At 62.3% G+C, this 57671-nt stretch carries 52 protein-coding genes and 2 pseudogenes (2 of these 54 running past the window's edge); 18 read left to right on the top strand and 36 right to left on the bottom strand.

Annotated features, from left to right (window positions below; genetic code table 11):
- Both CWE01_RS15275 and CWE01_RS15270 read right to left on the bottom strand, forming a co-directional pair.
- Window positions 1-161, bottom strand: partial view of a HAMP domain-containing sensor histidine kinase gene (locus tag CWE01_RS15275; RefSeq protein ID WP_100941412.1) — the start only. It extends 1117 nt beyond the left edge of the window; the window shows 161 of its 1278 coding nt (coding positions 1-161); it begins with the start codon at window positions 159-161; its stop codon lies beyond the left edge, outside the window.
- A gap of 68 nt (window positions 162-229) precedes the next feature.
- Window positions 230-940 carry a response regulator gene (locus CWE01_RS15270; protein WP_100941368.1) on the bottom strand — a complete coding sequence of 237 codons (711 nt, stop codon included), beginning with the start codon at window positions 938-940 and terminating at the stop codon, window positions 230-232.
- A 170-nt stretch (window positions 941-1110) separates the two neighbouring features.
- On the opposite strand from CWE01_RS15270, the gene CWE01_RS15265 reads away from it, so the two are divergent.
- The 3 genes from CWE01_RS15265 (at window position 1111) to CWE01_RS15255 (ending at window position 3747) form a co-directional block, all read left to right on the top strand.
- Entirely contained in the window at window positions 1111-1899 is a 789-nt protein-coding gene (locus tag CWE01_RS15265; RefSeq protein WP_100941367.1) for a VacJ family lipoprotein, read from the top strand.
- Entirely contained in the window at window positions 1889-2125 is a 237-nt protein-coding gene (locus tag CWE01_RS15260) for a hypothetical protein (protein ID WP_100941366.1), read from the top strand. Before CWE01_RS15265 ends, CWE01_RS15260 begins: the two co-directional genes overlap by 11 nt.
- Before the next feature lie 221 nt (window positions 2126-2346).
- A complete protein-coding gene (locus CWE01_RS15255; RefSeq protein WP_100941365.1) occupies window positions 2347-3747 on the top strand; it encodes an amino acid permease in 1401 nt (466 codons plus the stop codon).
- 179 nt (window positions 3748-3926) lie between these two features.
- On the opposite strand, the gene CWE01_RS15250 is transcribed toward CWE01_RS15255, so the two are convergent.
- From CWE01_RS15250 to CWE01_RS15230, 5 genes are all read right to left on the bottom strand, one after another.
- Window positions 3927-5165, bottom strand: a complete 1239-nt coding sequence (locus CWE01_RS15250) for a phospholipase D-like domain-containing protein (protein WP_100941364.1) — start codon at window positions 5163-5165, stop codon at window positions 3927-3929.
- 166 nt (window positions 5166-5331) lie between these two features.
- On the bottom strand, window positions 5332-5979 hold the full coding sequence (locus CWE01_RS15245; RefSeq protein ID WP_100941363.1) for a MotA/TolQ/ExbB proton channel family protein: 648 nt from the start codon (window positions 5977-5979) through the stop codon (window positions 5332-5334).
- Window positions 5980-6019: 40 nt separating this feature from the next.
- On the bottom strand, window positions 6020-8299 hold the full coding sequence (locus tag CWE01_RS15240) for a TonB-dependent receptor (protein ID WP_100941362.1): 2280 nt from the start codon (window positions 8297-8299) through the stop codon (window positions 6020-6022).
- Between the two features lie 26 nt (window positions 8300-8325).
- Window positions 8326-9051: an energy transducer TonB gene (locus tag CWE01_RS15235; protein WP_100941361.1), complete on the bottom strand. Its 726-nt coding sequence runs from the start codon at window positions 9049-9051 to the stop codon at window positions 8326-8328.
- Window positions 9052-9053: 2 nt separating this feature from the next.
- Window positions 9054-9461 carry a biopolymer transporter ExbD gene (locus CWE01_RS15230; RefSeq protein ID WP_100941360.1) on the bottom strand — a complete coding sequence of 136 codons (408 nt, stop codon included), beginning with the start codon at window positions 9459-9461 and terminating at the stop codon, window positions 9054-9056.
- Window positions 9462-9650: 189 nt separating this feature from the next.
- On the opposite strand from CWE01_RS15230, the gene CWE01_RS15225 reads away from it, so the two are divergent.
- Entirely contained in the window at window positions 9651-10205 is a 555-nt protein-coding gene (locus CWE01_RS15225; RefSeq protein ID WP_100941359.1) for a GNAT family N-acetyltransferase, read from the top strand.
- A gap of 19 nt (window positions 10206-10224) precedes the next feature.
- Window positions 10225-11826: an alkaline phosphatase gene (locus CWE01_RS15220; RefSeq protein WP_100941358.1), complete on the top strand. Its 1602-nt coding sequence runs from the start codon at window positions 10225-10227 to the stop codon at window positions 11824-11826.
- A gap of 31 nt (window positions 11827-11857) precedes the next feature.
- Here CWE01_RS15220 and CWE01_RS15215 read toward each other — a convergent pair whose 3' ends face one another.
- The 9 genes from CWE01_RS15215 to bcsQ are packed head-to-tail and all read right to left on the bottom strand — an operon-like array spanning window position 11858 to window position 26520.
- Window positions 11858-13003 carry a cell division protein FtsQ gene (locus tag CWE01_RS15215; RefSeq protein ID WP_100941357.1) on the bottom strand — a complete coding sequence of 382 codons (1146 nt, stop codon included), beginning with the start codon at window positions 13001-13003 and terminating at the stop codon, window positions 11858-11860.
- Entirely contained in the window at window positions 13003-14418 is a 1416-nt protein-coding gene (locus CWE01_RS15210) for an MBOAT family protein (RefSeq protein ID WP_100941356.1), read from the bottom strand. The genes CWE01_RS15215 and CWE01_RS15210 overlap by 1 nt, the downstream gene beginning before the upstream one ends.
- A 19-nt stretch (window positions 14419-14437) precedes the next feature.
- Entirely contained in the window at window positions 14438-15115 is a 678-nt protein-coding gene (locus tag CWE01_RS15205) for a cell division protein FtsQ (RefSeq protein WP_100941355.1), read from the bottom strand.
- Window positions 15112-15798: an SGNH/GDSL hydrolase family protein gene (locus CWE01_RS15200; RefSeq protein ID WP_100941354.1), complete on the bottom strand. Its 687-nt coding sequence runs from the start codon at window positions 15796-15798 to the stop codon at window positions 15112-15114. The genes CWE01_RS15205 and CWE01_RS15200 overlap by 4 nt, the downstream gene beginning before the upstream one ends.
- A 19-nt stretch (window positions 15799-15817) precedes the next feature.
- Window positions 15818-19714 (bottom strand): cellulose synthase subunit BcsC-related outer membrane protein, encoded by a 3897-nt coding sequence (locus tag CWE01_RS15195; RefSeq protein ID WP_100941353.1) that lies wholly within the window; start codon window positions 19712-19714, stop codon window positions 15818-15820.
- Window positions 19696-20877, bottom strand: a complete 1182-nt coding sequence (bcsZ, locus tag CWE01_RS15190; protein ID WP_100941352.1) for a cellulose synthase complex periplasmic endoglucanase BcsZ — start codon at window positions 20875-20877, stop codon at window positions 19696-19698. The genes CWE01_RS15195 and bcsZ overlap by 19 nt, the downstream gene beginning before the upstream one ends.
- A complete protein-coding gene (bcsB, locus tag CWE01_RS15185) occupies window positions 20874-23180 on the bottom strand; it encodes a cellulose biosynthesis cyclic di-GMP-binding regulatory protein BcsB (protein ID WP_100941351.1) in 2307 nt (768 codons plus the stop codon). The genes bcsZ and bcsB overlap by 4 nt, the downstream gene beginning before the upstream one ends.
- Window positions 23177-25438 (bottom strand): UDP-forming cellulose synthase catalytic subunit, encoded by a 2262-nt coding sequence (gene bcsA / locus CWE01_RS15180; RefSeq protein WP_100941350.1) that lies wholly within the window; start codon window positions 25436-25438, stop codon window positions 23177-23179. Before bcsA ends, bcsB begins: the two co-directional genes overlap by 4 nt.
- A complete protein-coding gene (gene bcsQ, locus CWE01_RS15175; RefSeq protein WP_100941349.1) occupies window positions 25435-26520 on the bottom strand; it encodes a cellulose biosynthesis protein BcsQ in 1086 nt (361 codons plus the stop codon). Before bcsQ ends, bcsA begins: the two co-directional genes overlap by 4 nt.
- Before the next feature lie 355 nt (window positions 26521-26875).
- Here bcsQ and CWE01_RS15170 point away from each other — a divergent pair, with 355 nt between their 5' ends.
- On the top strand, window positions 26876-27580 hold the full coding sequence (locus tag CWE01_RS15170; RefSeq protein WP_100941348.1) for a hypothetical protein: 705 nt from the start codon (window positions 26876-26878) through the stop codon (window positions 27578-27580).
- A 104-nt stretch (window positions 27581-27684) separates the two neighbouring features.
- Here the strand turns inward: CWE01_RS15170 and CWE01_RS15165 are convergent.
- Window positions 27685-27837 (bottom strand): annotated as a pseudogene (locus tag CWE01_RS15165) (transcriptional regulator); the annotation flags it as partial.
- Window positions 27838-28045: 208 nt separating this feature from the next.
- On the opposite strand from CWE01_RS15165, the gene CWE01_RS15160 reads away from it, so the two are divergent.
- Both CWE01_RS15160 and CWE01_RS15155 read left to right on the top strand, forming a co-directional pair.
- Window positions 28046-28714 (top strand): EcsC family protein, encoded by a 669-nt coding sequence (locus CWE01_RS15160; RefSeq protein ID WP_100941347.1) that lies wholly within the window; start codon window positions 28046-28048, stop codon window positions 28712-28714.
- Between the two features lie 144 nt (window positions 28715-28858).
- Window positions 28859-29557 (top strand): membrane lipoprotein lipid attachment site-containing protein, encoded by a 699-nt coding sequence (locus CWE01_RS15155; RefSeq protein ID WP_100941346.1) that lies wholly within the window; start codon window positions 28859-28861, stop codon window positions 29555-29557.
- Between the two features lie 6 nt (window positions 29558-29563).
- Here CWE01_RS15155 and CWE01_RS15150 read toward each other — a convergent pair whose 3' ends face one another.
- Window positions 29564-30646 (bottom strand): hypothetical protein, encoded by a 1083-nt coding sequence (locus CWE01_RS15150; RefSeq protein WP_100941345.1) that lies wholly within the window; start codon window positions 30644-30646, stop codon window positions 29564-29566.
- 189 nt (window positions 30647-30835) lie between these two features.
- Between CWE01_RS15150 and CWE01_RS15145 the strand changes: the two genes are divergently transcribed.
- The gene (locus CWE01_RS15145) at window positions 30836-31849 is read left to right on the top strand and encodes a sensor domain-containing diguanylate cyclase (protein ID WP_100941344.1); all 1014 of its coding nucleotides are present in this window, start codon (window positions 30836-30838) and stop codon (window positions 31847-31849) included.
- A gap of 174 nt (window positions 31850-32023) precedes the next feature.
- On the opposite strand, the gene CWE01_RS15140 is transcribed toward CWE01_RS15145, so the two are convergent.
- Entirely contained in the window at window positions 32024-33259 is a 1236-nt protein-coding gene (locus CWE01_RS15140) for an acetylornithine transaminase (protein WP_100941343.1), read from the bottom strand.
- Between the two features lie 101 nt (window positions 33260-33360).
- Between CWE01_RS15140 and CWE01_RS15135 the strand changes: the two genes are divergently transcribed.
- A complete protein-coding gene (locus tag CWE01_RS15135) occupies window positions 33361-34266 on the top strand; it encodes a LysR family transcriptional regulator (protein ID WP_100941342.1) in 906 nt (301 codons plus the stop codon).
- A 24-nt stretch (window positions 34267-34290) separates the two neighbouring features.
- Here the strand turns inward: CWE01_RS15135 and CWE01_RS15130 are convergent, their stop codons facing one another.
- Window positions 34291-35115 (bottom strand): alpha/beta fold hydrolase, encoded by an 825-nt coding sequence (locus CWE01_RS15130; protein WP_100941341.1) that lies wholly within the window; start codon window positions 35113-35115, stop codon window positions 34291-34293.
- 160 nt (window positions 35116-35275) lie between these two features.
- Here CWE01_RS15130 and CWE01_RS15125 point away from each other — a divergent pair, with 160 nt between their 5' ends.
- Together CWE01_RS15125 and CWE01_RS15120 are read left to right on the top strand one after the other, a co-directional pair.
- The gene (locus CWE01_RS15125) at window positions 35276-36097 is read left to right on the top strand and encodes an AraC family transcriptional regulator (RefSeq protein ID WP_100941340.1); all 822 of its coding nucleotides are present in this window, start codon (window positions 35276-35278) and stop codon (window positions 36095-36097) included.
- Between the two features lie 155 nt (window positions 36098-36252).
- Window positions 36253-36837 carry a DedA family protein gene (locus tag CWE01_RS15120; RefSeq protein WP_100941339.1) on the top strand — a complete coding sequence of 195 codons (585 nt, stop codon included), beginning with the start codon at window positions 36253-36255 and terminating at the stop codon, window positions 36835-36837.
- 7 nt (window positions 36838-36844) lie between these two features.
- On the opposite strand, the gene CWE01_RS15115 is transcribed toward CWE01_RS15120, so the two are convergent.
- The 3 genes from CWE01_RS15115 to CWE01_RS15105 form a co-directional block, all read right to left on the bottom strand.
- Complete coding sequence (locus CWE01_RS15115) at window positions 36845-38470, bottom strand: methyl-accepting chemotaxis protein (RefSeq protein ID WP_100941338.1); 1626 nt, start codon at window positions 38468-38470, stop codon at window positions 36845-36847.
- Between the two features lie 133 nt (window positions 38471-38603).
- Window positions 38604-38909, bottom strand: a complete 306-nt coding sequence (locus CWE01_RS15110) for a DUF4124 domain-containing protein (protein WP_100941337.1) — start codon at window positions 38907-38909, stop codon at window positions 38604-38606.
- A gap of 262 nt (window positions 38910-39171) precedes the next feature.
- Window positions 39172-39837 carry a diiron oxygenase gene (locus CWE01_RS15105; protein ID WP_100941336.1) on the bottom strand — a complete coding sequence of 222 codons (666 nt, stop codon included), beginning with the start codon at window positions 39835-39837 and terminating at the stop codon, window positions 39172-39174.
- 201 nt (window positions 39838-40038) lie between these two features.
- On the opposite strand from CWE01_RS15105, the gene CWE01_RS15100 reads away from it, so the two are divergent.
- A complete protein-coding gene (locus CWE01_RS15100) occupies window positions 40039-41451 on the top strand; it encodes a PLP-dependent aminotransferase family protein (RefSeq protein WP_100941335.1) in 1413 nt (470 codons plus the stop codon).
- A 56-nt stretch (window positions 41452-41507) separates the two neighbouring features.
- Here CWE01_RS15100 and cyoE read toward each other — a convergent pair whose 3' ends face one another.
- The 7 genes from cyoE to hmpA form a co-directional block, all read right to left on the bottom strand.
- On the bottom strand, window positions 41508-42395 hold the full coding sequence (cyoE, locus tag CWE01_RS15095; RefSeq protein WP_100941334.1) for a heme o synthase: 888 nt from the start codon (window positions 42393-42395) through the stop codon (window positions 41508-41510).
- 10 nt (window positions 42396-42405) lie between these two features.
- Entirely contained in the window at window positions 42406-42735 is a 330-nt protein-coding gene (gene cyoD / locus CWE01_RS15090) for a cytochrome o ubiquinol oxidase subunit IV (protein ID WP_100941333.1), read from the bottom strand.
- Entirely contained in the window at window positions 42736-43362 is a 627-nt protein-coding gene (gene cyoC, locus CWE01_RS15085; RefSeq protein ID WP_100941332.1) for a cytochrome o ubiquinol oxidase subunit III, read from the bottom strand.
- Between the two features lie 3 nt (window positions 43363-43365).
- Complete coding sequence (gene cyoB / locus CWE01_RS15080) at window positions 43366-45384, bottom strand: cytochrome o ubiquinol oxidase subunit I (protein ID WP_100941331.1); 2019 nt, start codon at window positions 45382-45384, stop codon at window positions 43366-43368.
- Window positions 45385-45387: 3 nt separating this feature from the next.
- Window positions 45388-46326 carry a ubiquinol oxidase subunit II gene (gene cyoA / locus CWE01_RS15075; protein WP_100941330.1) on the bottom strand — a complete coding sequence of 313 codons (939 nt, stop codon included), beginning with the start codon at window positions 46324-46326 and terminating at the stop codon, window positions 45388-45390.
- An 826-nt stretch (window positions 46327-47152) separates the two neighbouring features.
- On the bottom strand, window positions 47153-47662 hold the full coding sequence (locus CWE01_RS15065) for a disulfide bond formation protein B (RefSeq protein WP_100941329.1): 510 nt from the start codon (window positions 47660-47662) through the stop codon (window positions 47153-47155).
- A gap of 352 nt (window positions 47663-48014) precedes the next feature.
- A complete protein-coding gene (hmpA, locus tag CWE01_RS15060; protein ID WP_100941328.1) occupies window positions 48015-49196 on the bottom strand; it encodes an NO-inducible flavohemoprotein in 1182 nt (393 codons plus the stop codon).
- 154 nt (window positions 49197-49350) lie between these two features.
- Here hmpA and norR point away from each other — a divergent pair, with 154 nt between their 5' ends.
- The 5 genes from norR (at window position 49351) to CWE01_RS15035 (ending at window position 53627) form a co-directional block, all read left to right on the top strand.
- Window positions 49351-50901, top strand: coding sequence for a nitric oxide reductase transcriptional regulator NorR (norR, locus tag CWE01_RS15055; protein WP_100941327.1), 1551 nt, complete (start codon window positions 49351-49353; stop codon window positions 50899-50901).
- Between the two features lie 120 nt (window positions 50902-51021).
- On the top strand, window positions 51022-51924 hold the full coding sequence (locus CWE01_RS15050) for a chemotaxis protein CheV (protein WP_100941326.1): 903 nt from the start codon (window positions 51022-51024) through the stop codon (window positions 51922-51924).
- Window position 51925: 1 nt separating this feature from the next.
- Window positions 51926-52417, top strand: a complete 492-nt coding sequence (locus CWE01_RS15045) for an N-acetyltransferase (protein ID WP_100941325.1) — start codon at window positions 51926-51928, stop codon at window positions 52415-52417.
- Window positions 52418-52453: 36 nt separating this feature from the next.
- A complete protein-coding gene (locus CWE01_RS15040) occupies window positions 52454-52777 on the top strand; it encodes a hypothetical protein (RefSeq protein ID WP_100941324.1) in 324 nt (107 codons plus the stop codon).
- Between the two features lie 97 nt (window positions 52778-52874).
- Window positions 52875-53627: a YkgJ family cysteine cluster protein gene (locus tag CWE01_RS15035; protein WP_100941323.1), complete on the top strand. Its 753-nt coding sequence runs from the start codon at window positions 52875-52877 to the stop codon at window positions 53625-53627.
- A gap of 86 nt (window positions 53628-53713) precedes the next feature.
- Here CWE01_RS15035 and CWE01_RS15030 read toward each other — a convergent pair whose 3' ends face one another.
- The 6 genes and pseudogenes from CWE01_RS15030 to CWE01_RS15010 all read right to left on the bottom strand — a co-directional run.
- On the bottom strand, window positions 53714-54745 hold the full coding sequence (locus tag CWE01_RS15030) for a methyl-accepting chemotaxis protein (RefSeq protein WP_371315575.1): 1032 nt from the start codon (window positions 54743-54745) through the stop codon (window positions 53714-53716).
- A 270-nt stretch (window positions 54746-55015) separates the two neighbouring features.
- Window positions 55016-55297, bottom strand: a pseudogene (locus CWE01_RS34295) (PAS domain-containing protein); the annotation flags it as partial.
- 182 nt (window positions 55298-55479) lie between these two features.
- Entirely contained in the window at window positions 55480-55722 is a 243-nt protein-coding gene (locus tag CWE01_RS15025; RefSeq protein ID WP_100941321.1) for a hypothetical protein, read from the bottom strand.
- Between the two features lie 85 nt (window positions 55723-55807).
- A complete protein-coding gene (locus tag CWE01_RS15020; RefSeq protein ID WP_100941320.1) occupies window positions 55808-56788 on the bottom strand; it encodes a fimbrial protein in 981 nt (326 codons plus the stop codon).
- Entirely contained in the window at window positions 56781-57563 is a 783-nt protein-coding gene (locus CWE01_RS15015; protein WP_100941319.1) for a molecular chaperone, read from the bottom strand. The genes CWE01_RS15020 and CWE01_RS15015 overlap by 8 nt, the downstream gene beginning before the upstream one ends.
- Window positions 57560-57671, bottom strand: partial view of a fimbria/pilus outer membrane usher protein gene (locus CWE01_RS15010; protein ID WP_100941318.1) — the final stretch only. It continues 2468 nt past the right edge of the window; only the last 112 of its 2580 coding nucleotides appear in the window; its start codon lies off the right edge, out of view; the stop codon is at window positions 57560-57562. The genes CWE01_RS15015 and CWE01_RS15010 overlap by 4 nt, the downstream gene beginning before the upstream one ends.

Here is a 57671-nt window from a genome sequence, read left to right as displayed (position 1 = left end):
GCCGCCAGACGGGCACGCTGCCCGGGGTCGGAGGCTTCGAGCACCCGACTGATGGAGGCGATCTTTTCCAGCAGGCCGGTCTCGATCAGGGAGGGATAGGCCCAGACACCGGCCAGTTTGACGAACAGCGCGTTGAACCCCAGCGCCGTGAGCATGGCCATCAGGATGGTCAGGGCGATCCAGCGCGCCACCGTGTCCCTGGGGCGATAACGCCCGGCTCCGAGGCGGCTCACTGGCGTGTCACTTCGGGGGTGAACAGATAGCCGCCATTGCGCACCGTGCGAATCATCGCCGGGCGCTTGGTGTCGAACTCCAGCTTGCGTCGCAGGCGGCTGACCTGGACGTCGATGCTGCGGTCGAACGCGTCATGGCTGTGCCCGCGCGCCAGGTCCAGCAGTTGTTCACGGGTGAGGATGCGCTGGGGATGCTCGACAAACACCAGCAGCAGATCGAACTCCCCGGCCGACAGCGGGATCATCACCTGGTCCGGCGAACGCAGTTCGCGTCGGGTCAGGTCCAGTTGCCAGTCGGCGAAGCGGATCAGCGGGCGCGGCACTTCACCGCTCAACGGCCGGCTTTCCCCGGCACGGCGCAATACCGCCCGAACCCGTGCCAGCAACTCGCGGGCATCGAAGGGTTTGCTCAGGTAATCATCGGCGCCCATTTCCAGGCCCACCACCCGGTCGCTCAACTCGCCCATGGCGGTCAGCATGATCACCGGGGTCGCGTACTGCCGACGCAGGCGCTGGCACAGCATCAAGCCGTTCTCTCCTGGCAGCATCAGGTCAAGGATGATCAGGTCCGGGGCCTGGCGCTCCACCGCGGCCCACAATGCGGCGCCATCGGCGGCGACCTCCACCGTGTAGCCATGCAACACAAAGAATTTCTTCAGCAGGGCAAGGACCTCGAGGTCGTCGTCCACGATCAACAGACTGCTCACCGGCGGCCATCACTCGAAATGGGAAAGAGCTCCATCTAAAACCATTCGCCGCGCTCCGTCATATATTTCAATGCGGTAACAAACCATCAGTCCAGCAATAAAGCAGACATCTTTGCGCAAGGCGCGGCTGCCAGCATCGGCCGCCCTTATTCCGCAGAGATTGTTTGCCCATGCCCCCGCTCAAGTGTTCGCCCGCCCTGCTCCGTCACGTCGCGCTGTTGCTGACCGTTTCGTACCTGGCCGGCTGCAGCAGCCAGGCCCCGGTGGCGAGCGCCAGTTGCGCGCAAGTCGACCACCCGGTGTTCGACCCGGCCCAGCGGGTCAACCGGGGGATTTTCGCCTTCAACAGGGTCGTCGATGACTATGCCCTGGCCCCCGTGGCCCGTGGATATCTCCACCTGCCGAATTTCTTCCAGCGCGGTGTGCATAACTTCACCACCAACTTTGGCGAGCCCAAGGTCTTCGTCAACGACTTGCTGCAAGGCAACCTGAAACGTTCGGCCACAACCCTGGGACGTTTCACAGTCAACACCACCCTCGGCGTCGCGGGCCTGATCGACGTTTCGGACCCGATGGGCATCCCCCGTCACACCGCCGACTTCGGCCAGACCTTTGGCGTCTGGGGCATCGGCAACGGGCCCATCATCGAACTGCCGCTGCTGGGCACCGGCAACGCCCGCGACGCCGCCGGACGCGTACTCGGCCTGGCCTTCAACCCCTTCGGCACCAACAGCGACACCGTCAAGACCCTGGAAACGGTCAACCTGGTCGGCGGCGTCATCGACCAGCGCGCCGAACTGCTGCCGCTTACCGACAGCCTGAAAAAACTGCCGGACTACTACAGTGCCATGCGTAATGTTGTCGCCGAACATCGCGCGGCTTTCGTGCAGGAAGGTAAACAGGGCAGCACCCAGCCGGAGAAAGACCGCTGCCAGGGAGCCGTCCAGGATGGTTTCTGAACAGCGGGCACTGATTCTGGAACAGCGGGTGAGTAAACCCGCCGGCAGCGACCTGTTCTGCCACGAGGTCAGCCTGCGACTATCGGACGACCAACGCCACCTGATCCTCAGCCGCTATACCGAGCACTACAGCCCCCAGGGGTCGCAATCGGTCGAACGGCATTACCAGGTGCCAATGGACGATGCCCTGCGCTGGCTGGTCCAACGGGCAGAGCACGGCGCCTGAGCGGGAGCCCTTCTCACCGGCCTCGAGTGTGCACCCTGCACCCTCGAGGCTTGCCCCACTCCTACAGTTTCTTCTCTATTTCCCCCTCGAAGCCGCGTAATACTTGAGCCCCGCACCTTCGGGATTTAATATCCACGCCGCTTATGTCGAGCATCAGTACCGGTTACACGCCTGGCCCGCTCAGGTCGACACCGAGAAGAAAAACTAGAGAAGGTGAAGCAATGACGGGTGAAAACCTGACACCGGGTTTGCTCAAGCGCGGCCTGAAAAACCGCCATATCCAGCTGATTTCCCTGGGTGGGGCCATCGGCACCGGGCTGTTCCTGGGTTCTGCCGGCGTGCTCAAGTCCGCGGGCCCGGCGATGATCCTCGGTTATGCGATCTGTGGGTTCGTCGCGTTCCTGATCATGCGCCAGCTCGGCGAGATGATCGTCGAGGAGCCGGTAGCCGGCTCGTTCAGCCACTTCGCCCATAAATACTGGGGCGGCTACGCGGGCTTTCTCTGCGGCTGGAACTACTGGGTGCTCTACGTGCTGGTGGGCATGGCCGAACTCACGGCCGTCGGCAAGTACGTGCAGTTCTGGTGGCCCGATGTGCCGTCCTGGGTCAGCGCGGCGGTGTTCTTCGTGCTGGTCAACCTGATCAACCTGACCAACGTCAAGGTATTCGGCGAAACCGAATTCTGGTTCGCGATCATCAAGGTGGTGGCGATCATTGGCATGATCGCCCTCGGTTGCTACCTGCTGATCAGCGGCACCGGCGGCCCACAAGCCTCGGTCAGCAACCTGTGGAGCCACGGCGGGTTCTTCCCCAACGGTTTCAGCGGCCTGCTGATGGCGCTGTGTTTCATCATGTTTTCCTTCGGCGGCCTGGAGCTGGTGGGCATCACCGCCGCCGAGGCCAGCGAACCGCGCAAGGTGATCCCCAAGGCGATCAACCAGGTGGTGTTGCGGATCCTGATCTTCTACGTCGGCGCCCTTACCGTGCTGTTGTCGCTGTATCCGTGGGACCAGTTGCTGACCACCCTCGGTGCTTCCGGCGACGCCTACAGCGGCAGCCCGTTCGTGCAGATTTTCGCCCTGATCGGCAGCGACACGGCGGCGCAGATCCTCAACGTGGTAGTGCTGACCGCCGCCCTGTCGGTCTATAACAGCGGCGTGTACTGCAACAGCCGCATGCTGTTCGGCCTGGCCGAGCAAGGCGATGCACCGAAATCCCTGATGAAACTGAACAAGCAAGGCGTGCCAGTACGGGCCATCGGGGTCTCGGCCCTCGTGACCCTGCTGTGCGTGGTGGTCAACTACGTGGCGCCCCATGAAGCGCTGGAACTGTTGATGGCGCTGGTGGTGGCCTCGTTGATCATCAACTGGATCGTGATCAGCCTGACCCACCTGAAATTCCGCAAGGCCATGGAACGGCAAGGCGTGGTCCCGGGCTTCAAGGCCTTCTGGACCCCGTTCAGCAACTACCTGTGCCTGGCCTTCGTCGCGCTGATCCTGGCGGTGATGCTGATGATTCCGGGGATCAGTGTCTCGGTGTATGTGATGCCGTTTTGGGTGTTGTTCATCTATGGCTTGTACCGGCTGCGGCTGGCCAAGGGCCGGATGCGTACCGTCAGCTGAAAAATAAAAAGCCGAGTGCACCGCAAACTGTAGGAGTCTGGCTTGCCAGCGAAGCCTTTGGCGCCTTCAGGTACGCCTTCGCGGGCAAGCCCTGCTCCTACAGTACGGTGTCGAACACACAGATTGCGTATGACACAAATTCCCTGGAGGTAGCTTCCGACAGCTACTGCGCGTAAGGATCAGGGTTTGCCCGGATGCGGCGCCGGATAATCCCGGGCGACATCCAGCGACCAGGCATACGGCCCGTCCCACAGTTGCTCATGCAAGGCCTCGATCCGCTCAGCCATGGCGCTGTTGTGCATCACCACTTCCAGGTTGCGCGAGTTGTCGAGGTAGCCGCCGAGCCAGTTGCTGGTCCCGACCCAGGCCACCTGCCCGTCGATCTCCATGGTCTTGCTGTGGATAACTCGCGCATAGGGGATAAAGCCCTGCGGGTCCTGCGGCAAGGTGACGATCTTGACCTGCACATTGGGCAGGACCGCCAGGCTCTTGAGGTAGGCGATTTCTGGTTTTCCGGTGTTCCAGTCGGAGACCATCAACTTGATCGACACCCCGCGCGCCGCCGCCGCACGTACCGCGTTATCAATCACGGCGTAGTACGGACGGGTTTTGTCAGGGCCGTAGGACAGCGGTGCATAGTCGAGCAATTGCACCCGCACTTCATGCTTGGCCTCGGCCAGCAAACGCGGTAATTCCAGCTGTGAATCGCCGACACCCGGCGGGTTGTAGCGTTGCGGGCTGGCCACCAGGTAGTTACCGGTGCGCGCCGGCTCTTTCCCGGCCTTGGGCAATGGCACCGGCTTGCTTGCCGCCAACGCGGCCTGGGCCTTCCAGTCCTGGTCGAAGATCGCCTGGACCTGGCCGACCATCGTTGCCTCGCTGACAAGCAAGCCGGTTTCATGGATGTGCTCAAGCGAGCGCCAGTCGAAGTTCTGGCTGCCGATAAACGCCTGCCGGCCATCCACCACCAGGTACTTGGCGTGGATGATGCCGCCACTCAGGCGTGCGTAGGGCAGGACGCGGAAGGTCAGGTTGGGGATCTTGCGCAGCCGTTCTAGGGTGGCTTCTTCGGAAAGCTTCACCCCCTTCTCTTCCAGCAGGAAACGAATCTTCACGCCACGCTTGCCGGCGGCTTCGAGGCTTTCAATGACCTTGTCCATCACCGAACCGGGATGGTCCGCGGCATAGAACTGGCCAATGTCGATGCGGCTTTTGGCGCCGTCGAAGAGTTCGATCCAGACCGGACCGGGTTGACGCAAATCGGGGGCGCCGAGATCGGTGGCGAGCGGGACGGTATGCACCAGCTCGAAACCGGGAATGGAAAAGTCCGCCTGGGCCAGCGGACTGAGCAGCAGGCCGACAAGGCTCGCCATGCCGACGCGCAACAGCGTCGGTTTAAACGTCAGGAAAGGGGACATAAGGGTCTCGTCCAGGAAAATAAAACGGCCTGTGCCTCTGCGAACGGGCTTACCCCAATCCCAATTTGTAGGAGCCGGCTTGCTGGCGATGAGGCCAGGCAGTCTTGCATCGCCTGATCGGCCGCTATCGCCAGCAAGCCGGCTCCTACAAGGGGACAGTGGTGGGTCAGGCCGTCTGCAACTGCACCGGACTCGCCGCCCGATGCGGCACTTCGCTCTGCACACGAGCACCGCTCGACGCACGGATCAGCAACATCTTGAGCTGGTCGTTGATGCGCTCCAGGCTGTCCTGGAAGAAGTTGTGGAACACCACGCAGAACAACGCGATGGCAATCCCCAGGCCGGTGGCGAACAAGGCCGTCCCGATACCACCGGAGATCTGCCCAGGGTCGGAAACACCGGCGCTGGCCAAGGCCTTGAAGGTATCGATGATGCCGAGGATGGTCCCCAGCAAACCGAGCAGCGGCGCGGCGGTGGTGATGGTCTCGATGATCCACAGGCTACGGGCCAACGGCGCGCGGCTGGCCAGGTACTGGGTGTCGATCACATCGTCCAGGTCCTTGCGCGGACCGTGGGTCGCCTTCTGCGCCAGTACTGCCGAGGCCATGTCCAACGGCAGGCTGTCACGCCGGGTCAACGCCTGCGGCAGGTCCTTCGCGCTGTGTACATGGGAGCCCAGGGCCTCCATCAGCGCCCGGGCCGAGCGCCGGACATAAGCGAAGTAGATGGCGCGCTCGATGGCGATGAAGATCGCAATCGCCAGGGCCGCATACATCACATAGAAGGTGATTTCGTGAAGCAGGTTCATGTCCATGATCGGGTGACCTCTGTCGGTAATACGCGTGGGACAAACATCAGAAATTCGCTTCCAGCGACATGGTCACCGTACGGTCCAGACCCACGATGTAGGCCGGGTCGCCATCGCGGAAACCGCTGTAGGTCGCCGAATTGGTCTTGGTGGTGTACACGCCGTCCAGGTACTTCTTGTCGAACAGGTTGTCGACGTTCAGGCGCAGGGTCGCGCTCTTGACCACCTTCTTGTCCACCGGCAGGTAGATACCGGCGCCGAGGTTGAACACGGTGCGTCCGGAGATGGCTTCGTCGTTGGTCAGGTCGCCATACAGCTTGCTGGTGTACTTGCCACCGAAGGTGCCGTAGAACAGGCCGTCGTCATAACCGATGTTGGCCGCCAGCATGTTCTTCGGCACGTTGGCGAACTGCTTGCCGGCGGTCGGCAGCAGGATCGCCTTGCCGGCGTTGTAGACGGTCAGGTTGTCCTTCTGCTCGGCGCGGGTGTAGGTGTAGGAGGTGTAGAAGTTGAAGTTGTGCGGCAGCAGCCCGCTCCACTCAAGCTCCAGGCCCTTGTTGTCGACACTGCCGGCGTTGATGTCGGCGAAGTCGCCGTTGATGTCCTTGGACGACACCTGGCGGTTCTCGAACTGCATGTAGAACAGGGTGGCCGCGACGGTCATGTCCTGTTGGGTGTAGCGCCAGCCCAACTCATGGTTCCAGCTGGTTTCCGGCTTGGAGTCGATGGAGCCCGCGCCCTGGTCATACAACACGTAGTTCTGCGGCACGCGCATGTTGCGCGACAGGCTGTAGAACAGCTGGTCATGCTCGTCGAGCTGGTACTTCAGGCCGGCGTTGGGCAGCAACTTGTTGTAGGTCTGGTGACGCTTTTCCGCCTTCTCGGTGATGCTGCCGTGGTTGGTGCCGTCACGCTCGACGTTCATGTAGGCCAGGCCCGCCACCAGGGTCCAGTCCGGGGCGAAGTACCAGGTATCCTGGGCCCAGACTTTCTGCGCCGGGGTCACGGTGAAGCGATCACGCCCCTGGACCTCGTTGCCATTGGCATCGACCACATAATCGGAATCCGGCCAGATGCTTTCCGGCTTGCCATTCTGCTTGAGGCGAATGAACGGCTGGGTCTGGCTCTGGCGCGCGCGCTCATACCAGTAGCCGAATTGCAGGCTGTGGCTGTCCAGGTCCCAGTTCAGTTTGGTGGTGATACCCGGACGCCAGGTCTGGGTCCGCGAAGGCCGGTAGTAGACGCCGGTGTTCGGCTGGCCGTCGGCGTTGTACTGGGCGGCGGTCGGCAGGTTGCTCAGGTCGAAGACCCCGCCGACGTTGGAACCGCTGTTCAGGGCATAGGCCGAGCTGCCCACACCACTGCCGTTACCCCAGTAGTAATACGGGATCACCGACAGCGACAGGTTGTCGGCCAGTTTGAACTGGGTGTTGAGCACGCCGGTAAAGGTCTGGAACGGGTTGAGCGCCAGGCCTTCGTAGCTGCTGATCTTGCCGTTGCTGCCCAGGGCCGGGGTCGAAGGGTACGGGTCGTAGGTGCGCCCGTATTTCTGGAACTGGGCCTTGGTCAGCTGGCTGTAGCTGGCGTTTTCCTGCTCGTGGTACTTGAGGATCAGGTTCGCGGTGTTGCCGCCGCCCATGTCGAAGAAACTGTTCCACTCGACCTTGTCAGCGCGCTCGGCACCGTTGCCGCGCCATTTCTGGCCTTCGGTGTGGGAGAACGACAGCCAGTTGCTCAGGCCGTTGACCTCACCGGTGTTGAGTCGGGCGAAGGTCTTGGTGGTGGCATGGCTGCCAACCACCTGCTTGACGAAGGCCCCGGTTTCCTTGGTCGGGCGAATGGTCACCACGCCGATGTTGCCGCCGCTGGAACCGATGTGCGGACCGTCGGCCTCGGACGAACCCTGGGTGACGAAGATCTGGTCGATGTTCTCCGGGTCGCCCAGCAGGTTGGCGTACAAGGCGTAGTTGCCGGAGTCGTTGATCGGCATGCCGTCGATGGACATGCCCACCTGGTCGGAGTTGAGCCCGCGCATGGTGAAGCGGAAGCTGCCCAGGCCGGTGGCGTCTTCACTGGAGATGTTCAGGCCCGGGGTGTACTTGAGCTTGTCGATGGCGTTGCCGGTCGCGGTCTGCTTGTCCAGCGCTTCCTTGGTCACCGTGGAGCGCCCCTTGATGCTCTCCTCCTGGACCATGTAACCGCCACCCACGGTCGCCTTTCCCTGGACACCGATGGTACCGACGTCACTGTCGTTACTGTCCGCCAACGCGACACCTTGGCTCATGCTCGCGGCAATCAATGCCAGGTGAATCTTTGAGAACCTCATCACTGTATTCCTGATCGTCGGTGCTTTTATTGCACGCTGTAGTTGAAGGTGGCGGTGAAGCGTTGCTCGTTACGTCCGCCAAAGGCTTGTTCAGGGAAAGGCTTGACCTGCTTGATGCGATGCAGGCTGTTGGTTGCCGCACGGTTGAGCAGCATGCTCGGCGCCGGGGTCTGGATTCCGGAGTCGAGGACACGGCCCTGCCGGTCCACCAGCAACCAGACCACCACCTCGCCGCTGGGGCGTTCGAGGGAGGCCTGACGTCCGGTGGGGTACTGCTTGTAGGTATCCAGCTCGTTGCGCAGGCCCTTGAGGTAGCCGCCCTCCAGCGCCTGGCCGTCGACTTTCGGTGGTGGCGGTGGCGCGGCCGGAGCCGGTGCCCGGGCGACCACGGGCTCGGTAGCGGGCTTGGCCTCGACCGGTTTCTCTGCCGGTTTGGCCGCCACCGGCTGTGGCTTGGGCACAGGTTTCGGCTTGGGCTCAGGTTTTGGTTCTGGCTTTGGCATCGGCTTGGGCGGTGGCGGCGGTGGCGCGGGCTCGGCCTCCTCGTCCTCGATCACCGGCGGTGGCGGCTCTTGCTCAACCACCGGCTCGGGTTCGGGCTCAGGCTCGACCAACGCCAACTCGACCGCCGACTCGTCGTACACCGGCTGGACCTTCAGCGGCTGGGACTGGATGCCCATGGCAATCAGCACCAGCGCCACGATGGCCGGGACGCTTCCCAGCCACTGACGGACTCGAAACAGGACGTACATGGTCAGGACTTACGCGTGGCAATGGAGACGGACGTGAAGCCACCCAGACGCAAGGTGTCCATGACTTCCACCAGGCGCGCGACTTCCACGCCCTTGTCGCTGTTGACGATGATCGTCGACTTGGTGTCCGGCTTCTGCGCCGCCTTGAGTGCCGACACCAGCGCGTCCACGGCAATGTCCTTGCCGTCGAGTTGCAACTGGCCGGCGAGCCCCAGGGTGAGGATGAATTTGTTCTGTGGTTTGAGCTGCTGCGAACTGCTCGCGCTCGGCAATTGCGTCTTCATGCCCAGTGCCGGAATCACGTTCAGGCTCACCAGTACGAAGAACACCAACAGGAACATCATCACGTCGATCATGGGGATCAATTCGATGTGTGCCTTGCGCTTTTTGGGTTCGTCCCAGGTTCTCATTCCGATGCCCTCATTCGATTAGGGGCGCCAAGCTAGCAACGGAAAATGACCGAACGGTTAACATTAATTTACGATTTGAAGGCTCTAAATCGGGCCTTACAAGCTGTTACACAGTAAATTTATCCATGTAATGAAGACGACACAATGTAGGTACAGTCTTGCAAAATTTGACTGGACGGACCTCCCATCATGAGTGTCGCCTTACCTCACCTGAACACCCGACGCCTGCTGTTGATGCCCTTGCAAGCGGAGCAGGCGCAAACGTTGGCGTGGCTGGCGGATGAGCCGGAAATCGCCAGCAACACGGGGGCGCTCCCCTCGCCTTACACCGTCGAACATGCACGGGAATTCATTGCCGACCAGGAGGAGCAATACCGCTCCGCTCGTCAGATGGGACTGGGTATTCATTTGAGTGAAAATCGTGAACTGATCGGCGTTATCAACCTGAGACTTTCACCGGCCCATCACAGCGCGCAGCTGGGATATTGGATCGGGGCACAGCATCGCAACCGTGGTTATGCCGGCGAAGCGGTCGGCGCGATGCTCGAGCACGGCTTTGTCGAACGCAAGCTGCAGCGCATTGCCGGTCATTGTTTCAGGCGCAACAAAGCCTCCGCACGGGTCCTGGACAAAGCCGGACTGCGCTACGAAGGCTGTCTGAAAGGCGCCTTTCTCAAGAATGGCGTCTACGAAGACATGCTGCTGTACGGGCTGTTGCGTGACCATTGGCAACCTCACACCTGATCATCCGCGAGCCGTGTCCATGAACAATAAGGTTGTACCAAGCGAAGGCGAACCGGGGGTCGACCAGGACCGCCGCCGAATCATCACCGGGCTGGCCGGGGCTGCGGTGCTGTCGATCCTCAGTCCCTTCGCCCGTAGCGCGGGGGTCGATTATCCCTTCACCCTCGGGGTCGCTTCGGGGGATCCGCTGCCGGATGGCTTTGTTATCTGGACCCGGCTGGCACCCCGGTTCAATGCCACCGATGGCAGCGGCGGCCTGAGCAAACCGGTGCCGGTGCGCTGGCGGGTGGCGAGCGACGCGGCAATGACCCGCATCGTGAAACAGGGCGAGGTGCTGGCGGATCGGCGCTTCGCCCATTCGGTGCACGTCGAGGTCGCCGGGCTGGAAGCCGGACGGCCCTACTGGTATCAGTTCGAAGGGCTCGGCGCACAAAGCCCGGTGGGACAGTCACGGACCACCCCGGCGCTGACGGCCATGACGCCGGCACGCCTGGGCTTCGTCTCCTGCTCGCATTGGGAACGTGGCTATTTCAGCGCCTACCGGCATCTGGCGGCGGAACAACCGGACCTGGTGTTTTTCCTCGGCGACTATATCTACGACAGTTCCTACGCCGCCGATTCGGGCAAGATCATCCGTCCTCACGGGGCCGGCAATGCCGTCGACCTGGCGGGCTATCGCAACCGCTACGCGCTCTACAAGACCGATCCCGATCTCCAGGCCCTGCATGCCTGCGCGCCCTGCGCCGCAACCTGGGACGATCACGAAGTGCAGAATGACTACGCCAACAAGTGGTCGCAGGATCCGGCCATTTCCACCCGTGACTTTCTCCTTCAGCGGGCGGCGGCCTACCAGGCCTTCTACGAACATATGCCGCTACGGGCCAGCAGCCTGCCGAGGGGACCGGACATGCGCGTCTATCGGCGACTCGACTACGGCCGGCTGGTGCAATTCCATATCCTCGACGGCCGTCAGTACCGCTCGGAACAGCCGTGCATTCCGCCCAATCGCAGCCACCAAGGGCATATCGCGCCAGCAGATTGCGCGGACCTTGGCGACCCGAAACGAACGATGCTCGGTTGGGAACAGGAAGCTTGGCTGGAACAGGGTTTTGCCCGTTCGAAAGCGCGCTGGAACGTGATTGCCCAGGACCTGCTGGTGGCGCCGCTGACACAACGCAATCCGGCCACCCAGGAATTGGGACACTGGACCGATGGCTGGGATGGTTATGGGGCGACGCGGGATAGGGTGTTGGCCTCCATCGAACGCACCCGGGTCAGCAACCCGGTGTTCTGGGGCGGGGATATTCATTCGTTCTGGACCACGGACCTGCATGCGCGCTCGGGTGATCCGGAGTCGAAGGTCGTGGCGACTGAGTTCGTCGGCACTTCGGTGACCTCCGATGGGCCGCCGTTCGAGTTGTTCAACGGCGTGTTGCCGCTCAATCCTCACGTGCGGTTTTTCGACAGTCGCCAGCGTGGCTATGTTTCGGTCGAGGTGCAGGAGCAAAAGATGCTGACGAACTTCCGGGTGATCTCCGATCCCCGGGATGTGAACGCCAGCGTCTCGACGCTCAAGCAATTCGTGGTGGAAAGCGGACGGGCCGGAGCGATTGCGGTTTAACCGGGGGACCGCGTTATCGTTCATCTCCAGCTCAAGGCAAACGCACATTCCCGTCATACGGCGTCTGCAGATCCCGCTCCGGAATCTCCCAGATCAGCAATTTCGGCGGAGTCTGCTTGAACGCAGGGCTGTCGAAGTAAGCTTTCGCCGCCCCGGAAAACTCGCCGCCATCCTTGGCGAAATTGCCCACCGGCGCGCCCACCGCCGCCTCCAGGAAACCGACAAAATTCGAGTTGCGCGAGAACGACGTGCCGATCAAGGCCGTGTTCGGCAGATTGTCATCACCAAACAGATCGTCAAGGTTGTCACCCGCCGCCGCGTCAGTCCGCTCCTTGACCTGCGTCGTCGCCACGCTCTCGGCCTTGGGCTGTAACGCCAACGGCAACCAGTCGATCCCCGCCAGGCGCACCAGATCACCCGGCCGCACAGCGGCGGGTTGCGTGCTCAGCTCATAGCTCTTGTGCGGCGTCACCGTGAACTTCAAGGCACTGACCGCCTCGGCAATCCGCCCCGCCGCCGCCTTGGCCCCGGCCTCGCTCCAGTGGGTATCGGTGCGCAGGAAGGCGCCCTCGCCCAACGGCTGAAAGCTCGACGTCAAATCCACCGCCATCACGCCCGCACCTTGCAGCCCGGTCAACCAGGCGGCAATCCGTGGCTGGAATGCAATCGGACGCCTGAGCGAACACAACTGAGCCGCCGCGATTCGGCTCTTGTCCGGCACCACCGCCACCAGCAACTCGATACCGCGCTTGCTCAGCGCCTGGCGCAAATCAAGCACCGCCTGTGCCTTGGCCTGGGCATTGGTCGCCGCGTTGCGGTTCACGCGCAACTCGTCACTCAGGAACAACCAACCCGGACAGCCCTCACGCACCCGTGGCCCGAGGTCGCCGTCGATCAACCAGCTGCCACCGCGCTCAAGGTCGGCGGCCTGCTTGGGCAGTGGCGCATCCGACAGCGTCTTGGCGAAACGGTGGGTGATCTCGCCATGCAGAAGCATGTCCGGCGTCACCACCTTGGGCACGAACTCGATCGTCCCCTTGAACATCAACCAGACACAGGACAAGGCCCCCAGCGCCAGGAACAGAGTGAAGACCACGCCCGCCAGGGGACTGGCGCGCATCGCCAGCGGGCTAGGCGGCGTGGGGGCAACGGACGGGGATTGCGTTGGCTGGTTCATCAGAATTGAAAGTACAGAAAGGGCACGGCTTCACGGCTGGCGATCAGAGCGAACGACAGGGTGAACCCGAGCACGGGCCAAAGGGCCGCAGCCAACACGAACAGCTCGTTGCCTGCGAAACGTCTTTCCACACGGGGCTGCAACAGTGGCGCGAGAATGCACGCCAACCCGAGCAACGCCGCCAAGCCATGCACCGGGCGCAAGGTCACGGCCAGGGCGTCGCCCAGGGCAAAACCGTGCAGGCCGAACTGGCCGCCATACATGCTCAGGGCCGTGGCGAAGTCCGGCGAACGGAACAGCGTCCAGGCCAGGCACACGAACAACAGCGTGGCCACATGACAAGCCCAGAGCGGCAGCCCCGGCAGACTCGAGCGCGACCAGGCGCGGTCGACGCACAAGGCCACGCCATGGGCCGAGCCCCAGAGCAGGTAGTTCCAGCTGTCGCCGCCATGCCAGAGCCCGGCGATGGCCATGGTCAGGAACAGGTTGCGATAGGTTTTCCACACGCCTTTGCGATTACCGCCCAGGGCGATGTAAAGGTAGTCCCGCAGCCAACTGGACAACGACAGATGCCAGCGCCGCCAGAAGTCCTGGATGCTGTAGGCCAGGTACGGGCGGTTGAAGTTTTCCGGGAAGTGAAAGCCCAGCATCAGTCCCAGGCCGATGGCCATGGCGCTGTAGCCGGCGAAGTCGAAAAACAGTTGCAGCGAGTACGCCAGGCAGCCGATCCAGGCATCGACAAAGGATGGGTTGTCCAGGTGAAAGGCCACGTCCACCAGCGGTGACAAGGTGTCGGCCACCAGCACTTTCATGCACATGCCGATCATGAACCGGCGTGCACCGAGGGAGAAATTGAACCAGTTGAAATAGCGCTGGTTCAGCTCCCGACGAACCCAGTCATAACGAATGATCGGCCCGGCAATCGAGTGGCCGAACATCGAGATGTAGGTGGCGTAGTTGATAAAACTGCGCTCCACCGGCACCACATGCCGGTGCACATCCACCAGGTAGGAAATCGCCTGGAGGACGATAAACGACAGCCCCGCCGGCAAGGCCACCCGCTGCCAGGCCATGGGCATGGCGCCATAATAGGTGATGAACTGGTTCCAGGTCGCGGCGAGGATATTCGCGTACTTGTACCAGCAGAGCACCGCGGTGTTGATCACGATCAGGGCGATCAACAGGCGTATCCGCCCCCGCGAATCCTCCCGCGAGCGGTCCACCCACAGGCCACCGACCCAGGCCAGCAGCGTCAGCACCATATGCAGGAACAGGAACAGCGGGCTCAGCCAGCCATAGAACAGCCAACTGCCGATCAGCAGAATGACGTTACGCCAGCCCGGGCGGGCCAGCGCATAGACCAGCAGAAAAGCCGGCAGGAACAGCGTCAGGAATTCAAGCGAGGCGAAAACCATGGCAACGGGCGCTTCCGATTCAGTTGGACAAGCTATCCGTGGCGGTAATCAGGCGCGGCCCCGACGACGATGGCAGTAATAACAAACTGTAGCGCTTGTTCGCCTCCAGTGCGCCGAGTTCGACCGCCGAACCCACCGGGCTGCCGGCACAGACCAACTGCACCGCCAGCGAGGCCCGCGGGTTCAGCTCCTGGCGCCGGGGGTTGCCGGCGGGCGCCTTCTGGAACAGGTCGACATCGCGTCCGGCCAGGTTGATCCGTGCGTCAGTGCAAGCAGGGTCGGCATCGAAGAATGCCAGCGAGGCCTTGAGCTGGTTGGGGATATCGAAGGCTTCGCTGACCACCACTTGACGGATGCCCTGTTGCTCATCCGCCAGGGCGAACACCGTGGCGAAATCGCCGGCATTGACCTTCACGTCCACCGGCACGCTTTTGCCATCGCGACTCAAGGTGCCCCTGATCGGCCGACCGCCGGACACCGGGATAAAGCCGCTGACCACCTGGCCCTTCTCCAGCTTCAAGCTGCTGCTCGCCCCTTCCGGGGTCAGTTCCAGGGGCGTGTCGAGCGCATTGACGAAACGCAGATAGGCCGAGTCCTGGGACGGACCGGTGGGATACAGGGCAATCGGCCCACTGAAGGCACTGGCACTCAAGGCCAGGCCGGCCAGGGCGCCAACGGCATTGAAAATCCGTTTCACTTTGCAGCTCCTTTCACTGCCGTGGCGGGCAGTTCGTTCAATGATTTGCCGATGGCCGCGGCCCATAACTTGTAGCCGGCGATGGTGAAGTGCTGGCCGTCGGAGGTGGTCCACTCACCGGGCTTGGAAAACTTCGTCGAGTCGATATAGGTGCACGGCGCGACCATATTGGCCAGGGTGCCCGCCACCAGTTGGGTACGGACCTGGTTCTTGCCGTACTGGTTTTCGTTGGTGTTGCTGCCGTTGGCCTTGCCCCATGCCGGGCCGACCCAAACACACTTGGCGCCGCTGTCGGCGATCTGCTTGGTCAGCGCGGTGACACTCTGGTAGGCCCAGACCTTGGGAAACGGCGTGGTCTTATAGGAGGCCATGGTGTCGCCCATGATCAGCACCACCAGGTCCGGTTTGTCCTTGGCGATCACGTCCTTGATCGGCTGCGTGTCCAACGTGCCGCGACTCATCACCTTGATCTTTTCACCCGGCTCGCGAATCGCCCCGCAGTCGAGTTTCAGCTTGGGCGTGACCCAGTCCGCCGGGTTGGCGCCACAGGCACCGATGGCGTGAACCTGGGCGCCTTGCTGGGTCAGGTTGTCGTAGAGCGGGTTCATCAGCGAGTCGGGAAAGCTCATATGGCTTTCGCCAATCACGAGTAGGGTCAAACCAGCCAGTACAGAAGAAGCCATCAATCATTTCCTCGTTGCATCAATTCGAATAGGGGGAGCCAAAAGGGCTGACCGGCAGGGCCATAGGCCCGGTCATGTTCTCGAAGGTGTAGCGCAGGTACACACCGCCGCTGAGCTGTCGGTAATCGCTGGCGTTGTCCACGCCCAGCGTGCCACCGAGGAAGAAGCGCGAACCGAACTTGTATTCGCCCGCCGCATTGAGGCTGTATCCGACGCCGGTCTTGCTCTCGCTGCCATAACCGGTCAGCCCGGCAGCGGTGGCCCGTGGTTGCAGATCGCTGTTGCCGGGGAAGACCTCGGCGCTGTCCTGGCCGATATGCTGGACGCCCACCGAACCCTTGACCCGGTAGGTGAAGTTCTCGGTGCGTTGCGACCAACTGATCGGTACGCCCAGGGCGAAGAAGGTCTGCGGGCTGAAGTAGCCGCCATGGCCCACGGTGAAGAAGTCCTGGTTGTTGGCATAGGTCAGCGCCGAACCACTCAGGCCCAGGGTGAGGATGCTGTCGGGGGCATTGCGCAGGTACCAGTAGATACCGCTGCCCAGTTCGAAGCGGTTGTTCGACTCGACGTTGTTACCCAGCAGTACATGTCCCGAACCATAGCCGTAGGCGCCGAATTTCTGGTCGTCGTAGCTCAGCTCGCCACGCACGCCGTTGGCCGTGACGCCGCCCCACTTGTCGCCCGTGCGCGGATCGCGAGAACCGGCAAAGGAGGTCACGCTGTCGGTGACCGCCCGCCGCGAGACACTGACGCCGTAGCGGTAGTCGGAGTTGCCGTCGAAGGGGCGATTGAGGCTGACGCCACCAATCGGCGTGCTGTAGAGGAAGCCCATGGGACTGACACCGAGATCCGCCTTGAGGCCTTGCTCCTTGTCCCGATAGGCCACGGCCACGCCGACACCGCTGGCGGTCTGCGAACCGACCGGGTCGAGGCCGCTGGCACCGAAGCGCGCCTGGGCGGAATTGCCCGGGCTGCCTGAAGACAGCGACACCGGAGTGATCTGCAACGCCATGCTGGCGCTGTTATCGCCCACCGGCACGCTGACTTCGAAGGGGGCCTCGACATCCGTCAGTTTGCTCAGGCCCTTTTCGCCGTTGTTGCTGCGCACGGTCAGGCCCTGGACGGCATAGCCGGTACGGTCTTCAACGATCTCGTTCAAGGCCTGTTGCGCCGGACTCAGCGTCGGGCGCGAAGTACTTTCGCGGGCGTAGGGATCACCCAACGGATTAACCGAATTTGCCGCGATACCGGTCCCGCGTCCGACCGCCGTCGGTACCGTGTCACCGTCGCGGGCGCCCAAACCTGAACCCAGGCCCACGACAGGGGCATTGATCGGCGGCGGAACCAGGTTCGACGAGGCCAGGGTCGTCGCCTCCCGACGTTGACCGGGTAAACCGACAAAGGGGTTGGCCGACTGCGTCGCGGCTTGCGGAGCCGCCGCCACATAGATCTCCTGGCGCTGGCTGTCTTCGATTTCGATGGCCTTGCGCAGCAGCTTGCCGGCCTCACCGGTCTTGCCCATGCCGCGATAGATTCGCGCCGACGCGGTCAGGGTCTGGGGTACCCCGGGCTCCAGTTCAAGGGCCTTTTTCACCGACTGTTCGGCCAGGTCGAAGTCGCGTCCTTGCAGGGCGACATCGGCCAGGCCCAGCTGCAATTTGGCATTGCCCGGGTCGGCCTTGATCAGCGGTTCATAGAGTTCCCGGGCCTTTTGCGTATTGCCGCTGGCTGCATACATCCGTGCCAGAGACGACACTGCCTGGCTGTCATTGGGCCGCTGCTTGAGGGCTGGCGAGAGCATGTCGAAAGCCGCCACCAGGTCGTTCTTTTCCCGCAACTCATCGGCCTGCTTGATCCGGTAGAGGAACAACAGGTCTTCATAACGCTTGCTGGCGGTCTCGCTCATCGGCTTGCCCTGCAAGTCCCGCAGGATCTCACTGGCCTGGGCGTCCTGATCGGCCTTGAGCAGCACCCCGGCATAGAGCAATTGCAGGTCGGGGGTCGACGGCGAGTGGTCGAGCACCTGGCGCATCAGGCTGACGGCCTGCTGCGGATTGCCGGCTTCGGCATAGGCGGAGGCCAGCACCGCGACACGCTCGGGCTTCTGCCCGGCCAGCGGTTCGCAGCGCGACAGCAGTGCCCAGGCTTCCTGGCGCTGACCACGGCGGGCCACATCGACCGCCAACTCGGTCTGGATATGCAGACGGATATCCAGCTCCATGTCGTTCATGTCGCTGCTGCGCTTGGCTGCGGGGATTCGCGACAAGGTGCGCTGGGCCTTGGTCCACTCACCCAGCTCGGCCGAGAGCAAGGTGCTGGTGTAGAGCGCGTCGGGCTGATCGGGTTGCTGCTTGAGCAGTTCGTCGATCAGGTCCCGGGCCACCTGGGTCTGGCCGTCGCGCAGGTACACGCGGGCCAGGGCGAAACGGGTCCAGGGATTTTTCGGGTCGTCGGCCAGGGCCTCCTTATAGGCCTTTTGCGCCGCCGCCAGATCGCCGCGACGTTCCGCCAGCTTGGCCACCTGGATGGCGCGCAGGGCACGAATTTTTACCGTGGGCGCCAGGCGCGCCTGGTCCGCCGCCGACAGCCCGTCGATCAGACGCAAGGCCTCATCGGACTTGCCCGCCCGCGACAGCACGTTGATCAATCCGGCGAGGGCCTCCGGATAATTCGCAGTCCGCGCCAGCACCTGACGGTAGCCCGCTTCGGCGGCATCCAGTTGTCCGGCCTGGGACTGCCAGTTGGCCAGGGCGGTGGGACCGGCCGGCTCGGCTGGGTTCTTGGCGATCGCCTGTTCGATCAGCGCGCGGGCCTGGGTTTGCCGACCCGCACGCTGGGCATCGCCGGCCTGGTCCAGCAGGATCCAGTAACGCACGTCCTCGAGGGCCGCGTTCCACTGCGCGCCACCCGCCAGGCGGGTGGCTTGTACCAGGTAGCTTTCGGCCTCGCCCAGGCGCTTCTGTTGCTGGCGCACGATACCCATGCCGCCGAGGGCATCGTAATCGTTGGGACGTTCCTTGAGACGGGCCTGCAAGGCCTGTTCGGCAGCGGCGATATCGCCGGCATCGAGGGCCTTGAGACCACGGGCCACCTGCGGGTCGCGCTGCCAGCCGGCACCGCCACGGCCCTGGGCGATGCCCTTGTCCATCAGCGCCCGGATCTCGCTATCGTCCGGGTGCGCCTGCAAATACTGCTGGAACAACGACACCTGGTCGCGGGAGGGCGGCCCCAGCCACTGCAAGGCGAAGCGCCAGGTTTCATCGGCATTGCCGCCGATGTCCGGGTTGTGCGACAGCCGCGCCAGGGCGCGGATGCCTTCCGGGCGACTGTCGGGATTGCGCGCCAGGTGCAAGGCCAGGAACAGGTCGAGGATCGCGTCGTCGGGACGCTCCCGCCGCAGCCGTTCCAGGCCCACCCGGGCCTCGGGCCAGCCACCGGTGGCAAAGCCCAGGGTGTTGTAGTACTCACGGGCGATCAAACCTTGCGGCTGATGGCCATCGAGCAATTGCCGGTACACCGCGACCGCCTTGTCGCGCTCGTCGGCGTCGCTCAATTCGCGGGCCTTTTCCAGCAGTTGCTGCTTGTCGTCCGGGCTCAGGGCGATGTCCTGCTCCAGCTGCAAGGCCAGCCGTGGCAACGGCGTGATCGCCTGCAACCGCGCCAGGTAACGACGGGCACCGTCAGGGCGTTTCTGTTGCAGGTCGATCAGGCCCAGGCCATAGAGCGCGTCGGGTTGCTCGGGGGACAGGCTCAACAGCTTGCTCCAGGCCTCGGCGGCCCGGTCGGGATGTTCCTTGGCCTGCCAGTAGTAACCCTGCTGGATCAGCAGCGACTGCGGGTTGCCGATCTCGGCGGCCAGGCCGGGCATGGCCGCCAGCGCGGCACACACCGCCAGGGCTAGGGTTTGCTGGCGCATGGAGCCTCCCAGGACACTTTCAAGGTACCGTCCTTGTTGAACTGATAACGTTTTTCAGTCCAGCCCAGCGAGAACAGGCTCAGCATCACGTGGTAATACTGGTGCTGGCTGTAGGCCGGATCGGCCGGATTGCTGTAGTGCGCGATGGCCTGATCGACGATGCGCTGCTGCTGGTCGGCCAGCAACGGCAGGCCCTTGGCCCGCAGGTACGGCACCAGGGACGCGGAGAAACCGTAAGGGCCGATGCCCTCGGTGACGCCGGTGACCACCTGGACCTTTTCCGGTGGCACGCCGGTGGAGGCAACGGACTGGGCCATGCCGTCGAGGTTGTCGAGGATCGGCTTGGCCAGTGGGTCGGCCGGCGAGGTCAGACCGGCCCACAGGTAGGTGCGGATGGCGTCGTAGCTGCCCTGGGCCGAGGTGAACTTGTCGACCACGAACATGCCCTTGTTGACGTCCGTGCCGCGGTAACCGACCCAGTCGGGCACGAAGCCGAAGCGATTCATGTTCTTGTCGGCGATCATCTTCGCGGTGCTGTCGGCGATCTCCTTCCAGGCGCCGGACGGGCTCTCCTGGCTGAAGCGGCGCAGCAACGGGATCGGCGTATAGCTGGCGTTGAAGCGCCAGAGTTCATCCGGGTGCTCATAGCCGACCGGGCCGGGCAAGAGCATCTTGCCCAGGCCCGGGATGTCGCGCACCAGGGTCTTGTCCAGGTTGGCCAGAATCCGCTGGGCGTCCGCGCGGTACTCGGGCTTGTGCCACAGGCGGTCGGCCTCCAGCAGCGCATAGGCGATCCAGAGGTCGGCATCGCTGGCGGAGTTGGTGTCGATCACGCCCCAGGTGCCGCTGCCGGTCGGGCCCCACAACCAGCCGGGCAGGTTCTGCGCGATATTGGCCCCGGCCATATTGTCGCGGGTCCAGTGCCAGAGTTCCTCGAAGGTCAGCGGATCATTGCCGACCAGGGCGAAGAACATCCCGTAGGCCTGGCCTTCGGAACTGCTCTGGTTGGGGTCCATGCTCGAACCGAGCATGCGCCCGTCCTTCTGCACGAACCGCTCGGCGTAGTCTTTCCACAGCGGCCAGTTCTGCAACGAGCAGGACTCGGCCTGCGCGGCCAAAGGCACCAGCAGCGCCAGGGACAGCAAGGTTCGACGCAGGATCATGACAGACGCTTCTTCGCACGGGCCCGCAGGAACAGGAACAGCAGGCTGGCCACCAGCAACAGGCCGACCACGGTCACCAGCAGCATCCAGTGCATGTTCTGCGACAACAGCCATTGCACGCGCTTGAACAGGTTCAGCTCACCGACGTAATACTGCTCGTCGGCTACCAGCGAAGTGATCTCCGTGCCCTGCACCACCGCCAGGCTGCCCTGGAGGCTGTCCTTGTAGGCGTCGCCGCCGATCATCGCGGCCGTGGCATCGGCCAACCCTTCAGGCTTGCCGCTGGCAATCACCACCACGCTGCGACCCGGCTTGAGTGGCGACTCGAAACCGGCCAGGTAGGTGCTGCTCTGGGGACCGGTATAGCTGACGTTCAAGGTCGGCTTGCGCTGGTTGGCCGCCGGGTCCGGGCTGATCCACTGGCGCACGCGCAGGGTCAGGTCGGACAGTGAGAAACGATGGTTGTCGCCCGAGACGCTGGCCGGCAAACGGTCGATCCACTGCTTGAGCAAGGGCTGGTTGTCGCCCGAAGCGAGCACCAGCAGGTCCTTGTCACTGACTGACTGCACCTGCGCGGCATCCACCACCTGCACGGCGGTGGCCGGGTAGCCGGTGGAGTCGCCGAAACGACCGAGCACGGTCAGGTAGGCGCTCCACTCCGCCGGCCCGCTGCCGTCGGGCAACACCACGGCGCTCTGGGAAAGGTCGGCCAGGCGGGTGAACGGGAAGCCGCTGTCGTTGAACACCCCCAGGTTCGGCAAGGCGATGTAATGGTTGTAGCCGGTCAGGTCGAGGGTCGAATCCGGGTCGACCAGGCCGCGCATGTTGTCGATGATGATGTCGCGGCATTCGCCCTGCTTGATGTAGTCGAACATGAACCGCAGTTGCAGTTGCGACTGCGCGCCGGCGGAACCCAGGGGAATGTGGACGATGGCCTCGCGAGGCAGGCTTTCATCTTTCTGCAACAGCGTCAGCAGGCTTTCGGCACCGCCCAGGCTCTTCATCGAAGGCAGTGGCATCGACTTCATGAAGGTGTTGTTCAGGCTCACCAGCAAAGAGGAATTGTTCGATTCCTGCTGCGGGGTGTAGCGGTATTTCAAGTCCAGCCGCACACCTTCTTCACGCCAGTTGAACATGTCCGGCGGCAGGCGCAACGGGATGCTGATGGAGCCCGGGTTGTAGCCGGAAACGCTGAGCAACTTGGGATCGAGCAGTTCGCCGAGCTTGACCGGGCGATCGGACGGCAGCCAGTTGGGCGCGTCGTAGGGCTTGCGCGGGCTCAGTGAATCAAGATGTTCGATCAGCACGCTGTTGCCCTCCAGCGCCTTGCTGCCCAGGGCCACGGCCGAAGCCGCGAGCTTGAGTTCGGCGCCGTCGCGACCGGCGACGATCAGGAGCTTGGCATGGGGGTCGCCAGGATGGGTCACCAGGGTGACCGTCGGGCCCTTCGGCGCGGCAATCGCCAGCCCACCCAGTTGCACAGCATCCTTGCTCTCGACCAGGACAACGGCGTTGCCCTTGTCCGGCAGTTGCCCGACGTTACTGGTGAAACTGGCGCCGCGATAAGCCGCCAGGGCCCCCAGCCACGACGACAGCGCACCGGCGCCTTCGAGGGCGGCGTGATCCGGTGCCTTGGCAAACACGAACGGCAGGTTCAAGGGCTGTGAGTCGCGGCGATCGAAAAACGGCAGCGGCAGGATCGACAGGTCGTCCTTGAGCGGGATCGGCGACACATTGAGTTCAAGCTCTGAACTGTTGTTGATCTTGGCCCACAGGCTGCTGTGCTGCGGGTCCTCACACTGCATGCTGTAGTGCCCGATAAATTGCAGGCGCAGGCGGTTGAACTCGGTGATCAGGTGCGCCGGGATAGTCACCACCTGCTCCTGCGGCTTGCCGGCACCGTCCTTGGGCAGCGCCAGGCTGGCGGCCACTTCATCGTTGACCAGCACGTTGATCTGCGACAGGTCGGCCAGCAACGCCGGCGAGTAGCTGTAGCGCAGTAGCAGTTGCGCACTGTTGACCACCTCGTCGGCACGGACGTTGAAGCTGACGCTGTCGGCCGCTTCCACGCCCTGCAGGTTCATGGTGTCCAGGCGCCCCAGTTGCTTGAGGGTCAGGCTGTGGCTGTAACTGCCGGCCGGCGTCTGTGGCGCGACACTCGTCGGCACCACGGGCGGCGTTGCGGCGGTCTCGGCCCAGGCGTTATGGACCAGCCCCCCCAGGCACAGTGCGGACGAAGCCAGGAGCATCAGCGGACGACGAGTGCGGCGCAGGGCGCCGCGGGTCAACGGTGTAGGGGTCATGACTTGTCCATAAGAGGTACTAGCGGTTTCAAAGGGGCGTTTTTTCTGGCGGGTGCGACTGGACGAACAGACGTGGCTTGATCGGCCGGGCGTCGGCGCGTCGGCAGTAACAGCGCCTTGATCAGCGTGCCGAGGCCGATCAGGCCAATGGCACTGACCTCGCGCAGGGCCGACAGCGGTGTATCGAGCTTGCCGCTGCCCCAACTGGTGGCCCAGGTGTCGGCGCGGGAGAAGGTCATGCGCACCAGTTCGCTTTGCTGGCGCAGGGTCAGCGGATCGAACAGCGCGCCCAGGTACTGGCCCTTGCTGAACACCACCGTGGTGTCGAACTCACAGGTCGCGGCGCTGCGGAACAACGTCACCCGCACCCGCTCGCCGGCCGTGACCGTGGTGCCCGCCGGCAACTTGATGCCGAGCCCGCGCTGGGAGAAGTCCTGGGTCGTGCCATACACCGGGGTGCCATCGGGCAACTCGACCTTGACCGGCAACTCGGCGCTGACCCGCGGTTCGGCGCGGATCTGCCGCGACTCACTGGCCACCGCCACGGCGGCGCTGGTGATGATCAGGTTGTAGAGGGTCCAGAGGGCATTGATCAGCACCGTGATCGCGGTGGCCGGATCGCCCCAGATCCATTGGTGGACGGCAAACCCCAGCCCGGTGAGGTTCAGCACCAGCAGGACGATATAGGGCCGGGCCAGCTTCCAGTCGAAGAACTGCTGGTCGATGATCCCGCCCTTGTCGGTGACGTTGAAGCCGCCAAAGCTGGGTTTGATCAGTGCCATCAGCACCGGCGGCATGATGTACCAGGCCAGCACCGTCTCGTAGACCTCGTTCCAGAACGAATGGCGGAAACGTCCCTGGATGCAGGAGTTGGTCAGGTTCGAGTGGAACAGGTGCGGCAGCACATAGGCAGTGATCATCAGCGCCGAGGCGTGGAAGATCTGCGCGCCGAAGATCAGGTACGCCAGGGGCGCGGTAAGGAACACCAGGCGCGGCAGGCCGTAGAAGAAGTGCAGCATGGCATTGGCGTAGCAGACCCGTTGGCCGAGCTTGAGGCCCTTGCCCATCAGCGGGTTGTCCAGGCGGAAGATCTGCGCCATGCCCCGGGCCCAGCGGATGCGCTGGCTGATATGCCGCGACAGGCTTTCGGTGGCCAGGCCGGCGGCCTGGGGGATCGCCAGGTAGGCGGTGTTGTAGCCGGCGCGGTTGAGCTTGAGGGCGGTGTGGGCGTCCTCGGTGACGGTTTCGATCGCCACGCCACCGATTTCTTCCAATGGCTGGCGCCGCAGGATGGCGCAGGAACCGCAGAAGAAGGTGGCGTTCCACAGGTCGTTGCCATCCTGCACCAGGCCGTAGAACAACTCGCCTTCGTTGGGCACGGCGCGGAAGGTCTTGAGGTTCTTCTCGAACGGGTCCGGGGAAAAGAAAAAGTGCGGCGTCTGCAACATCGCAAGCTGTGGGTCCTTTAGGAACCAGCCCATGCCGATCTGCAGGAAGGAACGGGTCGGCACATGGTCGGCGTCGAACATGGCGATGTACTCGCCGTCGGTGACCTTGAGGGCGGCATTGAGGTTGCCGGCCTTGGCATGGGCGTTGTCGTCACGGGTGATGTAGTTGACGCCGATGCTCTGGCAGAACCGCCGGAACTCGTCGCGACGACCATCGTCGAGCACATGCACCCGCAGTTTTTCCTTGGGCCAGTCCATCGCCTGGGCGGCGAAGATGCTCAGCTTCACGATGCTCAAGGCTTCGTTGTAGGTGGGGATGAACACGTCCACCGTGGGCCACTCACTGGGGTCGCCGGTGAGCAGTACCGGGCGACGGCGCAGGGGCCAGGCGGTCTGCACATAACCGAAGACCAGCACCACCAGGGCGTAGATCTCCGCCAGCACCAGGCCGTAGCCGAAGGCGATATCCAGCCAGCCTTCGAAACCGAGGGTCTCGGTCAGGCGCCAGTACATGTAGCGCAACGAGGCAACCAGCGAGAGCACGATCAGCAAGAGGATCGGCCAGCGCCCCGGCATGCGCTTGACCAGCAAGGCCAGGCCGAAGCACAGCGCGGCGAACAGGCACTGGCTGTACAGGTCCAGCGGTGCGCTGACGATGCTGATCAGCAACAGCCCGCCGATCAACGAAATGCCCAGGATCAGCGCCTTGCGCAGCGCCCCCGGCCATTGGTTGAAACGCTCCAGCCAGGCGTTGAGACGCAGTTCCGAGCGCCCCGGGAGATGGGGCGTGAGGTTGGGATCGCGGGTCATGACAAAGAGGACTCTTGCGTACCGTACATGAGCAGTTCGCACAGCGAACCTGTGAGGTCGAGGACGTCCTGGCAGCCTCGGGTGCTTGGGGTATGCGCCAGCGGATTACGGTCGTACGCCAAGGCTTCGCTGATGAAATGATCCTGGCGGATCACTCCCAACAGCTGCTGTCCTGTTCTTTTTTTCAGCACTTCGCAGAGGTCGAGGCTGAACTGGCGGGACGTGTCCAACTGGTTGATCACAACTTTGTATTGCGCGGGGTTTTCCCGTTGCAGGTAGGGCGCGAGTAGCCGGTCCAACTGATTGAGGCTGGTGTAGGCGGCCCCATCGGCGAGGGTCACGCCCAGCACCACATCGGCGATTTCCAACGCCTGGGCCAGGTAGACCGATGCCCCTGGCGGAGTGTCGATCACCAGTGTGTCCTGCTCATCCAGGGCCAGGTGCGCGAGTTGCCGGGCCAGCCACAGACGATCGTTTTCCAGGTGCTGTTCCAGGTTCCGACGCTGCGGCTCGCCGACCACGCCATAGGCCAGGCAACGGCTACCGGAAAAACCTTTGCGGATCAGCGGCTGCCAATCTTCGTCGGCACGGTCGGACTGGGCGATACCTGGCCAGTCCTCGCTGCCGCCCAGGTGCAGGCACAAGGCATTTTGTGGGTCCAGGTCGAGGGCGAGCGTGCGCCCACCGGAACGTTTGATCCCACAGGCCAAGGCGGCGGCCAGGGTACTCTTGCCCACACCGCCCTTGGCCGACACCACGACAATGACCTTGGCCTTGAGCTTTGGCACGCCCTGTCCAACAGGCTTCACGCCAGACACGCCGCCACGCTGTTGTTCGATTTCCACCAGCAGTCGGCTCAGAGGCGTGGAGCCGACGTGCGCCATGGGGGACAAGGGGATGATGCTCAGGGGGTCAACGGGCTGAGGGGCAAGGCTGGCGGTCACCGGCTCTGGCGCCAGGGCTTCGGACACTGGCGGCGACATGTCTTCGGTGTATTCGTAGCTGGGCTCGATCTCTCGGTAGCTCTCGACGCTCCCTCCAAATCGATTGAATAAATTCGCAATGTCATCTGAACGATGCATGTAGGTATCCCTTCGTACAAATAGATTCAACTCAAATGTAAGGGGACAAGCACACGTCTAGCTGCACATTCCATTGTCCGTTATTCCCGGATTGCTCCCTCCCCAAGCACTAGCAATTTGATAGCGTCATTATTTTGTTGTCCAATAGATTTTCATCAAATAAAAATAGGATATCGCCAAAAATTTGGCGAACAAGCTCAATCCCTTCATTTCACTGGTAAATTCCCTCCTCACGAGACCACTGACCGGTTGAGCCGTGACAATGGCGCGTGGGTCCAATAGATTAGGCGCCCTGAAATGCCCCGGCCTTTCGAGCCTCACCCCAGTTAAATGACACTGAAATAGCGAAATTTCGATGCCTGATTCCCATACCGATGAAGCCGTAACCTCCTTGTCCGCCAAAGGCGAATACGAAAACGCCATCCATCTTTCCCAGCATGTGCCCCAGGCCAAGAACATCAGCGAGATGGTTCTCGACGCCTTCCACACCTCGAAAGAGAGCGACCAGATTCGCGAATTGCGCTTGGCGATCCGCCAGGCGCACGACCGTTTCGACGACGACAAAGCCTACGAACTCATGGGCCAGCTCAAGCAACTCAAGGACGCCGAGGCAGCCGACATCGCCGCCCTGGAAGACCTGAGCACGAAGTTCCCGATCAGCCGGATCCTTTCCAGCTACAAGGACGATGCGGCGTTCCAGGAACTGGTCTATGGCTTGGCGCTCAAGGTGCTGAACCAGACTCACCAGGCGCTGAGCAACCCCAGCGCCGGCAAGAGCAAGGCCGCGCGTCCCAAGAAAGAAGCGCCGGTATTTGTCATCAGCAAGGACGACAGCAGCGTCACCTTCCCGCTGCGCACTCCGCGCAGCAAGGCCAATGCCGACCGCGAAGCCTTCGAATTCCTCGGCTTTGCCTTTGCCGGCCACGGCGACCTGGCCGAGTTGCTGAGCGAAACCTTTGTGGATAACGAAGGCAACGAACAGCCGGCGACCCGCCAGAACATCGTCACGGCGATTCAGCAACAGACGGCGTTTGCCGGGTATAGCGTCGTACAGCAATGACGCTGCGCCGCTGAATGGGAGCGGCGGCAACTGAAAGAGGCAGGTGTGTTTCGAGGTCAGTCGCGGTGAGGGCTGACCTGGGGATGGGCCTGCCTTTTTTCCCCCTGTGCCGATTCTCTGGCTTTGGCTACATAGCCAATCGCGCGAAGAAACTCATCCCTATCCCCATCAGCCTGGACTTGGGACAGGTACTCGTTGATAGCTTCGTCACTCTCCAGCAACACCGCCATGTCAAATGCAATGCGTGCTTGGCTCATGTTCAAACCTCCTGTGCCAGTTTCTTTGCTCGTCAGATAAAGAATCGAGGATTGAAAGGCGTGATGACAGCCCGGGTTTCTTTCTTTATGTTGCATGCGAAATATCAAAAGGCCATCATCTGCATTCAATATTGGATCCGGAAACCGTTCCCTTCGGTTTACCGCTACTGGCCGAGTATCTGTCTCGTCGCCACTTACAGGAGTTGCCATGTCGAATACCTTTACCGAGAACACGCTGACACAAGCTCTGGAATGGGCGTATGAAAAGGCTATGGACGGCATTCCGGGAACCGGCAACGCACAAGAGTTCGCGGACGAATACCGGAACAACAATGCAAACGCGCTGGATGCCGCAAACTCGCTGATTCGCTGGCAAAACACCAAGGCTGCAACATCAGGATTTTTAACCGGGTTAGGAGGCATCATCACGCTTCCTGTCACCATCCCAGCCAACGTTGCCAGCGTGATGTATGTGCAACTGCGGATGATTACAGCCATTGCCTACCTCGGCGGCCATGACCCGAAGGAGGATCGGGTCAAGACCCTGGTCTACACCTGCCTGGCTGGCAACGCGGCCAAGGATATTTTGAAAGATGTTGGTATTTCGATAGCGAACAAACTGGCAATCAGTTCAATCAATAAGATCAGCGGAGCCACGCTGACCAAGATCAACCAGGCCGTCGGCTTTCGGCTGTTGACCAAGTTCGGCAGCACCGGAGTCGTGAATCTGGGTAAGGCAGTTCCTCTTTTGGGCGGCCTTATCGGTGCCAGTTTTGACTCAATCACAACCAATACAATCGGCAATACCGCACGCGATATTTTTATTGGCGACGCAACTGAAAGTGTTACCACCAAAGAAGCAGCGATAGTCGAGTAGCCCCATAGGCCAATCGGGCAAGCGGCTTGGTCCTTCAAAGGGCCGATCCGCGCCCATACCAGCTGTCCTGATCACCTTCCCTCTAACACCTTGAAAATGAGATTCAGGGCATCCTCGTGCCTTGGAAGCTGAGACCCCATTTCCATGAAAAAACTATTGGCCGTGCTGTTCGCAACGCTGGTACTGACCGGTTGCGCGAACCAGAAACTGACCCCGGAACATCGTTCGCAAATCAAGACGGTCAAGATCCTGCCCGCTACGTGGAACCCCAAACAAATGACCTATATGGGTCGCGAACAGGCTTGGGGAATGGCACTCGGCGCCGGTGTGGGCGCCGGGATCGGTGCCGCCGCCGGAGCTTCGAATCTGACCAAGGCCGCCTTGGGCGGTGCCGGTTTTGCCGCAGGCCTGAAGGCCGGCGACCTGGCATCGATGTCGACAGTCGAGGCGATCATCTATCAGATGGAAACTGAAAAGATCGACCTGGGCACGTTGGTGACACAGGGCGTTATCGATCAACTGGCACAGAACCCTTCGATCAGACTGGTGGGCGAACAAGACCAGGCTGATGCGGTGATCCAGTTAAAGATTGATCAATGGGGTTTTGCCCTGACCCAGGGCTTCAGCAGTGTGGTCTACCCCACCATCGCTGTACTGGCTCAGATGACACGCGGCGATGAAAAGGTCTGGCAGCATGTCGAGGTAATCACAGCCTTCAACGGAGCCAATGTCTATGGCTATACGCCGCTGGAATATCGCACCGAACCTGAAAAACTGCGTGAAGCGCTGACCGGGATTTCCAAGATCGTGAGTCGCTCGCTGGCCGATGATTTCAAACAGTGACCTTTTCTAGAGCCCCACGCAGTCTTTCGGCGATAGCGAACGAAATCTGCTCATCCGCGCACTGAAACCCTTGTTTTCCGGCTTCAGCACCAACGCCTGCTTCTCAGCCGCGACAGCCCCGGCGAAGTCACCGCTCCTGGCCCGCACACAGGCCAGGGTGTCCAGCGTATTGGCATCGGGTTGCAGCGCCATCGCCCGTTGCGCGGCGGCAAGGGCTTCGGCCTGGAACGCCGCGCCTTTGAAAGCGGCGGTACTCGCAATAAGCCAGGCCAGGTTGTTCTGGCCCTTGGGCGATTGCGGATAGCGCCGGGTTCCGCTGCGGTAATCCGCCAGGGCTTTTTCGAACGCGCCTTTCTTCTGCCAGAACTCGCCGCGCAGCAGCGTGGCGTAGCCCAATACCTCGTCGCGGGACAAGGTACGCCCCTGCCAGGCCGGCAGCGTCTCGGGCGTACGGCATTGCGCGCGGCCGTTGGTGTCCCAGTCCATCGAACGACCATTGCCGGATGTCCAACGCAGGTAGTTGTGGCTCTCGCCACTGGGCAGGCGGATTTCCACCATGTGCATGGGCAGGGACAAGGACTCCGCCACCGACAGATAGAGAAACGCACTGGTGTCGCAGTCGGCAATATGCCGACCGCCCTCCGGCAATGCCCGCGAAACCAGCGCATCCCCCAGGGTGTCGGTCGGGACGTAGAGTTCAAAGCCGTTGGCGAGCAAGGTCGCGCCCAAGGTCGTGAAGGTACGCGTCGCCTGTTTCTGCCAGTCGGCATCGGTCGACAAGCCGGACGCCAGTGAGCCGCGGGCCTGGTCGATCAGGGAGTCCAGCAGACGGAAGCTGTCGTCGGGCACGAAACAGGCCGCGGACTCGATCATCAGGACCTCGTAGCCCAACCCCCGGTAGCGCGGCGAGTAGGACCTGGCCACAGGCTCCGGGCATGGCCTCGGCCCGACCGCCGGGCCGGGGCTGGCAATGGGTTGGGCATAAAGGCGCTCATCACCGCAGACCGGCAACGGCGCAGACAGGCTCAGATCCGCCGCCCCAGCCCGCAGGCAGGCCAATGCCAGGAAAATCACTGCACGCCCTTTCACTGCCCTGCTCATGCCGGTGTGGATCCCCCATTGCGCCAAACACCTCGAAAACCCCAAAAGCCAGGGTCTATCGACCAGCGTGCATCTATATTTCCCACAACAAACGGTACAGTATTACTGTGCCATAGACCGTTGTGTCCCCGCTTTTGGCCCGAGACACCGAAATCAATGCCAAAGGAGTGAGCAGCGATGGTCGAGCCATCCAATAACGGACCCTGGAACACCCAACTCGGCGATATCAACGAAGACGTCGTACACGCGATCCTCGAACTGGTCAGCGATGGCGTCTGGGACTGGAACGCCAACACCGGCCTGGTCTACCGCAGCCCCGGCTGGTACGAGATGCTCGGCTACTCCCCCAATACCCTGCCGAACAACGTCTTCACCTGGGAGAACGTGATTCATCCCGACGACTACCCGCGGGTGATGACGCATTTCGACGACCATCTGAATGAACGCACCCTGGGTTATCACGCCGAGTACCGCTGCCGAACCCGCAGCGGCCACTATATTCTGGTCGAAGACCGTGGCTATGTGATCGCTCGCAACCCCGACGGTTCGGTCGCCCGGATGATCGGCGCCCACCGTAGCCTCGAAGACCAACGGCGCCTGCTCGAACAACTGGAGGTGCGGACCCTATCCTTCGAGGCCATCGTCGCCGAGCGGACCGCCGAGCTGTCACGGGTCAATCGACAGTTGCAGGCCCAGCTCGAGGAAAACCGCCGCCTGGCCGAGAGCGATTCACTGACCGGGGTCGCCAATCGCTATCGCCTGGAGAAGATCCTGTCCCGGGAGTGCCAGCGTGCCGGGCGCTTTCGCCAGCCCCTGTCGCTGATTGCCATGGATATCGACGACTTCAAGCTGATCAACGATAAACACGGACACCAGGGCGGCGACACCGTGCTGGTCGAGGTCGCGCAAACGCTCCAGGGCTGCCTGCGCGACACCGATCTGCTGGCGCGCTGGGGCGGTGACGAATTCATGATTGTCCTGCCGGACAGCCCGATCACTGCCGCCATGCACCTGGCGCATCGGATGCGTGAGCGCCTGCTGCAACGCAAGCCCCTGGGCCTGAGTACGCTGACCATCAGTTTTGGGGTGGTGGAACGTCACACCGAAGAACCCATGAGCGAGCTGATGGGCCGGGCCGATCAGGCCCTGTATCGCGCCAAGGGCACCGGCAAGAATGTGATTTCCACTTGAGGCCGTCCCCAGGCATCGCCGACTTTTCCTGCACACACAAAAAACCCCGCCGAAGCGGGGTTTTCTTTTGACCATTCCAACGTCCTGTCGGCTGCCGTCCTGGCGATGGTCGATCTTCCCTGATCCTGTGCACATCCTTGCGCAGCAGTGATGGATCCAGAATAGGGCAGCCGCTCAAACGCTCATAGAGGCGATTGCGGGCACGGCGTGTAAGCCTTTCGCTATTACCGTGGTTTTTTCCCACTGCAATACGCCACACAACCCTTTCACAATCATCTCGACCTCCTGCTCATCGATAACCAGCGGCGGCAGCAGGCGAATGGTCTTGCCCCGGGTCACATTGATCAACAAACCCTGGTCCCGGGCCGCGATCAGGGCCAGGTCACGTACCGGCTGGCGCAGCTCGATACCGATCATCAAGCCTTGCCCGCGTATCGCCAGGACCTGCGGGCAGTCGCCCAGCTCGGCCCGCAGCCGTGCCAGCAAACGCCCCCCCTGCTCCCGGGCATTCTCCACCAGCCCCTGCTCCTCGATGATATCGAGTACGGTGCAGCCGGCCCGACAGGCCAGCGGATTACCGCCAAAGGTGCTGCCGTGGCTGCCCGGGGTGAACAGTTCAGCAGCCTTGCCCCGCGCCAGGCAAGCGCCGATGGGTATGCCATTGCCCAGGCCCTTGGCCAGGGTCATCACGTCCGGGACGATGCCTTCGTACTGGAAGGCAAACCACTGGCCGGTGCGGCCGATGCCGGTCTGGATCTCGTCGAGCATCAGCAACCAGGAGCGCCGCTTGCACAGGTCGCGAACGGCTTTCAGGTAGCCCGGCGGCGGCAGTTGCACGCCGCTTTCGCCCTGGATCGGCTCCATCAGCACCGCGCAGATCCGCTGGCCATGGCTGCGGGCGATGCTGTGCAACACCGCCAGGTCGCCGTACGGCACCTTGATGAAATCCCCCGGCAGGTCATGGAACCCCAGGCGCACCGCCGGGCCATCGCTGGCGGACAAGGTGCCCAGGGTGCGCCCGTGAAAGGCGTTCTCCATGACCACCACCAGGGGTTTCTCGATACCTTTGTGCCAGGCATGCAGCCGCGCCAGCTTCAGCGCCGTTTCATTGGCCTCGGCGCCGGAGTTGTTGAAGAACACCCGGTCCATGCCCGACAGCTGGGTCAAACGCTCGGCCAACCGTTGCTGCCAGTCGATGCTGTAGAGGTTGGAGGTGTGCAGCAGCAGGCCGGCCTGCTCGCAGATGGCACTCACCAACCGCGGGTGGGAATGGCCGATATTGGTCACCGCCACGCCGGCCACGGCATCCAGGTACTCACGGCCTTCGCGATCCCACAGGCGGGTGCCCAGCCCTTTGACGAACCCCAGGTCCAGCGGTTGATAGGTGGTCATCAGGCTAGCGGCGGTCATGGTATCGAGCTCCAGGCATTGGGTGGTGCTGGCAGTATCGTTAGCCACCTGAACTGGATAAACTGCGTTATACTTCAATCATTTTAAAGCTGAGATTGATAATGGATCTTTTCCAGGCAATGCGGGTGTACGTGACCGTGGTGGAGAGCGGCAGCATGACCGCGGCCGCCCTGGAATGCGGCATTTCCACCACCATGGTCGGCAATCACCTGCGCTCATTGGAACAGCGGCTCGGGGTCAGCCTGCTCAGCCGTACGACACGACGTCAGCGCCTGACTGAATTCGGCTCGACCTACTATCAGCGTTGCCTTGAGGTGCTGGGGCTGGTGGCGGATTCCGAGCGCCTGGCCGAACAGGCCCAGGGCGAGCCGAGCGGTATCCTGCGGATCACCGCGCCGCTGACCTTCGGCTCCGAACGCCTGGCCCCGGCCCTGAGCGAATTCGTGCTGCGTTATCCCCGGATCAAGCTGGACGTGATGCTCAGCAACCAGCGCGAAGACCTGATCGACAGCGGCTTTGATGCGGCGATCCGCCTGGGTGCGCCCGAACCTTCGGCGCTGATTGCCCGGCCACTGGAGAACTATGCGCTGACCGTCTGTGCGTCACCGTCGTATCTGAAACGGCGCGGGACACCGAAAATCCCCCAGGACCTGGAACATCACGATTGCCTGGCCTTCGCCTACCCGGCGGGAGACGATTGGCGGACGGTGGAGAAACAGTGGAGCCTGAGCGGCCCGGAGGGGGAAATCCTGGTGCCGGTGAGCGGCCCGATGACCATCAACAGTTCTTCGGCGCTGTATCAGGCGGCGCTCTCCGGCATGGGCGTCGTGATGCTGCCGGATGCGTTGCTGCGCGACGATCTGCGCGAAGGCCGACTGGTACCGCTGCTGGGGACGTACAAGCTGCCCAGCCGGCAGATGAACCTGCTTTACGCGCAAGACCGCTACCGACTGCCCAAACTGCGCTGTTTCGTGGAGTTCGCGCTGGAGAAGTGGGGCAAGCCCTAGCTAGGGCTTGCCCCAGGACTAAGCCTATTTCGCAATGGCCTTGGCCGCATCTTCAATGATCGCCGCGACCTTGTCCGGATGGGACACCATCACCACGTGGGACGCGCCCTTGATATCCACGGTCTCCCTGGAGCCGGCGCGATCAGCCATGAACTTCAGGGCCGCCTCGGGAATGTTCTTGTCCGCCGAACCGTAGATGAACCAGGACGGCAGGGTTTTCCAGGCCGGATCACCCGCGCCTTCCTTCAACGCGGCCTCGGCAATTGGACGCTGGGTCGCGGCCATCAGCGCGGCATCCTTGGGGGCGACATCGGCGGCGAACTGCGCGGCGAATTTGTCCTGCTGGATAAACAGGTCCACCGTGCCGTCTTTCAACGGCACCGGCGGCGCCAGGGTCGGGCCCAGGGTGCTGCCCGGATAGCGGCCCGAAAGCTCGATCGCGGTCTCGCCCTTTTCCGGGGCGAAGGCTGCGACGTAGACCAGTGCCTTGACGTTGGAGCGGCCATGGACCGCGTTGGAAATCACCGAGCCACCGTAGGAATGCCCAACCAGGATCACCGGACCTGGTGTATGTTCGAGGATATCGGCCACGTAGTCCGAATCACTCTTCACCCCGTGCAGCGGGTTGGCGACCGCGATCACCGGATACCCCTTGGCCTGCAGGCGGGCAATCACCCCATTCCAGCTGGAAGACTCGGCAAAGGCACCGTGCACCAGGACCACCGTGGCTTTCTGGCCCGGCTGCGCGGCAGCGGCGGCCGAACCCGCCCAGCCCATCGACAAGGCTCCAGCAGCGATGGCAACGGCGGCGAACAGTTTGGAGACAGCAGAAAAACGGGACGTTTGCATCGGTATTCCCTCTCGCATGAAATGGCTGACCCACCGGAAGCGGCGGCGTCCAGGTCGCTGAACGTGGGGCCATGATGGGCAAAACAGCTTTACGAATGGCGCCTTCCTGTCGATGATATGCGCCAGATCGTCTAATTCCGCCGTTAACGAGAGGGAAAGAATGGATCGCCTGTCGACCTTGCTCACGCACTTCGGCATTGCCGCCGATACCTTTCACAGCGGCTTCATGCACGGCAAGGCCGACGTCACCGGCCTCGAACCCCGCGGGCACGTGCACCTGCTGAAAAGCGGTCGGGTCAACCTCGAGATTGGCGGCAAGCTGCTGCGCATCGAAGAACCGAGCCTGATCCTGATCCCCCGCCCCCTGCCCCACCGTCTGGTTGCCAGCAAGGCCGACGCCGCCGAACTGGTCTGCGCGGCGTTGCGTTTCGATGGCGGTATCGACAATCCGCTGTCCGTGGCCTTGTCCGACACCATCGTGATGCCACTCACCGCGGTGCCCATGCTCGAGGGCAATCTCGAGTGGCTGTTCGCCGAGGCCTTCGCCGAACACTGTGGCCGCGAAGCAGTGATGAACCGGCTGTTCGAATTGATGGTGATCCAGTTCCTGCGGCATATGATGGCCTACCACAGCATGACCACCGGGATGATGTCGGGCTTGGCGGATCTGCGCCTGGCCAGGGCCATGACCATGATGCACAACCATCCCGAACGGCCCTGGACCGTGGCCGACCTGGCGCAGGAGTCGAATATGTCGCGCGCCAGTTTCGCCGCGCATTTTCACAAAGTGGTCGGCCAGACTCCGGCAGACTATGTACTCAGTTGGCGCGTCAGCCTGGCCCAGAAGCGCTTGCGCGAGGGCCGGCCGATTGCGCTGATCGCCGACGAGGTCGGCTATGAAAGCCCGTCGGCGCTGGCACGGGCCTTTCGCCGCAAGATCGGTGAAAGTCCGCGGGAGTGGTTGGCGCGACAGTCAGCCTGAATCAGCACAAGCGCAAGCTCAGCTATCGTTGAGCCGGACACCCCAGGGCACTTTCGCCTGGGCAATCGATCAGAGCCAAGAATACCGTCGCCTGCCTGCAACCTCGTGCACCGGCAACGCAGCCCATGGACCGATACAAGGATCAGTACACCGCTATGTTCGAACACATCGACTTCAATTACCTGCTCGCCACCTACGGCTATTGGGCCATCTTCATCGGCTGTCTGCTGGAGGGGGAAACCATCCTGATCCTCGGCGGGGTGGCGGCGCACCAGCAAGTCCTGCACCTGTCGCTGGTGATCTTCTGGGCCAGCCTCGGCGGGATGCTCGGCGACCAGGCACTGTTCTGGACCGGACGTTTCTTCGGCGCCCGCCTGCTACCGCGCCTGCATCGCCAGCAAGCCGCCATAGACCGGGTGACGGGACTGATTCAACGTCATCCGCTGACGTCGATCTTTGCCGTGCGCTTCCTCTATGGCATGCGTCTGGTGGGCCCGCTGGTGATCGGCGCCAGCCGGCTGTCGCCGTTGCGCTTCAGCCTGATGAACCTGCTCGGGGCGGTGGTCTGGGCCACGCTTTTTGCCAGCGCCGGTTATTGGGCCGGCGAGTTCCTCGAAAGCCTGCTGGGCAATCTCAAACCCTACCGCCTGCCCATCGTCATCGGGGTGATTCTTATCGTCGCCGGGTTCGCCCTGGTCCGCCATCTGCGGGCCAAGGCGCGGGAGCGTCAGAAAGCCTGAGCCAGGCTCAGACCCGGAAGCGCCCGACCAGCCCCTGCAACGAGGTCGCCAGTAGCGACAACTCATGGCTGGCGGCGCGGGTCTGATCAGCCCCTGTCGCCGAGCGGATCGACAGGTCACGGATGTTCACCAGGTTACGGTCGACTTCCCGGGCCACCTGGGCCTGTTCTTCCGCCGCACTGGCGATCACCAGGTTGCGCTCGTGGATTTCATGCACCGAGGCGGTGATGGTCTGCAGCGCTTCGCCGGCCCGTTCGGCCAGGGCCAGGGTGCTGGCGGCACGGGCGGTGCTGGTGCCCATCGACTCGAGGGCCAGGGTCGAACCATTGCGCATGCCGGAGACCATCTGCTCGATCTCCTGGGTCGACTGTTGCGTGCGATGGGCCAGGGCACGCACCTCATCGGCCACCACCGCAAAGCCGCGTCCGCTCTCACCGGCACGGGCCGCCTCGATGGCGGCATTCAGCGCCAGCAGATTGGTCTGCTCGGCAATGGCACGGATCACTTCCAGCACCTTGCCGATCCCTTGCGACTGATCGGCCAGGGAACGCACCAGTTCGCCGGTGCGCTCGACGTCCCCGGACAGGGCACTGATGGCGCCGACGGTTTCACTCACCCGCTCCTGGCCAAGTCGCGCCGATTCGCTGGACTTGCGGGTGGCGTCGGAAGTGGACACGGCATTACGCGCCACCTCTTCCACCGCCGTGGTCATTTCGTTGACCGCCGTGGCCGCCTGTTCGATTTCGTGGTTCTGCTGTTGCAGGCCCTGGGTGCTGCCCTGGGTCACCGCATTCAGTTCGTTCGCCGCCGTGGTCAAAGAGGTCGCCGAACCGCTGATGCCCTGCAAGGTGTCACGCAAGGTCTGCTGCATGGTGGCCAGGGCTTCGAGCAGATGACTGACTTCGTCGTCGCCGTGGCTTTCGATACGCTGGGTCAGGTCGCCGCGCGCCACGTTCTGCGCCGCACTCAGGGCCTGCCCCAGGGGTTTGACGATACTGCGCGTCAGCAGCATCGCCAGGCCCACGGTGGCGAGGGCCGCCAGGACAATAAACAGGATCACGATCATCCGTGAGCTGCTGTAGTGCTCCTCGGACTTCTGGCTCTCGGCCGCCACCTGTTTGGTAAAGAGATCGGCCAGGTCGGTCAGTTGCTTGCCGGAACCGTCCACCACAGTCTTCATGTCCACCAGCAGCAACTTGCTCAACTCGTCGCGGCGGCCCTGCTCGGCCAGGGTGAAGGACTGGGCGATACCGGTACGGTACGCGGCGAAGGTCGTCTTGAACTGGTCATACAACACCCGGGCCTCGGGCGTGGTGACCAGTTTGTCGTAGGCGACGATCCGTTCGCTCAATTCCTTGTCGCGCACGTCCATCTGGCCGCGGTACACCGCGATGTTCTTCGGGTCCTGGTCGAGGGCCATGCGCAGGGAGATGGTGCGGATGCGCAACATGATCTCGCGGATTTCGTCACCGCCACGAATACTCGGCAGCCATTGGGTTTCAACCGCCACCTCGCCTTCGCGGATGTTCGACATCTGGCCCAGGGCGAACACCCCGAGCCAGGCCACCAGCACGGCGATCAAGGCAAAACCCAGCGCCGCGCGAGGTGCGATATTCAGTTGACGAAGAAACATGACGACCGCCTTTTTTGTTATGGACTGGAGTCAGCAACCCTCAGCCCTTAGCTTCAGAGTTGGCAGTCTATCGGCTTGTTGTACGACAACTTGAAATAATTGTCGAACAACTTCACTCGCGTGCACGCCTGTCTCAGGGAGCGGTCTGTCCGGAGCCGGGAACGACATTGACCTTGTAGATAATGCGCGTGTGGTAGCCCGCCTGGAGGATTCTCATGGCGCGCTGATTGATGGCGTCGGCCTTGCCCTCATCGGCCGAGACGCTGTGCAGTTGTGTGCGCTGGGTGCGGGCTTGCCAGCTGGACACACCCTGGTCCGGCGCGCAGGGCTGCGCAGCGAAACTGACCTTGCCGTCGGGGCTGACGCACTTGTAGGCATCGGCGCTGAAGGCCGAACAGGAGGCACCGAGAAGGAGAACGAAGACCAGGCATCTGCCCATGCGTGTGCATCCCTGTACGTGATGGCTATCCACAGATAAAAGAAAACCCGCCGAAGCGGGTTTTCTTCAAAGCATTCCGACATCCCGTCGGCGGCCTCCATGGCCTTGTTCGATCATCCTTGATCCTGCACACATCCTTGCGTAGCAGCGATGGGTGTAGATTAAGCCCGGCCACGAATGGCCAACAGAGGAGATCAGTGTCACAGCATGTAAGCCTTTCGCCATACTTGGATCCAATCACCACAAACCGGCATAAAGCGGCTCATGACGCCAGGACAGGCAGGGTTGCCCGGCCATGACTGGCCTCATGGCTGTCATCGGGCGTCGCTTCAACCTCCAGCACCCCCAACTGCGTCAGGATCGCCTCCCACTTCGAATGATCCTGGCCGACAAACCCATGGAGGGCCTTGGGCAGGGTCCGTGTGAAGAACAGGCGTTTTTCGGTATCCAGGCTCTGGTAGAGCACCTTCGCCACTTCGGCGAGCATCTTGTTGTGAGCCTGCTCGTCGCGGCGATGGCGAGGCTGGGTGCCGGGCCCATCGGCCAGCGGATTCAGGCGGGCAACCACGCTGATATGCGCCACGAGTGCAAAGGTGATGCTGGCCAGATCGCGCTGCCAGCCATGGTGAAGCTCGGCGCAGAGCGCCTGCAAGCGCAGGTAAGTCACCGACAACGGCAGATCCAGGTCCTTCCAGTCATCGCCGGCCAGACAATGGCACAGGCTATTCAACGCCGCGTCGACGTTTTCAACCGCCAGTGAGGGCGCCCAGACGTTACCCGCCACCTCGTCATCGCCGGGCTGGACCTTCTCCACCAGAAAAATCAGCGAGGCCTGATACAGCAGGCGACACAGCTCGCGGAGTTTCTCGACCTCGCGCGCACGCTTGCCAGGCTCGTCGGCCACGATTACACAGGGTTCTGCGCTCATATCAACCTCCTGGCGGGCTCAGTCATGCACAGGCGCCTCTTTTTTCGATTGGTCAGCTTCAACACCTAGGGAGAACCTCTTCAATCAGTACGGCATCCAGGGGGCAACAATGGCCTCTTGATACTAGCGAGCAGATACCTTCTTGATCAGGGCAAGTTCGACTAGAATCCTCCGGACTTTATTGCTCGAGCGACCAGTAAAATGCAGGTTCAGAGAGCCGTGATCGCCGCCATTGAATTCCTTCCAGGCGAGCCGCTGGTACAACAGATCGTCGACCGCTTCTCGGTAGCCATCAACCAGGGCGCCTTGCAGCACGGAGCCAAGTTGCCGCCGATTCGCGAACTCTCCGATCTCATGGGGGTGGGCAAGTCGACGGTGGTCGAAGCACTGGACCGGCTGCGGGCCAAGGGCCTGATCACCTCGCGCCAGGGCTCGGGGCACTACGTCTCACGGCTCAGCGCGGCGGTGCAGGCCGGCGTCGGCCGTGAGTTGCTGCCGCAAGACACCCTGAGCGTGGTGCGCCGGGGCCTGCTGCTGGACAACGGCGCCTTGCGCCCCGGTTGTGGTTTCCTGCCCTCTTCCTGGCTGCCCCGCGAGGAATTGCTCAAGGCCGCTCGCGGCACCCTGCGCGCCACCACCCTGCGCATGGGCGAAGTCGGCGTGCCCGCCGGCTACCCGCCGCTGCGCCAGGCCCTGCGGGTGAAGCTCTCGACCCTGGATATCGATGTCCCGGTGGAACAGATCATCACCACGGCCAACACCCTCCAGGCCATCGACATGCTCATGCGCCTGTTGATCAAGCCCGGCGACACGGTGCTGCTGGACGATCCGTGCTACTTCAACCTGCGGGCGAACCTGGTGCTGCACGGCGCGCGGATCGTCAGCATCCCCCGCAGCCGCGACGGACTGGACTTCAACCAGCTTGAACAACTGCTCGACAGCCATCGTCCGGTGCTCTACCTGACCAACAGCACGCTGCACAATCCCACCGGCCACTCCTTTTCCCCGGCCCAGGTCTATCGCCTGCTGGAGCTCAGCCATCGCTACAGCTTCCATATCATCGAAGACGACCTGTATGGCGATATCCAGCAGAAACAGACCCCTCGCCTCGCGGCGGCCGGCGGCCTGGACAACATCAGCTACGTCTCGGGGTTCACCAAGATACTCAGTGCCAACAGCCGGGTCAGCTACCTGGCGCTGCGGCCGGAGCTGGCCGCGCGCATGGTCGAACTGAAGATGTCGAGCGGCTGCGTGACCTCGGAGCTGGTGGAGCAGATCATCTATCGGATGCTCAGCGATGGCAGCTACACCCGCCATGCCCGGCGCCTGATCGACCGTTTGTACGGGGCCAACAACCGCGTCGCCCGCTGGCTGGTCGAAGCCGGCTGCTCGGTGGCGTCCTGCCCGGGCGAAGGGTTGTTCATCTGGGCCCGCCTGCCGGACGGGATCGAGGCCGAGGCCCTGGCACGCAAAGGCCTGGAAAACGACCTCGTACTGGCCCCCGGCACCTTGCTCAGCACCGCCTCCGACGCCTCGAGCTTCCTGCGCTTCAACGTCGCCCACAGTGACGACGAACGGGTTCGTGAACGCTTTCTGCGCCTGCTCCAGGCCTAGACAAAAAAAGCCCCGCGCTTCTTCCGAAGGCGGGGCTTTTTCAGTAGCCGGTGGACTCAGTGTGCGTAAGTCAGCAACAACTCACTCGGCACCTTGAAATCCAGCGACATCATCACGCTCAGGGCGGTGATGGTGAAGATCGAGAACACGAACAGCTTGCGTGCCCAGACCGTGTCATCCACCGCCTTGTAGCCGGTCCAGGCCATGTACAACCAGTACATGCCCATGGCCGCGGCCACGGCGAGGTAGCTCATGCCGGCATAACCGCTGAACGTCAGCATCAACGTCGCGCCGAGGAAGGCCAGGATGTAGAGCAGGATGTGCTTCTTGGCCACCAGGATCCCGCGCTTCACCGGCAACACCGGAATCGATGCGGCCAGGTAATCGTTGAAGCGGAAGATCGCGATCGCGTAGGAATGCGGCATCTGCCACAGACTGAACATCACCAGCAGCGTCAGGGCCGCCATGTCGAAGCTGTTGCTCACCGCCACGTAGCCGATCACCGGAGGCATCGCCCCCGACAGACTGCCGATCAGCGTGCCGTGAACCGACTTGCGCTTGAAGTAGAGGCTGTAGAAGCCGACGTAGATGACAAAGCCGATCACCGCGAACAGCGCCGCCAACGGGTTGGCGACGCGGTACAGCAGGGCCACGCCGGCGATCCCGAGGACGGTGGCGTAGATCAGGGCCAGTTTCAGGGAGATAAGGCCCTGGACCAGCACCCGGTTCTTGGTGCGCTCCATCTTCAGGTCGATGTCACGGTCGATGCAGTTGTTGAACACGCAACCGGACGCCACCACCAGCGAAGTACCGATCATGGCCGCCAGGAAGATAGCCAGATCGACATGCCCTTTCGAGGCCAGGAAGAAACCACCCGCCACAGAAAGCACGTTACCGAAAATGATCCCCGGTTTGGTGATTTGGATAAAGTGCTTGAGCGACATCGGGTTTACCTCACTTCGCCATCATGACGGTGTGGATGCTGAACATGATCCACAGCGACAGACCCACCAGCAGGACAATCACCAGTGCCGCGAAGATAAACGCCACCACATTGTTACGCTGTGCCGCGGAACGGTCCAGGTGCAGGAAGTACACCAGGTGCACCAGCACCTGGATCACTGCGAAGACCAGAACGATCCACAGGGTCGCCGCTTTCGGCAGCGACGGGTACATCACCAGGCCGAACGGGATGATAGTCAGGATGATCGACAGGACAAAGCCGACCATGTAGGACTTCACGCTGCCGTGGTTGGCATCACTGGAATGCTGTGCATTGGCCATTTACAGAGTCCCCATCAGGTAAACAACGGTGAATACGCAGATCCACACGACGTCCAGGAAGTGCCAGAACAAGCTCAGGCAGCTCAGGCGGGTGATGTTGCTTGGCGTCAGGCCGTTTTTCCAGACCTGGTACATCATCACGCCCATCCAGATCAGACCGCTGCTGACGTGGAGACCGTGAGTCCCGACCAGGGTGAAGAAACCGGACAGGAAGCCGCTGCGGTTAGGGCCGAAACCTTCTTCGATCAGCTTGTGGAATTCATTGATTTCCATGCCGATGAAGCCCAGGCCGAACAGGAAGGTGATTGCCAACCAGAACAGAACCTGACTTTTCTTGCCCTTGAACACCGCCAGCATGGCGAAGCCGTAGGTGATCGAACTGAGCAACAGGCAGGCGGTTTCGCCCAGCACGTACGGCAGTTCGAAGATGTCGTGGCCCGACGGGCCACCGGCGACGTTGTTAACCAGCACCGCGTACGCTGCGAAGATCGACGCAAACAGGATGCAGTCGGTCATCAGGTAGAGCCAGAAACCGAAGACGGTCATCTCGCTCGTATCGTGGTGGTGGTCATCGTGCCCATGGTCATGACCATGGGCGTGTCCAGCATTGGTCACTAAGTTCGACATGGTTTAAACCTGTTCCAGCGAAGATTCAACACGGGTGGCAGGAGTCACTTTCGCCGCCGCCAGCACCTTGTGCTGCTCAGCTTCGATACGTTCGATGACGTCCACTGGCACCATGTAACCCTGATCATCACGCGAGATGTGGATGATGAAGTAGATCACGGTACCGGCCAGGCCAGCGATCGCCATCCACCAGATATGCCAGATCATCGCGAAACCGAACACGGTCAGCAGAGCGCCCATGATCAGGCCGGTCGCGGTGTTGTTCGGCATGTGGATCGGCTGGTAGCGCTTGGGCACCGAGTACGCGGTACCGTTTTCCTTGGCTTCGGTGAACGGGTCAACCCCATCGGCCTTCGGCAGCTCGGCGAAGTTGTAGAACGGCGGTGGCGAAGAAGTCGACCACTCCAGGGTGTGGCCATTCCATGGGTCGCCGGTCACGTCCATGTTCTGCTTGCGATCACGAACGCTCACATAGATCTGGATCAATTGCGAAGCGATACCGAAGGCGATCAGAATGGCACCGAACAACGCCACGTACAGGTAAGGCACCCACTCAGGGTTGGTGCTGGAGTTCAGACGACGGGTCATGCCCATGAAGCCCAGTGCATAGAGCGGCATGAACGCGACGAAGAAGCCGGAGATCCAGAACCAGAATGCAGCCTTGCCCCAACCTTCGTGCAGCTTGAAGCCGAACGCTTTCGGGAACCAGAAGCTGAAGCCGGCGATGTAACCGAAGACCGCACCACCGATGATCACGTTGTGGAAGTGTGCGATCACGAACAGGCTGTTGTGCAGGACGAAGTCAGCACCCGGGATGGCCAGCAGTACGCCGGTCATGCCGCCGATGGCGAAGGTCACCATGAAGCCCAGGGTCCAGAGAACCTGGCTGGTCATGCGCAGACGGCCACGGTAGATGGTGAACAGCCAGTTGAATAGCTTCACCCCCGTCGGGATCGAAATCAGCATCGTCGCCAGGCCGAAGAAGGCGTTGACGTTGGCACCCGACCCCATGGTGAAGAAGTGGTGCAGCCAAACCATGAAGCCCAGCACCGAGATCGCGCCACTGGCGTAGATCATCGAGTGGTGGCCGAACAGTCGCTTGCCGGAGAAGGTCGAGATGACTTCGGAGAAGACCCCGAACGCCGGCAGAATCAGGATGTACACCTCGGGGTGACCCCAGGCCCAGAACAGGTTGACGTACATCATCGGATTTCCACCCAGTTCATTGGTGAAAATGTGGAAATCCATGTAACGGTCAAGCGTCAGCAAAGCCAGTGTAGCGGTGAGGATCGGGAACGAAGCAACGATCAGCACGTTGGCCCAGGTGCAGGTCCAGGTGAAGATCGGCATGTCCATCAGCTTCATGCCAGGGGTACGCATTTTCAACACGGTGGCCAGGAAGTTCACCCCGGTCAGCGTTGTACCCAGCCCTGATAGCTGGAGCGCCCAGATGTAGTAATCCACCCCCACGCCCGGACTGTATTGCAAGCCCGACAGCGGCGGATAGGCAACCCAACCGGTCTTGGCGAATTCGCCGACACCCAGGGAAACGTTGATCAGCACTACGCCGGAAACCAGCAGCCAGAAGCTCAGGGAGTTCAGGAACGGGTAGGCCACGTCACGCGCACCGATCTGCAGCGGCACGACGATGTTCATCAGGCCGGTGAAGAAAGGCATCGCCATGAAGATGATCATGATCACACCGTGGGCGGTGAAGATCTGGTCATAGTGGTGAGGCGGCAGGTAGCCAGGGGAACCCTCGGTGGCCATGGCCAGTTGGGTCCGCATCATGATGGCGTCGGAGAAACCGCGCAGCAGCATGACCATGGCGACGACTATGTACATGACACCGATTTTCTTGTGGTCAACCGAAGTCAGCCACTCGGTCCACAGGTAGGTCCACTTCTTGAAGTAGGTGATCGCCGCGAACAAAGCCAGACCGCCGAGCGCGATCATGGCAATGGTCACCATGACAATCGGCTCGTGGAACGGGACCGCTTCCCAACTTAATTTACCAAACATCGTTTACTCCTCTGCCCCGGCAGCTGAATGCGAACTCATGTCCATTCCTTCCGATGCGGCCACTTCTTTCTTCTCGTGCTCGACCGGCTTGCCTGCTTTCATCCCTTCGTACTTGTCGACGATGTTCTGGAACAGGTTCGGCGTAACGGTGGAATAAAGCGCGACCGGATTGTCCTGGCTTGGCTTGGCAAGGTCCGCGTATTCAGCTTGTTCAAGCTGTTTAGGTGCCTTCTTGACCTCAGCTACCCAGGCATCGAAATCCGCCTGGCTGGTTGCGGTCGCTTTGAATTTCATACCGGTGAAGCCGGCGCCGCTGTAGTTGGCGGAAATCCCTTCGTACTCATGATTCTCGTTGGAGATCAGGTGCAGCTTGGTCTGCATACCGGCCATGGCGTAGATCTGACCGCCCAGGCCCGGGATGAAGAACGAGTTCATCACGCTGTCGGAAGTGATCTTGAAGTTCACCGGCGTCTTGGCCGGGAAGACCAGCTTGTTGACGGTGGCAATGCCTTGTTCCGGGTAGATGAACAGCCATTTCCAGTCCAGCGCGACCACTTCGACGGTGATCGGCTTGACGTCGGATTCCAGCGGACGGTAAGGGTCCAGGGCATGGGTCGACTTGTAGGTGACGATGCCCAGGAACAGGATGATGATGGCAGGCACGGCCCAGATCACGATTTCGATCTTGGTGGAGTGGCTCCATTTTGGCGCGTAGGTGGCGTCCTTGTTCGACGCGCGGTATTTCCAGGCGAAGGCAAAGGTCATCAGGATGACCGGCACCACGACCAACAGCATCAGCAGCGTAGCGGTGATGATCAGGTTACGTTCGTCCAGGGCGACCTGACCCTTCGGGTCGAGCAAGGTCATGTTGCACCCTCCCAGCAACAACGTGCCGAGCAGCGGCAATAAGCCTAAGAATCTGGGATACCTTGTTTTACTCATCTCACGACCTCTAAAGCAGCTTGCGCAATGCAGTTGGGTTTCGATAGCCAACACTTCACCCTGCCAAGGGTTGGCAATTTTTTCCGATTGAATAAGGGCCTGTCCGTCGTACCAATCATTGATCGGCACCTCTGGAACGGGCGTGAGTTCTTATTCGATTTCGTGGGTCATAGGCCTTGTTACAGACCAATTCCATTTGGTGCGGATACTTGGAAAGGTTGCCAGCACCTGGGGTCGCATAGCGCCCGTGCGCCCTTCGACCGCCCTATTGCGCTCAGGCAGAGCGGCGCCGGACATTCAGTGCGGCGATTGTAGTGAGGTAGCGTTTTATAAACCACGTCTCATCCTGAAATATTTTTTATCAATTCACGCAACAATCATTAACCGTTTTTGCAACGATCATGAATCGTATCGCTTTTCATTCTCAGCAAAAAGGCATGAACCGCTCTTTTGTCGGACAACTGATCCGTAGCGAAAACGCCCTGCCAGGTGCAGCGAAAGAGGCTCTGGCCCAAGCATGACGGGGTATTGAGCGGGTCTTCGGGGGGTATCGGGAGGTCACCTGCATAGACGTGAAACACAGAGCATGCCAGGGAACTTTTTCGAGGATGGCTGTCAATCGGAAGATGACATCGAGGTCAGAAACGAGCGCTGCGACACCTGCGACGTGACAATATGTCGCAGTTTTTTCGCCGGTTTTATGGCCTGAATCAGAGACTTTTTACCAGGGTCGGCAGACATAAAAACGCCCCGATCTTACATGAAAGATCGGGGCGTTTTCCACGGATTATCGGCAAGCCTCAGCCGTATCGGCCAACCGCGGGTATCAGCGGTTTTTCTGCCGATTGCGGTAGATACCCACCGGCACCAGCAACACCGTCAGCACGAACGCCACCAGCGCCCATTGCGCCAGGGACAGGCCCAGCAGCGGTGGGTACGGCGTTTCGCAGAAACCCTCGACCTGGAAGCCCAACGGGAAGATCGACGCCAGGGGCAGGCCATCGACGATCGGTTGCAGCACGTCGATGCCGCAGCTCACCGCCGGATTGGCCTGGATATAGACGTGGCGGCCTGCCGCGATGATGCCGCCGACAGCACTCAGCCACACCAGCACTTCCAGCACCGTGAGGCTGCGCCGGGTGCGCATGCCCGCGCCGATAAAGGCGAACAGCGCAATGAACAGCAAGGCGTAGCGCTGCAGGATACACAACGGGCAAGGCATTTCACCCAGCACCACCTGCATGTACAACGCACCGCCGATCAAGGCGAGGCAGATCACCCCCAGCAGGACCAGGAAGCGCTTTTCCCGTCCCAGCCGCATCATTTCGTCAGTCATCCTGTTTCCCTTTGACTCGTTGTTGGATCGGCCGAAGGGCCGCGCAGCGTGCTGCGGCATCAAACCGAGGTTGTATCCCATAGGCCCACAGGTCGCAATCCGCTCGTTTCAACCCGGTGAACATGTGTTGCCCGGAAGTCTACACGCTGACCATGACCTTTGAGCGTATTGGACACGCGACGTCGGTGTCTGCGGGAGTATCGGTAAACCACCACGAGATCGCCGACAATGATCGGCGAATTAACGACAAACCGATTAAAGCGGGATTAACGCGCCCAGGGATTTTGCCCCTCCGCCCGATCCGGCCTGCCGACCGCCGTGGCCACAGGCCTGGCCACGGCGGTGGTGCGGGTTATTCCAGGGCCGCGGCCGGCCCGAAGAACTCATAGCGGCTCTGTTGCTCCGGCACCCCCAGGGCTTTCAAGTGACGCTTGATCGTGCCCATGAACCCCTTGGGCCCGAGGAAATAGGCATCCAGGTCACGCTCCTGGGGCAACCATTCGCCCAACTGCTCCTGGCTCAGCAGGCCGACCTTGTCCGCTGCCGGGCTCACACCATCATCCTCGGCGTAACAATAGAAGCGTTTGAGCTGCGGATGACGCGCGGCCAGGGCATCGACCCAGTCACGGAAAGCATGCACCTGGCCGTTGCGCGCGCAGTGGATGAAATGCACCGGCCGCTTGCCCGCCAACGCCGCTTCGAGCATCGGCAAGGTCGGCGTGATACCGACCCCACCACTGATCAACACCAGCGGCTTGTCGCTGGCCGCCAGGGTGAACTCGCCCGCCGGCGGGAACAGCTCCAGGCTGGCGCCGACAGCCAGTTGGTCATGCAGGTAGTTCGAGACCTTGCCACCGGCCTCGCGCTTGACACTGATCCGATATTGCCCGGTTGTCGCCAACGCCGAGAGCGAGTAGTTGCGCCGCACCTCTTCGCCATCAATGACCAGCTTCATGCCGATGTACTGCCCAGGGGTGAACGCCAGGACCGGCTGACCGTCCACCGGTTCGAAGTAGAACGAGGTGATTTCCAGGCTCTCCTCGACCTTGGCCGCCACCTTGAACAGGCGGGCACCGCGCCAGCCGCCGGGGGCCTGGGCCTTCTCGTCGTAAATTGCCGCTTCGGCACCGATCAGGATATCGGCCAACTGGTTATAGGCCGCGCCCCAGGCACTCATGACCTCAGGCGTGGCGATCTCCTCGCCGAGCACTTCGTGAATGGCCCGCAACAGGCAGGCGCCGACAATCGGGTAATGTTCCGCAAGGATCTGCAGCGCAACATGCTTGTTGATGATCCTGGCCACCAGGTCGCCCAACTGGTCGAGCTGGTCGATATGCCGTGCGTACATCAACACGCCGTTGGCCAGCGCCCGGGGCTGGTCGCCGCTGGACTGGTGAGCCTGGTTGAAGAGTGGGCGCACCTCTGGGTACTCGGACAGCATCATCCGGTAGAAGTGAGTGATCAGCGCCTCGCCGCCGCTTTCCAGCAGCGGGACAGTCGATTTGACGATGGCACGGTCTTGAACGCTAAGCATGGGTCAACTCCTGGTGTGAGGCTTTATCTGAATTGACCTTTACCCATCACAGTTCATGCCAAGATTTAAAACCATATTAATCAACAATTTAAAATAAAGTTAGTCATAAAGACTACAGGCGCTTTATAGTCAATTCGACACCATAGGAGTCAATATGACTGCAAAACTCCTGCTGACCACGCTACTGCCGCTGGTATCGGATCTCTCACGGGAACTGCCCGAAAGAGAACGCTATCGGCGCCTGCTCGAAGCCATGCGCGCCCTGCTGCCCTGTGACGCCGCCGCGCTGCTGCGCCTCGACGGCGAGTGGCTGGTGCCGCTGGCCGTCGACGGCCTGAGCCCCGACACCCTCGGGCGGCGCTTCAAGGTCAGCGAGCATCCGCGCTTCCAGATCCTGCTCGGCAGCCACGGGCCGACCCGTTTCGACAGCGGCAGCGACCTGCCCGATCCTTACGACGGCCTGGTGGATGGCCTGACCGAGCATCTGGAGGTCCATGACTGCCTGGGCTGCCCGCTGTTTATCGACGAACAGCCCTGGGGCCTGCTGACCCTCGACGCCCTCGACCCGGAGCGCTTCGAGCGGATCGAGCTCGATGCCCTGCAAGCCTTCGCCAGCCTGGCGGCGGCCACGGTGAATGCCGCCGAACGGATCGAGCGCCTGGCCTTGCGCGCCGAGGACGAGCACCAGCGCGCCGAGCTCTATCGCCAGGCCAACGGCCCACAAAATCGCGAAATGATTGGCCAGGGCAAAGCCCACAAACGCCTGGTGGAAGAGATCAAGCTGGTGGGCGGCAGCGACCTGACGGTACTGATCACCGGTGAAACCGGGGTCGGCAAGGAACTGGTGGCCCAGGCGATCCATGCCGCCTCCCCCCGTGCGGAAAAACCCATCATCAGCCTCAACTGCGCCGCCCTGCCGGATACCCTGGTGGAGAGCGAACTGTTCGGCCATGTACGCGGTGCCTTCACCGGCGCCGTGAACGATCGCCGCGGCAAATTCGAACTGGCCAATGGCGGCACGCTGTTTCTCGATGAGGTCGGCGAACTGTCGCTGAGCGTCCAGGCCAAATTGCTCCGGGTGCTGCAAAGCGGCCAATTGCAGCGCCTCGGTTCGGACCGCGAGCATCAGGTGGATGTCCGGTTGATCGCCGCCACCAACCGCGACCTGGCCGAAGAAGTGCGCAGCGGGCGCTATCGGGCCGACTTCTACCACCGCCTGAGCGTCTACCCGCTGCAAGTCCCGGCCCTGCGCGAGCGCGGTCGCGATGTGTTGCTATTAAGTGGTTTTTTTCTTGAGCAGAACCGCTCGCGTCTCGGCCTGGGCAGCTTGCGCCTGAGCGCGGATGCCCAGGGCGCGTTGCTGGCCTACAACTGGCCGGGCAACGTCCGTGAGCTGGAACACCTGATCGGGCGCAGTGCCCTGAAGGCCTTGGGCAATTGCAGGGAACGGCCGAAAATCCTCAGCCTGAGCGCGGCCGACCTGGACTTGCCGACGGCTGTCCCGCCAGCCCCGCCGGAGCCAACCCTGACCCCGCCGGAGCTGGAAAACGGCGTGGATCTGCGCCAGGCCACGGAAAACTACCAGCGACAGCTGATCGGTGCCTGTCTGGAGCGACACCAGCACAATTGGGCCAGCGCCGCCCGCGAACTGGGCCTGGACCGGGCCAACCTGGGACGGATGGCCAAACGCCTCGGCTTGAAGTAAACACTTGACGGGGAGTTGTGCATTACACCTAAAGCCGGCCCCCATCAGGTCGATAACCCATCATCGATAGCCGTTCAGGGTTAATCTGTCCTGAACCACCTTTTTCCACAGAAGGTTTTTATGTCTTCCAACAAAGCCCGCGCAGATTCGCTATCCCTTCTGCTCTTTACTTTGCGCAGCGGCAAGCTGATGGCAATCAACCTGCTGAAAGTCAGTGAAATCATTCCCTGCCCGCCGCTGACCAAGCTGCCGGAGTCCCATCCCCACGTCAAAGGCATCGCCACCCTGCGCGGCACCTCGCTGTCGGTGATCGACCTGAGCCGTGCCATCGGCGAACGGCCACTGGTGGACCCGGACGGCGGTTGCCTGATCGTCACCGACGTCAGTCGTTCGAAACAGGGCCTGCATGTCCAGGCCGTGAGCAAGATCGTCCATTGCCTGACCACCGACATCCGTCCGCCGCCCTACGGTTCCGGCGGGCCCAAGGCCTTTATCACCGGGGTGACCCAGGTCGACGGCACGCTGGTCCAGGTACTGGATATCGAAAAGGTCATCCACGGCATCTCGCCGACGCAAATCGAAGTTGCCCCCAGCGAACTGACCATGGAAGAGGCGGAAATCCTCGGCCATGCGCGGATCCTGGTGGTCGACGACAGCCAGGTCGCCCTGCAGCAATCGGTGCTCACCCTGCGCACCCTCGGCCTGACCTGCCACACCGCCCGCAGCGCCAAGGACGCCATCGGTTGCCTGCTCGACCTGCAAGGCACCGCCGAGCAGATCAACGTGGTGGTCTCGGACATCGAGATGTCCGAGATGGACGGCTACGCCTTCACCCGCACGGTCCGCGAAACCCCGGACTTCCAGGACCTCTACATTCTCCTGCACACCTCGCTGGACAGCGCCATGAACAGCGAGAAGGCACGACTGGCCGGGGCCAATGCGGTGCTGACCAAGTTTTCCTCGCCGGAACTGACCCGCTGCCTGATCCAGGCCGCCCGGACCGTCGCGGAACAAGGTATCTGAAATGCCCGACCGTCACTGCCAGTTGCTGCGCAAGGACCTCGACGACCTGCTGGATATTCCCCAATGGCCGGCCGACATCCGTGTCGGCGTATTGCGCGCGCAGTTGATGGAACCGGTGCATGCCTTGCTCAAGCGCGGCTACCAGGATGGCGGCGGCAGCGTCGAAGACTTCGCCCAATGGTGCAAACACTTCACCAGCGATGCCGAATTCGATCCCGCGCTATGCCTGGTCGCCCTCGACGAACACGGCGTGGCCGGTGTCGCGCTGTGCTGGACCAGCGCCTATATCAAGGACCTCGTGGTGCACCCGCGCCGCCGCGCCCAAGGCCTGGGTCTGGCTTTGCTGCGCCAGGCGTTCAAGGTATTCGCCGCGCGCGGCGAAGCCTTCGTCGACCTCAAGGTCATGGAAAACAATCTCGCTGCCCGACGCCTGTACGAACGGGCCGGCATGCGGTTTATCGAACGCTATGAAGTCAGCCCGGCTCAGGCATAATCCCCCCTTGCCCGCCGCCCTTGAAGGAGACCTGTCATGAAAGCCTTCACCCTGCTCTTCATCAGCCTCGTCACCCTGGCCAGCCAGGCCCAGGCCGCCAGCCCCGACGCCTGGGCGAACTATCGCAAAGCCGTGGTTGCCAGTTGCACCAAGGCCAGCAAACTGAAAAACGTCAAGCCCGTGGGCAATCCCGCGCAATTCGACGACAAGGTCGGCTACACCGCCCTGCTGCTGCACGGTCGCTATCCCCAGGCGCACATGAAGAACCAGCCGGGTACCGAATTGTGCCTGTACAACAAGAAGAGCAAGAGCGCCGTGGTCACCGAATGGGACTCGGTCATGCCCGCCCGCAGCAACTGAGTGGCTGGCGCATAACTTGCTTTGACCCAAGACCATACGGTGAAACAAAACGGAATTACGTCACCGTCCCTGCCCTTGTCCTTCGGTCGGTTCCCCTATGAGCACCCACTTTTCCTGCGTCGGTTGTGGCAAATGCTGCACCGATCACCATGTGCCCCTGACACTGGCCGAAGCCCGGCAATGGGCGGCGGACGGCGGCCAGGTGATCGTCCTGGTCGAGGCCTTTCTGGCCGACGGCCTGGGCCAGCCGGAACAGCAACGCGATCACGTGCTGCGCCGCTCCTGGGGCGTGCCCAGCGGTCACGCCGAAGCCCGTATCGCCATCACCTTTGCCGCCTACAACGTGGGCCCTTGCCGGAATCTTGACGAAGACCAGCTCTGCCGGATCTATCAACGGCGGCCACTGGTGTGCCGGATCTATCCGATGGAAATCAACCCGCATATCCCCTTGCGTCCCGAGGCCAAGGATTGCCCGCCGGAAGCCTGGCAGGACACACAGCCGTTGCTGATCGTCGGCGGGCAGTTGCAGGACCCGGAACTGGTGCGACTGATCGAAGCCTCGCGCCAGGCCGATCGTGACGATATCCAGGCCAAGGAAGGGATTTGCGCACGGCTGGGGATTCACACCACGGCACTCAAGGGCGACGGCTTCACCGCCTACCTGCCACTGATGTCGGCGTTCGCGGAAGCGATTGACCAGGTGCAACAGCTGACGCACTGGCCGGCGGCGAGCGAGTGGAGCTTTCATGTCTCGGGCCCGACTATCGCCGGGCAGTTGCAGGCCGAGGGGGCTCGAGTGGTAAGTGAAGCGGCGACCACCTATGCCTTTATCCCCTTGCAGGCGGTCTGAGGACGATCTACGGCGAAACGCAGACCTGTAGGAGCAGAGCTTGCTCGCGAAGGGGCCCTCAAGGACGCCAAAAGCTCCGCTCCCACTCAGCAGCGCTTGCGCCAGAACTCCTGGGCCAATGAACGCAGGTCGTCCGCCAGCCCCGCCACATCCCCCGAACTGAGATGACTCTGCTGGCCGACATGGACCAGCGCCTCGCAGGCATTGCGGATGCTGACGATATTGCGGTTGATGTCCTCGCTGACGGTGCTCTGCTCTTCCACCGCAGATGCGATCTGCTGGCTCATGGCGGTAATCCGGCTGACCCGCTGGCTGATCCCGGCCAGGGCATCGGCGGCCCGCTGGACCTGCTGCACACTGGCCTCGGCCTGCTGGCTGCTGTTCTGCATCACCTCCACCGCATTGCGCGCGCCGCCCTGCAGGTTGCTGATCATGCGCTGGATCTCGTTGGTCGACTGCTGCGTGCGCTGGGCCAGCCCCCGCACTTCGTCGGCCACCACCGCGAAGCCGCGGCCCTGTTCCCCGGCACGGGCGGCCTCGATGGCGGCATTGAGCGCCAGCAAGTTGGTCTGGTCGGCAATCCCGCGGATCACTTCCAACACGGTGGAAATCTCGGTGCTATGACTTTCCAGGTGCAGGATCACCTCGGTGGCCCGCGTCAGTTCATTGGCCAGACGCAGCACCGCGCTGCGGCTTTCCCCCACCAGTTGATGACCTTCGCGGGTTTCACTACCGACCTGCTCGGCTACCTCGCAGGCCTGCTGGGCATTGCTGGCGACCTGGGCCACGCTGGCGCTCATCTGCTGAATCGCCGCCGCCACCTGATCGGTTTCGGCCTGCTGATCCAGGGTGCTGGCATGACTGCTTTGAATATGCCGGGCCAACGCCTGGGCGTGCCCGGACAGACGCAGCGAAGCATCGCCGATACGCCCCACCACCGCACCGACCTGGGCCTCCAGCATGTTCAGGGCAAAGCCGATCTGGCCGAACTCATCGCTACGGCCGGTGTAGATCGCCTGGCTCAAGGGGTTGTCGGCGATCTCCCGGGCCCGCGCCGTCAGTTCGGCAAACGGACGTAGCGCCCAGTGGGTTAGCCCGCCGACCAACAAGGAGCCCAGGGCCCAGAGCCCCAGCTCGACCTCCAGCGGCTGCCCGGCAAAACCGTGCCCCAGCGCCAGGACAACGGCAAAGGTCGCGCTGGCCTGCACCCAGAGTCGGTTTTGCACACGCAGGCCGGGCAGGCGCTGACGCCAGGGCAAGCGTCCGTTGCGCAACCAGGCGTACCAACGCTCGGCGGCCTCGACCTGCGCGGCGCCGGGCCGGGTCCGCACCGACTGGTACTCCACCGTCTGGCCGTCGCGGGTCACGGGCATGGCGTAGGCACTGACCCAGTAATGATCGCCATTCTTGCAGCGATTCTTGACCAGCCCCATCCATGAGTGCCCACCTTTGAGGGTTTGCCACATATGGGCGAAGGCCTCGGCGGGCATGTCCGGATGACGCAAGAGGTTATGCGGCGAACCCAGCAGTTCCTCGCGGCTGTAGCCGCTGATCCTGATGAAGTCAGGATTGGCGTAGGTAATCGTGCTGTCCAGATCGGTGGTCGAAAGGATGTTGGCCTCAAAGGCGACGTCTACATTTCGTCCGGTGATCGGGAGATTGATCTTCATGGAAAGCGCGCTCAGAGAGTAAGAGGAGTCGGCAGGGCGTCGACTCTAAGCGCACGGAAAAGCAAAACACTGATCTAGCTCAGGGTCTTGGCATTTAGCCATCTTCATGACAGTTCAACGACAATCCCCTGTTTTTTGGCGCCAATCTGCCGGCTATGGCGCCCATATGGACAGCGCAAGACTCAGCGCTTGCCCATCGACCGACGCGTACCATTCGGCGCGCGGCCCGGTCTCTCGTGATGCCCGTCCTTGCCACCTTTCTGGTACCAGGTCTGGCCGGCCTTTTTCGCCGCGGCGAATTCAGCGGGGTTGAACGGAAAGCTGAAGGCCGGGACGGCGGGCTTTTCGCTGACCGCAAGCTCAGCCTCGACCACAGGCTCGTCACCCGGGTTGGCGGAAACGGACGGTTGTTCAGGGGAAGTCATGGAAGCTCCGAAAAGGCGGGACGGATCAGGTCGAACCGAAAGACCGCAGTATACCTGAGCGCCCTGCCCGCGCCGCCGCCAACGGTCATTTATAGAACAAATCGACCACCACCCCGGCCGAGAACGGCCCGGCCTTGGGTCGATCGCTGTTCCACACCAGCTCGGCATCGAAGCGTGCCATGGCTGCCCGGGTTTCGCCCAGCAGGTCGGCCAGGTGAAAGGAGCGGTTGTAGGGAATCCCCATGCCGCCGTCCGCCCGGACAATCCGGATGCCCACGCCATCATTGCCCTGGGGAATCAGCAGGTCCCCGGACACGCTGCCCGACACCGGCTTCAAGCGCGCATCCAGGCTGAACGCGGTGTCGCAGGTTCGGCTGGTGTGCAGGGCAAACGGGCGACGGGCAGCGACCTGCCCCATGACCACCCGCTCGATGGCGACCCGGCCGAAATCGACGGTCTCGGGAATCACCTGCAACTGCGCATCACAGGCAACGAAGCGCAGGCCGGAAAGGTTGTTGATCACGTAATTGAGCGAACGCCCAGCCGCGCCCGGTCCGGCATTCCCGTCCAGCTGGAACAAGCGGTAGTCCAGCAGGTTGCTGGCCACCCCCGAAGGCGGCGTCGGCCCGAATTTCTCGATAAACACCGAGAAGGCCAGGTTGAAACTCAACGGCGGACACGTCCCCTCCAGGCACCCCGGCACTCGCCGCCCGGTCGCGATGCGTCCGCTGCTCTGGCGATGATCGACACCGTCATGGGTCAAGCCGGCGCGGATGCCCTGGCCGATCACCTGGCCGGCCGGGTTGAGGTAGATAAATACGTCCTCGTCACCACCCTGGGGGCTGTCCCTGACGCAGTCGACCGCCAGGTTGAGCGGTTCCGAGCGCCAGATCACGCTGCCATTGGGCGACGAGGCCGGGATCGCGACCGTGCTGCCCAGGTCGGCGTTGACCAGGGTCGCGCCGCTGCCCTGCAACGTGCAGGTCAGGGCAAAGGCGCTGGTCGGGCTCAAGAGGCCGAGCCACAGCAACGGACGCAGCCAGGCACGGCAAGCAAACTTAGTCATGGGATGAAACCTTCTGTTCGGATTGGGCGGGGTCGGCACTCAGTGAGGCGTTGAACGGCGTGCCGAAAGCCGGCCGGGCGCGATAGGCGCGCTGGCCGCCGTAGTCGGTCAGCGCCTTGAACTGCAGGTGCTGCGCAGGGGAGCGGACGAGGATCAGTTCCCGCCGCTCGCCCGGCGGAACCAGCAAATCGTCCCCCTGACGCGGGGAGGCACCCTGGCGGGGCTCCTCGATTTGAATATTCAGCAGGGCGGCATGGAACACCGTGGGGTTCTCTACCCGCAGCCGATGGACACCACTGTCGTCGCGCACCAGCGTCCAGTTCAGGTGTTGCGGCGTGGCCGCCGGATCCCCCGGCAGCCCCGGCGGGCGAAACAGCACATTGATCCGTTGGCGGATCGCGATATTCAGCAAGCCGTCGCCCGGGCGGGTGCGGGGAATTTCCAGCACATAGAGGTGCAGCAGCGACTCACGCCCCGCCGGCATGCCCAGCCCTTCATACATCAGCCGCAAGACCTGGCGCCCCTCCGGCGCCAGTCGCGACAGCGGCGGGGTCAACACAAAGGGCAGGTTCACCGACGGCTCCGGCCCCTCGTTCGCGTCGCTCAACCAGGCCTGCAACAGGACCTCCTCCGTCCCACGGTTGCGGGCTTCGATACTCACCTCGCGAAAGCGCCCGTCGAACACCAGCCGCGTGCCACTGAGGGACACCGCGGCCTGTAACGGAGCAGCGGCGAACACCCCCAGCAGCAACGCCAGCACACTCAAGCGTTTCACTGGCACACCCCACGGATTCGTTCGTAGGTCCGTTGCGGGTCCTTGGGTGGCAGCGTGAAGGAAAACTGGCAGCGCCGATCCGACCAACTGACGCTCAGCACGCCTTGC

Source organism: Pseudomonas sp. QS1027 (assembly GCF_002814235.1).
Classification (GTDB): domain Bacteria; phylum Pseudomonadota; class Gammaproteobacteria; order Pseudomonadales; family Pseudomonadaceae; genus Aquipseudomonas.
The sequence above is the reverse complement of the archived record's forward strand: the minus strand, read 5'-3'. Positions and strand labels throughout refer to the sequence as shown.

Coding starts and splice junctions, on each gene's coding strand:
- CWE01_RS15195 (WP_100941353.1), bottom strand. CDS start 19,714: ATGCGCCAGCAAACCCTAGCCCTGGCGGTGTGTGCCGCGCTGGCGGCC.
- CWE01_RS15220 (WP_100941358.1), top strand. CDS start 10,225: ATGAACAATAAGGTTGTACCAAGCGAAGGCGAACCGGGGGTCGACCAG.
- CWE01_RS15260 (WP_100941366.1), top strand. CDS start 1,889: ATGGTTTCTGAACAGCGGGCACTGATTCTGGAACAGCGGGTGAGTAAA.
- CWE01_RS15235 (WP_100941361.1), bottom strand. CDS start 9,051: ATGTACGTCCTGTTTCGAGTCCGTCAGTGGCTGGGAAGCGTCCCGGCC.
- CWE01_RS15045 (WP_100941325.1), top strand. CDS start 51,926: ATGCCCGACCGTCACTGCCAGTTGCTGCGCAAGGACCTCGACGACCTG.
- CWE01_RS15130 (WP_100941341.1), bottom strand. CDS start 35,115: ATGCAAACGTCCCGTTTTTCTGCTGTCTCCAAACTGTTCGCCGCCGTT.
- CWE01_RS15210 (WP_100941356.1), bottom strand. CDS start 14,418: ATGGTTTTCGCCTCGCTTGAATTCCTGACGCTGTTCCTGCCGGCTTTT.
- hmpA (WP_100941328.1), bottom strand. CDS start 49,196: ATGCTTAGCGTTCAAGACCGTGCCATCGTCAAATCGACTGTCCCGCTG.
- CWE01_RS15100 (WP_100941335.1), top strand. CDS start 40,039: ATGCAGGTTCAGAGAGCCGTGATCGCCGCCATTGAATTCCTTCCAGGC.
- CWE01_RS15125 (WP_100941340.1), top strand. CDS start 35,276: ATGGATCGCCTGTCGACCTTGCTCACGCACTTCGGCATTGCCGCCGAT.
- cyoE (WP_100941334.1), bottom strand. CDS start 42,395: ATGTCGCTCAAGCACTTTATCCAAATCACCAAACCGGGGATCATTTTC.
- bcsA (WP_100941350.1), bottom strand. CDS start 25,438: ATGACCCGCGATCCCAACCTCACGCCCCATCTCCCGGGGCGCTCGGAA.
- CWE01_RS15040 (WP_100941324.1), top strand. CDS start 52,454: ATGAAAGCCTTCACCCTGCTCTTCATCAGCCTCGTCACCCTGGCCAGC.
- CWE01_RS15265 (WP_100941367.1), top strand. CDS start 1,111: ATGCCCCCGCTCAAGTGTTCGCCCGCCCTGCTCCGTCACGTCGCGCTG.
- CWE01_RS15135 (WP_100941342.1), top strand. CDS start 33,361: ATGGATCTTTTCCAGGCAATGCGGGTGTACGTGACCGTGGTGGAGAGC.
- CWE01_RS15250 (WP_100941364.1), bottom strand. CDS start 5,165: ATGTCCCCTTTCCTGACGTTTAAACCGACGCTGTTGCGCGTCGGCATG.
- CWE01_RS15145 (WP_100941344.1), top strand. CDS start 30,836: ATGGTCGAGCCATCCAATAACGGACCCTGGAACACCCAACTCGGCGAT.
- CWE01_RS15200 (WP_100941354.1), bottom strand. CDS start 15,798: ATGGCTTCTTCTGTACTGGCTGGTTTGACCCTACTCGTGATTGGCGAA.
- CWE01_RS15050 (WP_100941326.1), top strand. CDS start 51,022: ATGTCTTCCAACAAAGCCCGCGCAGATTCGCTATCCCTTCTGCTCTTT.
- CWE01_RS15255 (WP_100941365.1), top strand. CDS start 2,347: ATGACGGGTGAAAACCTGACACCGGGTTTGCTCAAGCGCGGCCTGAAA.
- CWE01_RS15025 (WP_100941321.1), bottom strand. CDS start 55,722: ATGACTTCCCCTGAACAACCGTCCGTTTCCGCCAACCCGGGTGACGAG.
- cyoC (WP_100941332.1), bottom strand. CDS start 43,362: ATGTCGAACTTAGTGACCAATGCTGGACACGCCCATGGTCATGACCAT.
- CWE01_RS15105 (WP_100941336.1), bottom strand. CDS start 39,837: ATGAGCGCAGAACCCTGTGTAATCGTGGCCGACGAGCCTGGCAAGCGT.
- CWE01_RS15110 (WP_100941337.1), bottom strand. CDS start 38,909: ATGGGCAGATGCCTGGTCTTCGTTCTCCTTCTCGGTGCCTCCTGTTCG.
- CWE01_RS15225 (WP_100941359.1), top strand. CDS start 9,651: ATGAGTGTCGCCTTACCTCACCTGAACACCCGACGCCTGCTGTTGATG.
- cyoB (WP_100941331.1), bottom strand. CDS start 45,384: ATGTTTGGTAAATTAAGTTGGGAAGCGGTCCCGTTCCACGAGCCGATT.
- CWE01_RS15020 (WP_100941320.1), bottom strand. CDS start 56,788: ATGACTAAGTTTGCTTGCCGTGCCTGGCTGCGTCCGTTGCTGTGGCTC.
- cyoD (WP_100941333.1), bottom strand. CDS start 42,735: ATGGCCAATGCACAGCATTCCAGTGATGCCAACCACGGCAGCGTGAAG.
- CWE01_RS15120 (WP_100941339.1), top strand. CDS start 36,253: ATGTTCGAACACATCGACTTCAATTACCTGCTCGCCACCTACGGCTAT.
- CWE01_RS15245 (WP_100941363.1), bottom strand. CDS start 5,979: ATGGACATGAACCTGCTTCACGAAATCACCTTCTATGTGATGTATGCG.
- CWE01_RS15140 (WP_100941343.1), bottom strand. CDS start 33,259: ATGACCGCCGCTAGCCTGATGACCACCTATCAACCGCTGGACCTGGGG.
- CWE01_RS15115 (WP_100941338.1), bottom strand. CDS start 38,470: ATGTTTCTTCGTCAACTGAATATCGCACCTCGCGCGGCGCTGGGTTTT.
- CWE01_RS15035 (WP_100941323.1), top strand. CDS start 52,875: ATGAGCACCCACTTTTCCTGCGTCGGTTGTGGCAAATGCTGCACCGAT.
- norR (WP_100941327.1), top strand. CDS start 49,351: ATGACTGCAAAACTCCTGCTGACCACGCTACTGCCGCTGGTATCGGAT.
- CWE01_RS15170 (WP_100941348.1), top strand. CDS start 26,876: ATGCCTGATTCCCATACCGATGAAGCCGTAACCTCCTTGTCCGCCAAA.
- cyoA (WP_100941330.1), bottom strand. CDS start 46,326: ATGAGTAAAACAAGGTATCCCAGATTCTTAGGCTTATTGCCGCTGCTC.
- CWE01_RS15160 (WP_100941347.1), top strand. CDS start 28,046: ATGTCGAATACCTTTACCGAGAACACGCTGACACAAGCTCTGGAATGG.
- CWE01_RS15155 (WP_100941346.1), top strand. CDS start 28,859: ATGAAAAAACTATTGGCCGTGCTGTTCGCAACGCTGGTACTGACCGGT.
- CWE01_RS15240 (WP_100941362.1), bottom strand. CDS start 8,299: ATGAGGTTCTCAAAGATTCACCTGGCATTGATTGCCGCGAGCATGAGC.
- CWE01_RS15065 (WP_100941329.1), bottom strand. CDS start 47,662: ATGACTGACGAAATGATGCGGCTGGGACGGGAAAAGCGCTTCCTGGTC.
- CWE01_RS15230 (WP_100941360.1), bottom strand. CDS start 9,461: ATGAGAACCTGGGACGAACCCAAAAAGCGCAAGGCACACATCGAATTG.
- bcsZ (WP_100941352.1), bottom strand. CDS start 20,877: ATGATCCTGCGTCGAACCTTGCTGTCCCTGGCGCTGCTGGTGCCTTTG.
- bcsB (WP_100941351.1), bottom strand. CDS start 23,180: ATGACCCCTACACCGTTGACCCGCGGCGCCCTGCGCCGCACTCGTCGT.
- CWE01_RS15215 (WP_100941357.1), bottom strand. CDS start 13,003: ATGAACCAGCCAACGCAATCCCCGTCCGTTGCCCCCACGCCGCCTAGC.
- bcsQ (WP_100941349.1), bottom strand. CDS start 26,520: ATGCATCGTTCAGATGACATTGCGAATTTATTCAATCGATTTGGAGGG.